The sequence below is a fragment of the Atopobium sp. ICM42b genome, assembly GCA_000564995.1.
GTDB lineage: Bacteria > Actinomycetota > Coriobacteriia > Coriobacteriales > Atopobiaceae > Lancefieldella.
Map to the genome: position 1 here is coordinate 1 of JDFH01000020.1, position 57,671 is coordinate 57,671.

The 57,671-nt window shown below is 46.2% G+C and carries 38 protein-coding genes and 1 pseudogene (1 of these 39 running past the window's edge); 6 read left to right on the forward strand and 33 right to left on the reverse strand.

The window, feature by feature from the left end; translation table 11 throughout:
• Nucleotides 1-248: 248 nt before the first annotated feature.
• The 9 genes from HMPREF1493_RS05305 to guaA form a co-directional block, all read right to left on the reverse strand.
• Nucleotides 249-3,215 (reverse strand): AAA family ATPase, encoded by a 2,967-nt coding sequence (locus tag HMPREF1493_RS05305; protein ID WP_035428416.1) that lies wholly within the window; start codon nt 3,213-3,215, stop codon nt 249-251.
• Nucleotides 3,216-4,283: 1,068 nt separating this feature from the next.
• Nucleotides 4,284-5,468 carry a hypothetical protein gene (locus HMPREF1493_RS05310; RefSeq protein ID WP_035428417.1) on the reverse strand — a complete coding sequence of 395 codons (1,185 nt, stop codon included), beginning with the start codon at nt 5,466-5,468 and terminating at the stop codon, nt 4,284-4,286.
• A 428-nt stretch (nt 5,469-5,896) separates the two neighbouring features.
• Nucleotides 5,897-7,105 (reverse strand): ATP-binding protein, encoded by a 1,209-nt coding sequence (locus HMPREF1493_RS05315; protein ID WP_035428418.1) that lies wholly within the window; start codon nt 7,103-7,105, stop codon nt 5,897-5,899.
• Between the two features lie 79 nt (nt 7,106-7,184).
• The gene (locus HMPREF1493_RS05320) at nt 7,185-7,508 is read right to left on the reverse strand and encodes a TfoX/Sxy family protein (protein WP_035428419.1); all 324 of its coding nucleotides are present in this window, start codon (nt 7,506-7,508) and stop codon (nt 7,185-7,187) included.
• Nucleotides 7,509-7,751: 243 nt separating this feature from the next.
• Entirely contained in the window at nt 7,752-8,882 is a 1,131-nt protein-coding gene (locus HMPREF1493_RS05325) for a toll/interleukin-1 receptor domain-containing protein (RefSeq protein WP_035428420.1), read from the reverse strand.
• Nucleotides 8,883-9,052: 170 nt separating this feature from the next.
• Nucleotides 9,053-9,544 (reverse strand): TIR domain-containing protein, encoded by a 492-nt coding sequence (locus HMPREF1493_RS05330; protein ID WP_035428422.1) that lies wholly within the window; start codon nt 9,542-9,544, stop codon nt 9,053-9,055.
• A gap of 1 nt (nt 9,545) precedes the next feature.
• Nucleotides 9,546-10,196, reverse strand: a complete 651-nt coding sequence (locus HMPREF1493_RS07080; protein ID WP_051485288.1) for a hypothetical protein — start codon at nt 10,194-10,196, stop codon at nt 9,546-9,548.
• A 74-nt stretch (nt 10,197-10,270) separates the two neighbouring features.
• Nucleotides 10,271-11,008, reverse strand: coding sequence for an SIR2 family protein (locus tag HMPREF1493_RS07085; RefSeq protein WP_051485289.1), 738 nt, complete (start codon nt 11,006-11,008; stop codon nt 10,271-10,273).
• A gap of 478 nt (nt 11,009-11,486) precedes the next feature.
• Nucleotides 11,487-13,076 (reverse strand): glutamine-hydrolyzing GMP synthase, encoded by a 1,590-nt coding sequence (guaA, locus tag HMPREF1493_RS05340; RefSeq protein ID WP_035428423.1) that lies wholly within the window; start codon nt 13,074-13,076, stop codon nt 11,487-11,489.
• A 380-nt stretch (nt 13,077-13,456) separates the two neighbouring features.
• On the opposite strand from guaA, the gene HMPREF1493_RS05345 reads away from it, so the two are divergent.
• The 3 genes from HMPREF1493_RS05345 (at nt 13,457) to HMPREF1493_RS05355 (ending at nt 19,345) form a co-directional block, all read left to right on the forward strand.
• Entirely contained in the window at nt 13,457-15,160 is a 1,704-nt protein-coding gene (locus tag HMPREF1493_RS05345) for a Cna B-type domain-containing protein (RefSeq protein WP_035428425.1), read from the forward strand.
• A gap of 462 nt (nt 15,161-15,622) precedes the next feature.
• The gene (locus HMPREF1493_RS05350; protein WP_051485290.1) at nt 15,623-17,437 is read left to right on the forward strand and encodes an Ig-like domain-containing protein; all 1,815 of its coding nucleotides are present in this window, start codon (nt 15,623-15,625) and stop codon (nt 17,435-17,437) included.
• Between the two features lie 219 nt (nt 17,438-17,656).
• Nucleotides 17,657-19,345, forward strand: coding sequence for an LCP family protein (locus HMPREF1493_RS05355; RefSeq protein WP_051485291.1), 1,689 nt, complete (start codon nt 17,657-17,659; stop codon nt 19,343-19,345).
• 164 nt (nt 19,346-19,509) lie between these two features.
• On the opposite strand, the gene ychF is transcribed toward HMPREF1493_RS05355, so the two are convergent.
• The 6 genes from ychF to tsaD form a co-directional block, all read right to left on the reverse strand.
• Nucleotides 19,510-20,574, reverse strand: a complete 1,065-nt coding sequence (gene ychF / locus HMPREF1493_RS05360; protein ID WP_035428427.1) for a redox-regulated ATPase YchF — start codon at nt 20,572-20,574, stop codon at nt 19,510-19,512.
• 98 nt (nt 20,575-20,672) lie between these two features.
• Nucleotides 20,673-22,010, reverse strand: a complete 1,338-nt coding sequence (locus tag HMPREF1493_RS05365) for a 4Fe-4S dicluster domain-containing protein (RefSeq protein WP_051485292.1) — start codon at nt 22,008-22,010, stop codon at nt 20,673-20,675.
• A gap of 316 nt (nt 22,011-22,326) precedes the next feature.
• Nucleotides 22,327-23,964: a chaperonin GroEL gene (groL, locus tag HMPREF1493_RS05370; protein ID WP_035428428.1), complete on the reverse strand. Its 1,638-nt coding sequence runs from the start codon at nt 23,962-23,964 to the stop codon at nt 22,327-22,329.
• 105 nt (nt 23,965-24,069) lie between these two features.
• Nucleotides 24,070-24,360, reverse strand: coding sequence for a co-chaperone GroES (locus HMPREF1493_RS05375; protein ID WP_035428429.1), 291 nt, complete (start codon nt 24,358-24,360; stop codon nt 24,070-24,072).
• Nucleotides 24,361-25,087: 727 nt separating this feature from the next.
• The gene (locus tag HMPREF1493_RS05380) at nt 25,088-27,127 is read right to left on the reverse strand and encodes an NAD(+) synthase (RefSeq protein WP_035428433.1); all 2,040 of its coding nucleotides are present in this window, start codon (nt 27,125-27,127) and stop codon (nt 25,088-25,090) included.
• 10 nt (nt 27,128-27,137) lie between these two features.
• Nucleotides 27,138-29,609, reverse strand: a complete 2,472-nt coding sequence (gene tsaD / locus HMPREF1493_RS05385; protein WP_035428440.1) for a tRNA (adenosine(37)-N6)-threonylcarbamoyltransferase complex transferase subunit TsaD — start codon at nt 29,607-29,609, stop codon at nt 27,138-27,140.
• A 381-nt stretch (nt 29,610-29,990) separates the two neighbouring features.
• Here tsaD and HMPREF1493_RS05390 point away from each other — a divergent pair, with 381 nt between their 5' ends.
• Entirely contained in the window at nt 29,991-30,875 is an 885-nt protein-coding gene (locus HMPREF1493_RS05390) for an Abi family protein (RefSeq protein WP_035428442.1), read from the forward strand.
• Between the two features lie 78 nt (nt 30,876-30,953).
• Here the strand turns inward: HMPREF1493_RS05390 and mcrC are convergent, their stop codons facing one another.
• The 10 genes and pseudogenes from mcrC to HMPREF1493_RS05440 form a co-directional block, all read right to left on the reverse strand.
• Nucleotides 30,954-32,027 (reverse strand): 5-methylcytosine-specific restriction endonuclease system specificity protein McrC, encoded by a 1,074-nt coding sequence (mcrC, locus tag HMPREF1493_RS05395; protein ID WP_035428444.1) that lies wholly within the window; start codon nt 32,025-32,027, stop codon nt 30,954-30,956.
• A complete protein-coding gene (locus HMPREF1493_RS05400) occupies nt 32,024-33,595 on the reverse strand; it encodes an AAA family ATPase (RefSeq protein ID WP_035428447.1) in 1,572 nt (523 codons plus the stop codon). The genes mcrC and HMPREF1493_RS05400 overlap by 4 nt, the downstream gene beginning before the upstream one ends.
• Nucleotides 33,596-33,821: 226 nt before the next feature.
• Nucleotides 33,822-35,147, reverse strand: a complete 1,326-nt coding sequence (locus HMPREF1493_RS05405) for a PTS sugar transporter subunit IIC (protein ID WP_035428451.1) — start codon at nt 35,145-35,147, stop codon at nt 33,822-33,824.
• A gap of 182 nt (nt 35,148-35,329) precedes the next feature.
• Nucleotides 35,330-36,421 carry a DUF871 domain-containing protein gene (locus tag HMPREF1493_RS05410; protein WP_035428453.1) on the reverse strand — a complete coding sequence of 364 codons (1,092 nt, stop codon included), beginning with the start codon at nt 36,419-36,421 and terminating at the stop codon, nt 35,330-35,332.
• An 82-nt stretch (nt 36,422-36,503) separates the two neighbouring features.
• Nucleotides 36,504-37,877: a PTS sugar transporter subunit IIC gene (locus HMPREF1493_RS05415; RefSeq protein WP_156921399.1), complete on the reverse strand. Its 1,374-nt coding sequence runs from the start codon at nt 37,875-37,877 to the stop codon at nt 36,504-36,506.
• Nucleotides 37,878-37,944: 67 nt separating this feature from the next.
• Complete coding sequence (locus tag HMPREF1493_RS05420; protein ID WP_035428454.1) at nt 37,945-38,268, reverse strand: PTS sugar transporter subunit IIB; 324 nt, start codon at nt 38,266-38,268, stop codon at nt 37,945-37,947.
• Nucleotides 38,269-38,280: 12 nt separating this feature from the next.
• Entirely contained in the window at nt 38,281-38,613 is a 333-nt protein-coding gene (locus tag HMPREF1493_RS05425; RefSeq protein WP_035428455.1) for a PTS sugar transporter subunit IIA, read from the reverse strand.
• A gap of 2 nt (nt 38,614-38,615) precedes the next feature.
• Nucleotides 38,616-40,541: a BglG family transcription antiterminator gene (locus HMPREF1493_RS05430; RefSeq protein WP_051485294.1), complete on the reverse strand. Its 1,926-nt coding sequence runs from the start codon at nt 40,539-40,541 to the stop codon at nt 38,616-38,618.
• Nucleotides 40,542-40,792: 251 nt separating this feature from the next.
• A complete protein-coding gene (locus HMPREF1493_RS05435) occupies nt 40,793-41,977 on the reverse strand; it encodes a tyrosine-protein phosphatase (protein WP_084058357.1) in 1,185 nt (394 codons plus the stop codon).
• A 340-nt stretch (nt 41,978-42,317) separates the two neighbouring features.
• Nucleotides 42,318-42,737, reverse strand: a pseudogene (locus HMPREF1493_RS05440) (transposase); the annotation flags it as partial.
• 75 nt (nt 42,738-42,812) lie between these two features.
• On the opposite strand from HMPREF1493_RS05440, the gene HMPREF1493_RS05445 reads away from it, so the two are divergent.
• Complete coding sequence (locus tag HMPREF1493_RS05445; protein ID WP_198013760.1) at nt 42,813-43,142, forward strand: hypothetical protein; 330 nt, start codon at nt 42,813-42,815, stop codon at nt 43,140-43,142.
• A gap of 315 nt (nt 43,143-43,457) precedes the next feature.
• Here the strand turns inward: HMPREF1493_RS05445 and HMPREF1493_RS05450 are convergent, their stop codons facing one another.
• From HMPREF1493_RS05450 to HMPREF1493_RS05465, 4 genes are all read right to left on the reverse strand, one after another.
• A complete protein-coding gene (locus HMPREF1493_RS05450) occupies nt 43,458-46,292 on the reverse strand; it encodes a TrlF family AAA-like ATPase (protein ID WP_035428460.1) in 2,835 nt (944 codons plus the stop codon).
• A gap of 124 nt (nt 46,293-46,416) precedes the next feature.
• Nucleotides 46,417-49,743, reverse strand: a complete 3,327-nt coding sequence (locus HMPREF1493_RS05455) for a DEAD/DEAH box helicase family protein (protein WP_035428463.1) — start codon at nt 49,741-49,743, stop codon at nt 46,417-46,419.
• Between the two features lie 2 nt (nt 49,744-49,745).
• Entirely contained in the window at nt 49,746-51,821 is a 2,076-nt protein-coding gene (locus HMPREF1493_RS05460) for an Eco57I restriction-modification methylase domain-containing protein (RefSeq protein ID WP_051485297.1), read from the reverse strand.
• Nucleotides 51,822-52,510: 689 nt separating this feature from the next.
• Nucleotides 52,511-52,804 carry a hypothetical protein gene (locus tag HMPREF1493_RS05465; RefSeq protein ID WP_035428466.1) on the reverse strand — a complete coding sequence of 98 codons (294 nt, stop codon included), beginning with the start codon at nt 52,802-52,804 and terminating at the stop codon, nt 52,511-52,513.
• A 267-nt stretch (nt 52,805-53,071) separates the two neighbouring features.
• Here HMPREF1493_RS05465 and HMPREF1493_RS05470 point away from each other — a divergent pair, with 267 nt between their 5' ends.
• Entirely contained in the window at nt 53,072-54,019 is a 948-nt protein-coding gene (locus tag HMPREF1493_RS05470; RefSeq protein ID WP_035428467.1) for a 3-hydroxyacyl-CoA dehydrogenase, read from the forward strand.
• A gap of 598 nt (nt 54,020-54,617) precedes the next feature.
• On the opposite strand, the gene HMPREF1493_RS05475 is transcribed toward HMPREF1493_RS05470, so the two are convergent.
• From HMPREF1493_RS05475 to HMPREF1493_RS05490, 4 genes are all read right to left on the reverse strand, one after another.
• Complete coding sequence (locus HMPREF1493_RS05475; protein WP_035428469.1) at nt 54,618-55,340, reverse strand: GntR family transcriptional regulator; 723 nt, start codon at nt 55,338-55,340, stop codon at nt 54,618-54,620.
• A 191-nt stretch (nt 55,341-55,531) separates the two neighbouring features.
• Nucleotides 55,532-56,515, reverse strand: coding sequence for an SIS domain-containing protein (locus HMPREF1493_RS05480; RefSeq protein ID WP_035428470.1), 984 nt, complete (start codon nt 56,513-56,515; stop codon nt 55,532-55,534).
• A gap of 65 nt (nt 56,516-56,580) precedes the next feature.
• A complete protein-coding gene (locus HMPREF1493_RS05485; protein ID WP_035428472.1) occupies nt 56,581-57,408 on the reverse strand; it encodes a PTS system mannose/fructose/sorbose family transporter subunit IID in 828 nt (275 codons plus the stop codon).
• Nucleotides 57,409-57,421: 13 nt separating this feature from the next.
• On the reverse strand, nt 57,422-57,671 hold the 3' end of the coding sequence (locus HMPREF1493_RS05490) for a PTS mannose/fructose/sorbose/N-acetylgalactosamine transporter subunit IIC (protein WP_035428473.1). The gene runs 560 nt beyond the window's last position; only the last 250 of its 810 coding nucleotides appear in the window; the start codon falls outside the window, past its right edge; its stop codon occupies nt 57,422-57,424.

Here is a 57,671-nt window from a genome sequence, read left to right on the forward strand (position 1 = left end):
CCTGCATCTTTCAGTCGTCTACACCACACGCATAAAAAGCCTCCCATTTCTTATGTCCAAGAAATGGGAGGCAGTTCAATAGCGGGTGGTTTTGTGTTTCGCGCGTTACTCGTGCTCAACAGACTAAAGCCTTGAATAAAGCAGGCGCCATTATGACGCCTGCTCAAAAGCACGGGAAATAGATACAAAAATGGCATAGTCAGGACATTCGCGTTGAAACAACTACCAGCTACACAACCTTCTCAACTCTACGCAAAACCCATGAATGGTTTTGATGCTAAGGGAATATCGATTTTAAAGTCGCATCCACGCAGCTCCATAAGCTGCTTATCGTCAATAGGCTTCTTGGTAGAGTTAATTTTCTCTGCTGTCTCAGCAGCTTCTGCAGATCCGACGTCCTGAACGGCAGTCCCAGCTAAGACAGCATTTACACGTACAGCCTGTGCCACCATAGCGTCCTCAAGCATCGTACGAACTACACGAGCATTACCAAAGTTTGGCAACTGCGCCACTGCGGCAATCTGTTTCTCAAAACGGAGCAATACATCATCCGCTAAAGTAAATCCAAGCTCACAAGCCATAAGGTTCAGAATTTGACCCAGCTCATCAATCGAATAGTCAGGAAACCGAATCTGTGTCTTTATTCGAGATGCAAGCCCTGGATTGCAGCTCATGAAATCAAGTATTTCTTGCTCATAACCAGCAAAAATTACCACCACATCATTGCGCATATTCTCCATACATTGAACGATAGTATTGATCGCCTCATCACCAAAACTATGCGACCTATCATCAATAAGCGAATAGGCTTCGTCGATAAAAATTACTGAGCCTCGAGCTTTCTCAAATAACGCCTGCACTTTAGGTGCCGTAGATCCCACAACCGTGCCCACCAAATCGGCACGACCGCACTCGTAGAAATCACCTACCGATAAGATACCCTCATCCTTCAGGATCTTTCCTATCAGACGCGCTACCTCAGTTTTTCCAGTACCAGGATTCCCGAGAAATGCCATGTGTATCGGTAAATAATCAGACTCAAAGCCATTGTCGCGCCTATACTTTTGCACTTTTGCATATGTAAGGCGATCCAATATAATCTTCTTTACTTCATCCAATCCAATTAAATCCGCAAGCTGCTCTCGTGCAGACTGACTACGTGTATCACGCTTTGGTGTCTGTCCTGCAAAAACTTCCCCAAACTGAGCAATGGCATCACTGTCTGCCAAAGACACAATATCGCACCCTTGTAACATTCCAAGCTCATGCTTAAGCTGCAGGGAATCTCTCGCATCTGCATATAAATGAGCCAATCTCAGCTGCTGAGCACCAAGCGAATCTTCAAACAGCTTGCGCACAAATCGTGCATTACCCTGATCTCCTCGGCGACCAGCACCAGAAAGCTTATCTCGTACACAAGTACGCGCCTCATCTGTCAAAGCTACCTGCACATGCTTTGCCATCAACTCAAAGATCTGTTCCAGTTCTTCCGTCGTATAGTCGTCAAACTTCATAGTGAAGCCAATACGCGACCTAAAACCGGGATTTGTATCTAACAGTTGTTCCATATGACGAGAATATCCAGCTAGAATAACTACCGTTTCCTCGCGGTTGTTTTCCATACCAGCTATCAACGCCGCCACTGTCTCAGAATAGCCAATTAGCGTATAAGCTTCATCGACAAACAGCACCGAGCCACGTGCCACCTCAAATATCTTAGGGACATTACCAGGACTCAGCTCTGAACCAGAAATAACAACCAAACGGCCTTCTCGCAAAACACCTTCACGATGCAGGATTTCTCCATACAGTTTTGCTACCTCAGTTTTTCCAGTACCAGGATTGCCGGAAAACACCATATGCATCGAGAAGTTCCTTGTGGGCTGTCCCAGCCTTACAAGCGTGCGATTCATTCTAATACGCAAAACAATATCTTGAATCAGCTGCTTTTGTGCTGATAGGCCAATCAGCTCCTGCAAACGCTGCATAGGATCTGCCTGTTTTATCGGAGACTTCAGGTACGTATGATACGCATCTCGATACAAGGGATAGACTTGTTGTGTCTGCGACAGTGTCTGCCAGTCATCAAATATTTGCGTTACCGTGCGGTCGCTGCGGTTAAACTGATATTTTGCAAGTAATGACTCCATTGATGCAGACGGCTCTACCCCACGACGTTTTGCCACTTGTACAAGCTTGTCATATGCATCCGTCTGATTCCAAACAGCCAAACCTTTCTCATATTCTATAGTCACCACAGGAGCCTGTATCTTATCCGCTAAGCGCCGCATATTCGCCTCATTACCTGCTGCAACCATAAGCACTACTTGCACACGATCGAGATGATTGTTAAGAAGCCCCATAAGCTTTGTAAGTGCTTGATACTTACGGAGGTCAAGGTCCCTATCATTTTGAGACTCGGAATATTGAATAAGTAACAAATTGTCTTCAAAGCAGCTTACGAGGTTATCGTTAAGACACTCTATAACCTCGCTTCTGTATGCGCTGTCCCATTGAGGGCAATCAAAATTAAGCTTGTACACGTGTGTTGAGGGAACACGACCAGCGTCTTGTAACGCACTGGCCAATACGTTAAAACCCTGCATACCAACAGGAGAACCTGCGCCTTCCAAAATATAATGCACGGGGAAATGATTGTACTTTTCACTATCAGCAGCCACTGCATCAGCACTCTCATAAATGCGTTGCACTTCTTTTGCGAGGTTCTTACCAAATTTTGATTGCAAGGCGTCCTTCAATAATGTGTCTTTGCCATGTGCTGTATCAATAAATGATTCCGTAGCAAAATCATTAGACGATTTAAATACGTCATAGAACTCATTTGCACCCACAACGCTCAACATGGAGCGCAGGGAATTCAATCCCTGCGTGGTGGCCTCACCCAAAACTTGCATGGCATTGCTCTCTTTAACCGAAAGGTTTTTTCGCAAATCCTTATCGAAACCTAAATTCCAAATTTCGCATGCTCTTACAACCTGGTCCTTCACGAACTCTGTATTATCAACAAATGGCTTGCTGTATACGATGACGCAAAACGATAGTGGACTTCTAAAGCCAAAGTGTGATTCGTACACAGACACAAAACTTTCTTTATCCAGCTCGCTGTATAAAAATGAGACGCTCTCTGCCGTAGGTCGTTTAAAATCCGAATCCATATAGTACTGGTGCGCTACTTCTGCAATGTACGTTCTCATACTCTCTCCTGCCTGCTCGCTCGCTATTCGCTGATAATTACCGTGCTCCATTCCAATACGCAGAGTTGAACGTCAAATTTTACGTTTTCATATAGCCTCCTAAATTGAGCAGCGGTCAGTGACGTGGCGAGAAACCCGTCCATCAAGATGCGTTAATGTCTCTCATTGCAAGACACAACGCATATATGTAGATATAAGTTGTAGGTATTAGTAATACTGTTAATTAACTACGGTCAGGTTTTCATACATTAACAAGCCAAGCAATCTGTTATTCCAACCTTGTTGTTTGCTTACTTTTACCTCACCGTTTACTGAAATTACTTCTCAATAGGTACGGTAGCGAAAGTTCCTGTTGTATCTCTTTGCTCGAGCATATGCTCATCCAAACTAGAACTGCAAAACTGCACCGGCAGATATAGGTACATCCGCCTCATTTCTGAACATTGAATCCTCTGTATACGTTTGAACCCAGACAACGCCATGCATACCCCTTTTCTCTTTGTATCCTTTGCGCCTTTACGTAAACAAGCGCTCGCGACACCTACTGTTTTGACAACAAATAGACAAAAGGTAACAAATAGTACTTTTAACTAAGGGACAACAACAAAACGAGGCCAATATATACGAACACAAAATCGCTTCCAATAACGGCGAGAGCGGTTATACCCACTGTCTAAAGTATTATTCAGTCCTTTTCAAATATTTTTCTATCGTGGACTTCGTTATGCATTCGGGCATTCGGTCCTTGGCGAGAAAATCTGTCTTACCTTCAATTATATAGGTAGGGTTTTTTATTTATGCAGGTATATAGAGGTGTAAAATCTAATAAAATTAGATTGAGCTTAATGGTCTTTTAGTATTAACCTTAAAACCAACTCCTATGTCTACATAAACAACTTTATTGAAATTGGAATGCTCTGATTCGGCAATGCAGTACCTAAACAAATTGATACACACGCTTTTTAATGCTGTTTATCTACTCATTTATATACTAGAAGCATCCGTAAGTAACATGAAGCACGAGGATACTCAGTCCTTCCTCGTGCTTCAACTAACACACTAGTAGGGCTATTCCTGCGATTTTAATTCTTTGATCATTTCATCTAAAACTTCTCCCAAAAGTCCCTTAGCCTTCTCATTTGTTCCTTCATCTACCTTTTTATTTTGATACATGCGAAGATTTTCCGGTTTAAGAAGAGAACCATTTCTATCACGCCGAACGCTGGTACTGCACGCTAATATTCTTTCATATGTATCCAAACCATCTACAGGAACACAATATCTATTTCCTTTTTCATAGAAAGCCTTCTCCTGTTTAACCCATAATTTTTGACCACTTTCTCTCGGTATAATAATGAGAGGTTCTTGCTTAAACGTAAACGACAGTTCTTCATAAGAATTTTGACAATTCTTTATACGCTTTGAAACCTGATTAATAATCCATTCTGTGCTAGGCATAAGATATTTATCTTCCTCTGAGTCAGCTTTTTTCTCTATAAAAGAAAAGTTATAAGGGGTTTCCGAATGATAGGGATAGTATTCAGCACTAGCAACATACCGATTAATTAGACCAATATGCATTTGCTGAACAAAACCGCGAAGTAGTCCTTTCGTCCCCCACTCTTTCTCCATCATTTCATAGATACTCGATAGTTCATAAGGAGCTTTATCTTTCCCTATCTTTTTTATAAATTTTATAAATTTTTTTGAAGTGTCTTCGTCTAAGGAAAAACAGTCCTTTAATCGTTGACGAAACTCTTCAGAATTCTTGCATAACACGAAAAGCTTATCAAATTCTCCATTTTTTATTCGATCTTTTAGCTCATCATCAGTCCAAAAAGCATTCATGTATGTTCTTCTCGTCCAATACCATCCATGCGTATCCTTTCCCATCTTCTCGCTCAAAATAGGTGATTTCGAATCTATCAATAATTCCTCTCGTTCTTTGAAATGATTTTCGCAGTCTTTAATCTCATCATCTCTGTTTCCGGGATTAGCTATTAAAACGATAATTTTTGCATTCTCTAAATCACCTGAAAAGAGATGGGGGAGCTGGTAAAAATTATGCTTTTCCCATGCTGCTTTAATGCCCCATTTCTTCTTTTTATCTTCATCAACCTTAATTAAATTATCAATGTAATCTTCATCTTTTTCTAAAATATACTCTTCTAATTCAATCTTTTCCCATTTGGCGTTCCTTACTTCCTCGCACCAATCATCAATGCAGTTGTCAGATTTATTTTCTTTACTCATAAAATCCTCCTTCAAAAACTTTTTATACGATAACTAATATCATAAACTAGAGAACTTGAAAAAACATAAAGAAGCTTGCCTGGTTAAATCATAATGATTACTTTTATCTTCAATTATATAGGATAGGTTTTTTATTTATGCCGGTATAGGTGCCTGTTGCTAAACTTAAATCATAGAGCCTTATTGCATTTTTCTATTAGATTCCACCAACTAAACAACGAGTGATACCGTATTAGGTTGTTTCACACTACTCTTCTCTTAAGCAAAGAGTCCAGTATAAGCGGGTATCTAGGATACTGTCCTGACGTAGTCAAATGACCTGTGCTTCTGTTTCCCAACGTTCTTATCGCTTATCGCCATAAAAGACTTGAGCGCAGGTATACACTTCCTGCTTAAAATTACAAAGCAATATTTCACCTTGGCAAAAATCAAATTCCCCAAACGGGAACTGCCTGAACGGTTCGTGTGATGAAGTACGGCTCTGGAGTTTGACAAATAACATGACCAAAACTTACCTCATAACCAGGAAGATTTTCAAGGCAGGCAAAATTCTTCACAGCATCCTTTCTCACCGTCGCTGATACCTTTATCTCAACAGGATGTAGAATATGACCATCTTGAATAACGAGGTCAATTTCTCTTTTCTTGGTATCGCGGTAGAACCAGACATCGTGCAAACTTTTTCCTGAGTTCATAAAACTCTTAAGAATCTCAGAGACTATAAACGTCTCAAAGATGTGCCCCGCTGCTGCGCCATTTCGCAACTGATCAGGTGTCGTCCACCTGGTTAGATGACATACGAGACCGGTATCCATGAAAAAAATCTTCGGGGTCTTCGTCAGACGCTTGTCGATATTTGGCCAAAATGGTTCGATAACACGCACGATATTGGAAGCCTGAAGAACTGAGAGCCAGGCTTTGACCGTCTTATGATCTACGTCAACGGCGTTTGCAATATCAGAAGTATTCAGAAGCTGACCGGTCCTTGCTGCACATGCAACCATAAAGCTGTAAAACTTTGCTTCGTTCTTTACGTTAACAAGTTCACGAACATCTCGCTCAAGATAGGCGGCTACGTAGTCAGTGTAGAAGAGATCCCAATCAATGTTGGGGTCTTGCAGCTCTGGCATCGAACCCCGGTGAATCAAGTCCCAAACGTCCGTCAAGGACGAATTTAAAGAATCGACCATCACTTCTGGAACGTAAGGATGGGGACTGGAAGAATTACCGGAGAGTTCCCTCAGACTCAAACCGGGCATCTCTAAAATCCGTATCCTTCCCGCTAGGGACTCGCTCACACCCTTCATAAGATGATATGTTTGCGAGCCGGTAAGCACAATGCGACCCTTTTCCTCCGATTGATCAACGACCCATTTTATCGGCGAGAAGAGCTCTGGCACACGCTGTACTTCATCAATAATAAGCGGAAGAGTCTTTGATTCGAAAAAGAGAACAGCGTCCTCTTTGGCAAGAAGATAGTCCCTGGGATTTTCCATCGAAACATAGTTAAAGTCATTACCGAGATGCTGTTTGAGTACGGTTGTCTTTCCAACCTGGCGAGCACCGGTCACAAGCACAACTTTCCCCTGCTTTAGCATTGCGTCAATCGTTGGTTCAATTTCACGCTTTATATACATACAAGGACCTCCCAGCAACAGGAGATTATTGTCTCATTGGTATCCAATGTTGTCAAATTTGGGAATTATATTCCCAAATTTATCTTTCTCTTCTGGCTTTCGCGGGTTTCTTTTCCGGAAGCTCAGCATACATACCATCCAGAAGCTCCAAAACAAGCTCCGTATCTTCAAATCTATCAAATACATGCATTAGTGTCTTTGAGCCTTCATACGGATAACGCAATTCTGAATTAGCAAGTAGCTTATCCGATGTAGGAGTTCTCTTCAAAAACAGTTCATTATCGCCAATATCGCCTATCAACTTGCCATTAAGGTACACAAGATATCCACCCATCATGGATCGTATAACGATATCGCCTGCTATAGAAAAGACTTCACGAACATATTCATTGAATTCATTCACTTGATTGCGCTCCCATCAAATTTGAATTTGTACGACCTAGCCAAAACAGTCTTAGCAGGTGCTTCTCCATTTCAAAGCTTAAAAACCTTATTCATAGCTGCCAAAATCAAAGGATATTTTAACTAAACTTGACAACTTATAAAAATGATTTAATACAAAACAAAACCCACCATGGATGGACTTATAAGATACTAATAACTACAGAATCTATGAGATAAAGGATGAAGAAGAAGCTATCTCCTTTCAATTATTTTCTATTATAATTTCATCAACACTTTTTATTTCAGTGTAGCCTCTATAGAAAATAGGAATATCTACACTTTTAAAATTAGGTGAAATATAAACATAAATTTTTTTATTCAAAGCATCTGCATATCCAAGTTCCCATGGACACCACTGTGATTTAAAAGTTGATTCTGTTAAAAAAATTATAAAAATCTTACTTTGATGTATTCTCAGTTTAATAATTTCTGATGTTGAAGCATTACACCATTCTCGTTTCAAATCATATTTATCATTAACCCAATCTATATAAGCCACATATCCTTTTGTATTTAGGTCTTTATATAATTCAACTATTTGATTCATATCACTAGAGTTATGAGATATAAAAACATCAAATCTTTTCACCTTTTCTAAATCATCTACGTACAGTCTCTGTTTTAAAACTTCAGGACCTGAATTGTTTTTTACAATTTCGTTATCAATATAATTTTTCTTACCTTTTTTCTTACGTCTTAACATAAATGGTAATCCAATAGATTGAATATAGTTTTGAGCTTCTATTTTTAAAGAAAAATTTCTCGTACATGAATTAACCTTATAAAAAAACTCCGTAATATTTGATGATTTATATTTTGAAAGCTCTCTCATTATCTCTAATTTTTGATGCAAATCGTAAGTATTAAAATATCTATCAATAAAAAATGATGTATATGATGGTTCTATTTCTTGAATGAATCTCAATGTGTCGTCGATTTTTTGTTTTCTTTTATCAAATTTGGATTTTGATAGCTGCTTTATTTCATTCTTTAAATTTGCCACCTCATCTTTTCCCAAAATAATTCTATTCTTATCTTTTCTAAGTTTATTCACACTAGGAGAAGCACAATCTAAAATAAAATTATATGGTTTTCTAAAATTATATCTGCTCTTTTTCCCATACTTGATCAGAACCATATTTTTGTTATACCAAAAATTATACTTTTTATTCAAATCATCCCACATATGCGGATATAACTCTTTAAATGTATTAACAATATCATTGTCTGAAAAAGTATACGGCATCAACATCAAAACTTGTTGAATTGGCTTTTTAAATTTCTTTTTATAATCAATATAAATTTTATTAAATTGTCTCGCTGTTTTTCCCATAACTATTTACTCTTTTAGCCAACTCGAAAGTGGAATTATAAATTTTTCTCACTACATAAATATCACACATAGATTTTTATAAGCCATCCATTATATATTCACTAAATTCTACTTGCACAAAAATCTTTTTCATAACTCATCACCTCGACATTTTTATCAAACCACTGCAATTATTTTCCCTTTTTTCGTGCTGCTTCTTCAATCCAACTTCCCAAATTATAGTATCCATTATCTTGCGAATAGTCGTACAAATCATCACAAATAGAATCAAAATACGCAGGTGTCCCATCCTTATAGTATCCAATAACAGTATGTGAATTACCCTTCACCGATATCCTTTGAGTTCTCATATCTCTAATGTTATGTATATGAACTCCAATTATTGCATTACCTCTTTCAATGCTTTTCCGTATTTCATATTGGACAAATGGACGTTTTAGTGTTTCTTTGCCAATTAGAACTACAGTAACTGAAGTCCCTTCTAGTTGCTTATCTATCCATTTATAAACAGCATTTTCACCATTCATTTTAACTTTTTCAAATTCCACCTTATCAATAAAACCTGCCGCTTCTTTGCCTTGAGTAACCCAACTATTTCTCACTGTCATTGATCTATTGATATCCTCATCATAATGAAAACTAAAAAATACTCTTCTAGCCATATTAACATTCCTCCTTACTGTTAAGCCTATCTATCATTTTAACTATTTTGTTGACATTAGTATCTATATCATGAAAATTAATGATGCATTCGATTTCATCATTATTTAAAACTTTTTTAATCTTAACATCACTTTCAAAATATAATTCCTGAGCCATAAATCCAGTAAATGCTAATGGTATATTCACTAATTGATGTGATTCAGCAATATTAAATTCTTTTTTTACACCATCAGCCTTAATAATTTCTCCATTCTTTTGTTTATTACCAAACATATAAATTGCTATACCACATTGAGAAATCATTTCTTCTCTATATTTTTCCCATGTTGTCCGAAGTTGATCACTGTTTTGTGCGCCTAATGGAAATGGCATTAGTTTTAAGCTTTCTTCAATTTTAATATTCCTGTGATCATAGCAATATTCAGTAATTCCATCTATTACATAAGTCCCTACACCTAATCCATATCCATTAATAACTTTATATCCGTTCTTAACCAGTTCAAAAGATAGTTTCCTGATAAAATCCTTAGCTATTTGTGTATTTAATGGAGCATAAGTTTCTGCACTTCCTGAAAGAAATACAGTTTTTCTTTTGTACCTATTCAAAATAATTTTTAATATCTCTGTGATTTCTTCATAGCTATCAATCAAGTATACTTTTATTCCATATCTATCTAAATCTGCAATCTGCAGTCTTTGTTTAATCGAATCATATTCATATTCGTCTAGTGCTTTTTTATATTCTTCTTCTTCTTCAAACTTATCCTTATTAGGTTCAACAATTTTTTTAATATATAATAATGTGATCTATTATCATCTCCCAACAAAACTCTCATTTTGCTGAGTACAAAATTAAAATTGGGATCACTAAAACTGAATCCTAAAAATAAAAAAGTCTTTGTCAGCAATGCTCCTTCTAAAACATCTCTAAATAATTTTCTACTATTAATTCCATATTCTTCATAATCGTCTCTAGTTATTACAGCCTCAGATGGACTTTGAATATCTCCATGCATTTTATATACAACTGCATCATAATTTTTATATGAAAGCTGTAAATCCTTATCAGCCTTTCTAACTGAAACATTTTTATTATTTTCTTTCAACGCATCTTCAATTAATGTATCAAAATTTGTTGTCCAATATGTAGAAATTGGAAGCTGTGATAATATTTTGTGGTTCTCCGTTGGTTTTTTATTAGATGGGAATGAATCTAATAAAAGCTCATTAATAGCACTTCTTTTATTTTTATTACAATAAAACTGAGCCAAAGAAATCAAATCATGTTTTTCTTTGGATATATCTAATTCCAACTTTTTTGCAGGTTCTTCTAATAACTTTTCCCAACTATAATATCCAGCATCAATGGAGAGTCCTGCACCAGCAAAAACTGCTAGTTCATTATTATACAATGCCTGTTCAATAATCCCAATCAATTCTTTTTTATTGACAATATTGTTCATTTCGTCTCTCCCACAATCGAAATTATTTCACCAAAATTAATTCCTAAAGAAATCGTAAATTGCAATAAAATCTTCAATCGAAATGTAATCTTTTTTGATATTCTTCTCCATGATTATCAAGTATTGGTAAAATTACATGGCATTTATCGGATAACATTGGAACATGCTGAAGATAAATCCTGGTGGAATTATCTTCAGCATGTTCCAATAAAAAATATAAAAATCTTTTATCGCCAAATTTATGAAATATCATACTTCATCACCTTCACAATTTCTAATTTATCACCCACTATTTCCACAAAAACCTCTCACCAAAATGATGAAAGACTTTTAGACAATTTACCTAAATTCAATAACTCCCTTTCAGACCTGCTTTTTTATTTTAAGTATCGAACAGATTACCAAGGAACTTTTTGCTCCTAAAAACGCTAAAGCGCTGTATTTTCAACGGTTTTTCGGAAGAAACATATTTGTTACTCTATTCCCACTCAATGGTCGCAGGTGGCTTTGGAGTGATGTCATACGCCACGCGGTTAACGCCAGCAACTTCGCTGACAATCCTAGAAGAAATGCGGGTCAGCAGCTCGTAAGGGAGCTTTGCCCAGTCAGCGGTCATAGCGTCGCTCGACTCAACAGCGCGCAGGATAACTGGACGAGCATACGTGCGCTCATCACCCATTACACCAACGGACTTAATGTCGGGTAGAACCGCAAAGTACTGCCAAACGCTGTGCTCGGAGTTACGATCGCCTGTCTCGTCAAAGAGTTGAGCATTGTAGGCATCAATCTCTTCACGGACAATAGCGTCGGCGTTGCGGAGAATCTCCAGCTTTTCTGGGGTAACGTCGCCAATGATGCGGATAGCAAGGCCAGGACCTGGGAATGGTTGCCTGTAGACAAGGTTCTCTGGCAGACCAAGAGAAACGCCCAGCGCACGGACCTCGTCCTTGAAGAAGTGGTCCAGAGGCTCAATCAGGTCAAAGTGAACGCCCTCTGGGAATGGAATCAGATTGTGGTGGCTCTTGATAGTTGCAGCTTTGCCGCCGGTCTTACGAGCGCCCGACTCAATAATGTCAGGGTAGATGGTGCCCTGTGCCAGGAACTGAACGCCGTCCAGCTTCTGAGCCTCGTCAAAGAAGACCTTCCAGAACTCGGTACCAATCAGGCGACGCTTCATCTCTGGCTCGGTAACGCCAGCTAGAAGCTCTGCGTAGCGCTCCTCTGCGTGAACGTGAATCAGAGGCACGTTAAACTGCTTGCGGAAGACCTGCTCAACCATCTCTGGCTCGCCCTTACGGAGCATGCCATGGTTAACAAACACGCAGGTCAGCTGATCGCCGATAGCGCGGTGAACAAGGGCTGCGACAACAGAAGAGTCAACGCCGCCGGAAAGCGCCAAAATAACGCGGCCATCGCCAACCTTCTGACGAATCTCCTCTACCTTCTGCTCAATGATGTTATCCATGGTCCACGTCTTCTCAAAACCACAGATATTGAACAGGAAGTTAGAAAGCATCTGGGAACCGCACTCGGTATGGTTGACCTCTGGATGGAACTGCGTAGAATACAAGTTCTTAGCAGCGTTTTCCATAGCTGCAATAGGACAAACGTCAGTAGAAGCGGTAACGGTAAAGCCCTCTGGAACCTCAGACACAGCGTCACGGTGGCTCATCCAAACGGTCTGCTGCTCAGCGGTGCCGTCAAAGATACGGCTCTCCCCCGCGCGGGTCAGATGAGCTGGGCCATACTCGCCCTTCTCGGTATGTCCAACGGTGCCGCCCAGGGTAACCGCCATGATCTGCTGTCCATAGCAGAAACCAAAGACAGGAAGGCCAAGCTCCAGAATCTCTGGGTCAATCTTTGGCGCGTCCTCGGCGTAGACAGAAGCAGGGCCGCCGGACAAAATAAGCGCAGATGGATTGAGCTCACGAAGCTCATCTGCGGAAATATCACAAGGAACAATCTCGGAGTAGACATTAAGATCGCGCACGCGACGTGCAATTAACTGGCCGTACTGGGCACCAAAGTCTAGAACTGCAACAAACTGCTTGGGCCTGGACTCGCTCATGCATGACTCCGCTTCTCCGGTTTCCCGGTCACTCTTGATTCTGCGCCGACGCACAATACCGCACGTATGGACACATATCTCTACCACGAATTTATTGCTATTAATAATACCTTCAACCAGCCGATAACACCACGAGAGATTGCGCGCGCCAAAAAGTCTTCTTATTCTGCGCAAACAAAAGACGGTAAAGTTCTATAATCTGACAAGAAATGCTACTAATTTCTAACAATTATAAAACACAAAATATGGCGAGAAGAGCAGGTCAAAGACACTATAACTTGAAATGTAATTGTTTTGTGACGACCAAAACTGGTAACAGTTTTTAAGTACCTATCTGCAATAATTTTCTCACGTTTGAAATACGAATTGGAGTTTGGTTTATGAAAAAAGTACTGGTCAGACTAGGTGTATTTCTTGTTCCTTTTATGATTGTTGTTACTTTCGTGGCAACATTCGCTTCAGCTGCAACTGTTTCACCGGTTCAAATTACCAGCATGTCTGTGGCTGATGATACTTATACACCAGTCAATGAGATTACCACTGATAATCTGTACCATATTACAATCAACTGGGAATCTACCGCTTCTACCGTGGCAGAAGGTGACTATTTTGATATTACCCTGCCCGATAAAGTCCAGTTCACAGCCACACAAAACACAACTCCAATTGAAGTTAAAGATCCTAACGGCGCAACCGTAGCTTGGGCTTACCCAACTCCAGCAGCAGGCAGCATTTTTGGCGGCACCCTGCATGTTGTTTATACAGACTATGCAAACACCCACACTCAGATTAAGGGTACTTTCTCGCTCTCTGCACTCTATGACCGCGACGCCATCAACGCAGGTGATAACACCCACATTGACTTTGGCGTTAACGGCACCGCCGTTCCTCTCAACATGATTGTTCGACCAAAGAACACCATTGGCCAGGAGTGGCTCAACAAGTGGGGCGGTCCTGTTACCGGCACTGAGTCCGAGGTTCTTTGGTACGTTCGCCTTAACTACTCCGCAGCTAACATGACCGGCGTTGAGTTCTCTGACTCCCTTTCTGATAGAAACGGCGGAGACCTGCCTGCATCGGTAACCTACATTGCCAACTCTTTCCACCTGTATCGTGCAGACTTTGATGGAACCGGAAACTACAGCAACCTCCAGGAGGTCACCATTCCTAATGGTGCACTTTCTATTGCAGCTGACGGTCACTCCTACCACCTCAACCTGAGCGGCGTTGACTTCTCCCAGGGTCAGCGTTACCTCCTGCAGTATCGCACCACCTTTATCCCAGGTATGGCTCTGCACAACTACGGTGTTCTCACCAACGCTGGCGGTGCTCCAAGAAGCGAGATTGGCTTTACCTACTACTCTCCAAACAACTCCGGCGCCGCAAACGGCAATCTTGTCGGCCGCATCCGCATTATCAAGGTTGATGCTGACAACGCAACTACCCAGCTTCCAGGCGCAACTTTTAAGGTAACAAGCGTTGCTCACCCAGCTGATTCTTGGACTCTTACTACAGGCGCCGATGGAACTGCAACCTCCGAAAGGCTCACTACCGGCTCCTACACCATCGAAGAGCTTACTGCTCCAGATGGCTATGTGCGTGACGCTACTGTCTACACCGTAAACGTTGACAATCAGTCCGGCACTATCAAGATTATTGAGAACAAAAAGAACGCTCATGCAGACATTCCTGTACAGAAAGTCTGGAATGGTGCAGAGGGCGGAGCAGTAACCGTTCACCTGCTTGCAAATGGCGTTGACACTGGCAAGACCCTTACCTTGAGCTCTAACAACAACTGGCAGGATTCCTTCACAGGCCTCGAGGCTTATGCAGCTGACGGCTCTGAGATTACCTACACCATCTCTGAGGACGAGGTAGCTGGCTACACTAGCCAGATCACCGGTGACGCAACTCAGGGCTTTGTAGTCACCAACACCCAGGTTCCTCCAACTCCAGAGAAGCCTACTAAAACTCGCAAGAAGTCCAACCTCCCCTACACCGGAGATGCCTCTTCTGTTGCAGGAGTCCTCTTTGGTTCTTTGGCAGCACTGGGCAGCGCAGTTGCACTTAAGCGTCGCAAGTAAGTCTGGCGCAAAGTCGTAGCTGCACAAACGTGCAGCTACGCGCAACGTTACAAGAACGTCTTGTCCTCGTGGCAAGGCGTTCTTTTTTTGGCGAGAAAACCATCTCTTTTGCAAGGCTCTACGAACTTCTCGCCTCCTTAATTGCATACAGAAAAATGACCTATTCGGAATCACGTATAAAAAGTGACTAATGTCCAGCATTTGAATTTACTAGAGGTAATATTTATCCATTTTTATTACGTTAAGCTGCACATAGTGCGGAATGTTTGTTGTGAACAATTGTGAAGAACCTGTGAATTTACCTGTACTTTATTTAAAAGGTATTGGAAAAAGAATCGATAAATTCCTTGTACCTGCATAAATATTTGAACTTTAAAAAAGCTATATAAATATATACAGAATCTCAAATAAATTCTCTTTGTAATAGGTGAGAATAGACGTATCTATTGCAAAGGAGTCCTGATGAACAAACGACTGTTTAAGCTGTTAAGTTTTGTCTTCATGCTGGTCCTGGCGCTTCCGCTTGCGGCAAAATCAGCTTTTGCTGAGACTGCAAGCACTGAAGCTGCTACAGGCACCCCTAAAGCGGTTGTCGCAACCATTACAGACTTTAGAGTTGAAGATCGTTTTGGCAATCCAACTACCGTTGTTAACAAGGCAAATGTGTATGCCATTGCTATGACGTGGGACGCCTCTGCAAACGCTAACGTAGAGCCGGGCGATTACTTTGACGTCACCCTCCCTAACGAGATGAGGTTTACCGCAGCTCATCCTGCGTCTACCTTTAACATCACCGATGCAGCAACCGGCGAGGTCATGGCAGTAGCTCACGTCACCCCCGGTACCGATGGTTTTGGTGGAAACATGCGTGTTGTCTTTACCGACTACGTTAACAACCACACTGACCTGCGCGGTACCGCTCGCCTTGGCTTTACCATTGATTCACAGCGCGTTCAGACAGGTACCGGTAAATCTTTTATCTTTACTGTCTCTGGCAGCCCTGTTCCTGTAACGTTTGACGTCACCGCTCCTGGCACCATTGGTACTGAGTACCTCTCCAAGTGGGGCAAGATTATCGATGGTAACGCTAACGAAATCCAGTGGACCGGCCGCATCAACTACTCTGGTGGTAACTTCCGCAACGTCCGTCTACACGACCAACTCCTTGACCAGGGCGGCGGAGATCTTCCTGCAGAGATTAGGTATGTTCCAAACACCTTTGAGCTCTGGAGCGCTCGCTTTGACGAGTACGGCTCAACCATCCCAGGAACCGCTACGCGCATCCCTATTACCCCAGGTATGCTCACCATTTCTCCTGATGGACAGTCGTTTGATCTTGACCTTTCTGGCATAGACCTCAGCAACGGTCAGAGCTTTAAGTTCACGTATCGCACCACGTACGTTCCAGGTGTTGCTCTGCGTAACCTCATCAAGATGTACTCCGATAACCCTGAGTACAGCTCCGATTGGGTATATCGCAACGCAACTTCCGGCGGAGAAGGTACTTCTACCCTCATCGCTCGTATCCGCATCGTCAAGGTGGATAAGAACGACCACAACACCAAGCTTGCGGGTGCAGTCTTTAAGGTAACCAGCACCACTGATCCAACCAAGACCTGGACCATTACCACTGGTGCAGATGGTACCGCTACCACCGAGAAGCTCCCTGCTGGCACCTACAACGTTCAGGAGATTACCGCTCCTGCTGGCTACCAGCTCAATACTGATACGTATAACCTCACCGTTTCTGCAACCACCGGCGTTATTAAGACCGTTGAGGACGAGAAGACCCCAACAGTTGATGTACAAGTTAACAAGACATGGGTAGGAACTGTCGGCGGTCCTGTTACCGTCAGGCTCTACAAAGACGGCGTTGCTAGCACCGAGACAGTCACTCTTGACCAGACCAATAACTGGGCTGCAACATTTAGCGGTCTTCTCCGCAACGATGCAACAGACGGTCACGTTATTGCTTACACCGTAGTAGAAGAGAACGTTCCTGCTGGATATACCAGCGCAGTCTCGGGCAACCAGACTGATGGCTTCACGGTTACCAACACCGAGATTCCACCAAACACTCCTCCTACCACGCCTCCAAATACGCCACCAAACACCCCACCAGCAACTCCTCCATCAGAGACTCCAAAGAAGCCAAAGAAGAAGCAGCCTAAGCTTCCTGAGACTGGCGACTTCTCCGAGATTGCTCTTGTTGCAGTAGCTACCGTGGGCAGCGTTATTACAACGCTTGGCTATGCTCTGAAGGATCGTCGTAAGTAAGACAGCGTTGCGCAGTAAGTAACGCCATGAGCAAAAGTTGCTCGTACTTCTCGCGCCAAGCTCTATGAACTTCTCGCACACATCCCCGCTTCACACGTTGAAGCGGGGATTTTTTGTGGCAGGTTTGTTTCTATGCAGCACAAAGACGCAAAATTGCGTATAGTAGATGTTTGACAAAACGCATTGGGCAAAACGCAGATTAAACACAAAGGAGCCCCAATGGCCAGAAGGTCACATTCATCTCAGAATCACGGTCACAACAGCCGTGATAGGTACGAAGATACCCCTGAGTACGATACAGAGGACTTCGCACAGGACGATTATGACGCTTATAATCAGGGCGCATATCAGCCTCGCACGCTGGGCAGTGTTCGAAGCGCAGGTGCAAGTTCTGCACGCAACAATCACGAATCCCACGGCTCCAGGTTTACGCGCGAGCCTTTGATTGGCCAGACCAACGTCGGCGATGAGTGGCCCGAAGAAGCCCCAGCTCAGCAGCAAAAACATACCCACTTTGCTGCGCATCGTGCTGGTGCAGTGAGCCATGCACCTTCTCGCGCCGAAGGCGTCGGTGCATATTCCAAGAAGCGCCAAGGTTCTTCTCGCGGTCGTGGTCTTAAGATCTTTGCCGGCATTCTGGGAACGTTGCTGCTGGTAGCAGGCGTAGCGTTTGCGTGGTGGATGCTGGATACCAACTCAAAACTTCGCCAGGGCTTGGACGCAAACCTGCAGGCCACACTGGTACAGGTTGCTCCGTCTGACCCGTTCTACATGCTGCTTCTTGGTGTCGATAAGGACGAGGGGCGTGCAGAGAACTGGGGTGATTCCGACGCAAACTTCCGCGCCGACACTATCATTCTGGCTCGCGTAGATCCTAAGAACAAGAAGATTACCCTGATTTCCATCCCCCGAGACACTATGGTTGACCTGGGAGAACATGGAAAGCAGAAGATTAACTCCGCATACAGCTATGGCGGCGCATCCGGAATGGTCGAGGCCGTTTCCAAGCTGGCAAATGTCAACATCTCGCACTATGCCGAGGTAGACTTTGAGTCGTTCACCAAGATTGTGGACTCTATTGGCGGCATTACGGTCAACCTGCCTGTTGCCGTTTCTGACATGCAGTACTCAGGCATCGACCTTCCCGCTGGCGAGCAGCAGCTCAATGGCCAGCAAGCACTCGGCCTTTCTCGCAGTCGCCACGCATACGACAACTACGGCGCAGGCGACTTCTACCGCGCGGCTAACCAGCGCATGATTTTGACGGCCATTGCCAAGAAGGTCCTCCAGCTGGACCCCGTTTCTATGTCTGGTGCCGTGTCTACCATGGCCGAAAGCGTAACTACTGACTTCAACGTTACCGATATTGTGGGCCTGGCCATGTCATTCAGGGGCATGGATACCTCCAAGGATATGTATTCCGCGCGTACGCCTACAACGTCCGAGCTCATTGATGACGTGTGGTATGAGATTGTCGATAAGAGCGCCTGGAAGACCATGATGGATCGTGTAAACCAAGCGTTACCTCCTCTGGAGGATACAAGCACCGATGAAACCGCTGGTATCGTAGGTACCGTTGCGGGCGATACTTCTGCGGTCGACAGTATCAAGCCTGACTACACCGGTGAGGTTGCCGTGCTCAATGGCACCGACGTTCAAGGACTTGCAGCTCAAAAGGCTGGCATCCTGAAGACAAAGGGCTACACCGCCTACGCCGACAGCTCTCTGGAGCATCCTACCGACTCGATTATTGTCTACGACGGCACGCGTACCGGTCTAGCAAAGGCCGTTGGTGTTGCAAAAGCGCTGGATATCCCTACCGCTAACATCAAGGCAAACGACGGTTCCTACCCAACTGACGTGGACATCACCGTGGTCCTGGGCACCGATCAGGCCCCAAAGCGCTAGCGGCCCGCAGCGGCTCGCAACCCGCGACGATACGCAGCGACGTGCAACCCACAGCGACGCGCGACCTGCGACCTGCGACGACCCGCGACACCACCCCACACAAAAACGGGCGAGAAGACCGGTCTTCTCGCCCGTTTCATGTTAACTATCAGCGGTTTTGTGGCTTAGACGTTAAAGCGGAAGTGCATGACGTCGCCGTCCTCGACCACGTACTCCTTGCCCTCGATGCGCAGCTTGCCCGCAGTCTTGCAGCCGGCCTCGCCGCCCAGCTCAACGTAGTCGTTGTAGCTGGCAACCTCAGCCTTGATGAAGCCTCGCTCAAAATCGGAGTGGATGACGCCGGCGGCCTCGGGAGCCTTAGCGCCAATGCGGACGGTCCACGCCCTGACCTCCATGGGACCAGCGGTGAAGTAGCTCTGCAGGCCAAGCAGCTTGTATGCTGCCTGAGCAAGCGTCTCCAAGCCGGAGTGCTCAAGTCCCAGGGACTCCAGATACTCTGCAGCCTCCTCTGGATCAAGGTCAGCAAGCTCAGCCTCGACACCTGCGCAAACAGGAATAGACTGAACGCCATTGATGACAGGAGCCGGCTCGGTGAGCATGTCCTCGTCGACGTTTGCGACGTACAGGATTGGCTTCATGGTAAGCAGGAAAAGATCGCGAGCAGCCAGACGCTCCTCGTCGGTCATCTCCATGTCAGCGGCGCGATTGCCCTCATTCAGCCACTCCTGAAGACGCTTTGCCACGTTAAGCTTGGGCTGGAGGTCCTTATCGCGCTTGACCTCTTTCTCCAGCTTAGGCAGGGCGCGCTCAATGGTGCCCAGGTCAGCGAGGATGAGCTCCGTCTGGATGATGTCCACGTCCTCGTCAGGATTGACGCGACCCTCAACGTGGATGACGTCGGGATCTTTGAAGTAACGAACAACCTCGCAGATAGCGTCGGTGTTGCGAATGTTTGCCAGGAACTGGTTGCCCAGGCCCTCACCTTCGTTTGCGCCCTTGACCAGGCCAGCGATGTCCACAAACTCAACGGTTGCAGGCATGATACGGCCAGGATTGACAATCTCGGCCAGCTTCTGGAGCCTTGCGTCAGGCACATCAACGATGCCCACGTTAGGGTCGATGGTAGCAAACGGATAGTTTGCGGCCAGGCCACCCTTGCGGGTCAGCGCGGTGAACAGCGTGGATTTGCCGACGTTTGGCAGGCCAACGATACCAATTGAAAGCGACATGTGAGTCCTCTTGTTTTCGGTGGACGGTTACGGTTACTTGTATTTCTCGCGAGAAGAACGAGCAGCTAGAAGCGTTGTGATGTGTACGCAGCTACTTGCTACTCCCCATTATCCTCTTTTGGAGGTTGTTGTGCGGCGGCTTCCTCATTCGAGTCCTCGGTAATCGAGTCTGCCAAGTGTTTGAGTTGCTCCTTACCAGTGTCAAAAATGAAGCGAGCCTTGCGACGAGCCAAAGCCTCAAGACGCTCGGTCTCCTCGGCCTTGCGATCACGAACAACTAGCTCAGAAGTGTTCATCGGCACCATCGTAAGCGCGCCTGGTTCTGGGCAGACAATTTCGCAGGCACCGCAGTTGACACAGAACGGCATCTTAATGGTCAGCTTGCCGCGCTCATCGATGTCGATTGCATGCGTTGTGCAGGTATTTTTGCAGTCGCCACAAACGGTGCATTTGCTGGAATCCCAGATAGGAGCCTCGAGCTTCACGTAAGGAGCCAGGTCTGGATCGTGCTGGAGGGCGCCCATGACCAGACGGCGATCCTGTGTGAGCATGGACTGCCTCATATCGGTGGTGCGCAGACCCATCACGTCATCAAGCTGCGTCTGAAGCTTATCCAGAGAGCGAGCGTGCGAGTTGATGCGGTCAGCGATTGCTTTGGCGCCCGCAAGAACAGGCGTCGAAGCAGATACCAGGCGTTCTGCACCGTTCATCGCGTTGGAGATGAACTGCGAGCGGATGTAAGCACGCGTGAAGTTGTGGTTGAGGTTATTGCCGTCGACCTCAAGACCAACCGTAGCACCCGTCCACTCCTCAGCGGTAGCGATTGCCTGGGTATATGCCTCCTCGCCAGTGGTGGTGCGACAACGGTCGCAAACGCCCAACGGCAGGTAAACGTTTACGTTATCAAAGTCCGTAAGGATCGAGAACCAAATGTCGGCTGAGAGCATACCCACGCAGGGCAGGCAAATCTCGTTGCCCTCAGGTTTTCTCGCCAGAGCGCGCGTGCAGGTAATGTAGCACTGCTCGTACGCGGAAGCCGCGCGAGCTACCTGGTCATACAGCATGCGGGACGTATGGCGGCGCGTGTTAAACGTCTCGGTTGGACACGCGGCAACACAGAGTCCACACTGCAGGCAAGCCTCGTCGTCGATGCGCACGGACTGGTTGTGGATATCAATGCAATTAGCTGGGCAAACGTCAAGACAGCGAGAACATGCCTCGGCTTTTCCCGAGGCGCACCTCAGGCAGCGATTAGCGTTTGACCAGGGGATTTCCTTGTAGTCCATTGGCTCAAACGGCTTGTCCGAATTTGGGTCAATAGACAGGCTTCCCATCAGCGCGTCGAGCGGGTTAGAGAGCACCTGGAGGGAGTCCTGGATATCAATGAGGTCGTCGAGAAAATCTCGCTCCTCGTTACGATTCTGGTTCTGAGCCATGGTGCCTCCTCTCCTTTGGCGCGTGGCGGATGGTTCAAGTATGCGAACCGGTCGCATGGACCGAGCGTAGTCGCAAATAAATATTCTAACCTGTAGCGACCAATAATTCCGCTCAAATGACGCCACATTCATACGATTTCGATTAATGGACGCTGAGCGGGAAAACGTTGCAGTTACGACAAGACGGGTTTCTCGCCTGCGACTAGACGGGATTCTCGCCCACAACAAGACGGGATTCTCGCCAAGTGGGCGCAGCGGCAAAAAAATCGGGCCCAGCGAGAGGCTGGACCCGATTGAAGTGACGCGAAGGCGCGAATTAGTACATGCCGCCCTGGCCGCCCTGAGCAGCTGCGCGAGTGATGGACTCCTCGATGGTGGTGTCCTTTGGCATCTCGGAAACAGTTGCCTCGGTGATGAGGATGAGGGATGCAACGGAAGCTGCATTCTGGAGTGTGGTACGGGTGACCTTGACTGGGTCAAGAACACCCATCTCAATCATATCGCCATACTGGCCGGAAGCGGAGTCAAGACCCTGGCCGGTTGGGAGTGCCTTGATCTTCTCGACAACTACGCTGCCCTCGAAGCCAGCGTTGTTAGCGATGGTGCGGACTGGAGCCTCAAGTGCCTTGCGGATGATCTCAACGCCGATCTTCTCGTCTGCGTCAGAGGTCTGAACGCTGTCGAGGACAGAGGAAGCAGCCAGGAAGGAGACGCCGCCACCTGCGACGATGCCCTCCTCGACAGCTGCGCGAGTTGCCTGAAGTGCGTCCTCGATGCGGTGCTTGATCTCCTTGAGCTCAACCTCGGTAGCTGCGCCAACCTTGATGACTGCAACGCCGCCGGCGAGCTTAGCAAGACGCTCCTGGAGCTTCTCGCGGTCAAAGTCAGAGGTGGTGTTCTCAATCTCAGCCTTGATCTGGGTGATACGGTCATCGATTGCGTCCTTGGAACCAGCGCCACCAACGATGGTTGTGGTCTCCTTGGTAACCTTGACGGACTTAGCGCGGCCGAGCATCTCTGCGCTGATCTCGTTGAGGTTGACGCCGAGCTCCTTGATGACTGCCTGGCCGCCGGTGAGAACAGCGATGTCCTCGAGCATGCGCTTACGACGATCGCCGTATGCAGGAGCCTTGATTGCGCAGACGTTCAGAACGCCGCGGAGCTTGTTGAGAATGAGGGTGGTCAGAGCCTCGCCGTCGACGTCCTCAGCCATGATGAGCAGAGGTGCGCCCTGCTTCTGGACAGCCTCAAGGATAGGCAGGATGTCCTGAATGGAGGAAATCTTGTTATCGGTCATGAGGATGTAAGGATTGTCCAGCTCAGCGGTGAGAGTCTCGTTGTTGGTTGCGAAGTAAGGGGAAACGTAGCCCTTGTCAAACTGCATGCCCTCAACAGTATCGATGTCAATGCCGAAGGTCTGGGACTCCTCAACGGTAATGACGCCATCTTTGCCGACAACATCCATAGCGTCGGAAATCTTGCCACCGATGACTGGATCACCTGCGGAAATGGTACCGACAGAAGCAATCTGCTGCTTGGTAGAGACGTCCTTTGCGATGCCCTTCATCTGAGCGACAACAGCCTCAACAGCCTTGTCGATACCGCGACGAATTGCGATTGGGTTTGCACCAGCTGCAACGTTGCGGAGGCCCTCGTTAACGATGACCTGTGCAAGCAGGGTTGCGGTGGTGGTACCGTCGCCGACGGTGTCGTTAGTCTTGGTTGCTACCTCTTTGACCAGCTGAGCACCCATGTTCTCTACTGGGTCCTTGAGCTCAATCTCGCGAGCAACGGAAACACCATCGTTGGTGATGGTTGGTGCACCGTAAGAACGCTGCAGAGCAACGTAGCGACCCTTAGGTCCAAGAGTGGTGGTTACGGCATCTGCCAGGGTGTTTACACCCTTAGCAAGCTTGGCACGAGCGTCGGTGCCAAAATCGATATCTTTAGCCATGGTATTCCTCCAAAATAGCTGAACTTACACGTTAATGAACAAGCTGCGAACGGGCCGCGAGCGGATAAGCTACGAGCGGGCTGCGAGCGGACGAGCTGCGAGCGATTAGTCCTCGAGGACTGCAAGGATGTCATCAGCACGAAGAAGCAAGAGCTCCTCGCCGTCTACCTTGACCTCGGTGCCGCCGAACTTGCCGTAAAATACCTGGTCGCCGACTTTGACATCAAGAGCGATGCGATTGCCATTCTGATCAAGCTTGCCAGTTCCAACTGCGAGGACCTCGCCACGCTGTGGAAGCTCCTGTGCTGCGGATGCAATGTAGAGACCAGAGGATGTCTTCTCCTCTTTTGGAGCAGGCTTTACCAGAACACGATCTCCAAGTGGCTTCAAATTCATAATGAAAACCTCCCTTTCGGGCCAAGCCCGATATTGGCGCCAAGCGCCCTTTTCCAACGCTATTAGTTATTCCACACGGGAAAACAATTTATACGAAATATTGTGAAAATCTTACAAAACCGACTTAGATTTTCTGTAGGCGTGCAGTATAAGCCGTCAACGGTTATGCGCGCGCAATTGGCGTGCGTGGTACGGGCGGGTGACATGCGACTAACCGCAGCTAACGCAAGCTCCAGGCTGTGTCCACCTGCAATTTCTTGCCATTAGCATAAATTTTGGTGCAAATATTCGCTGCATGCATATTCTGGTAGTGATATTCGTGATTTTGCATAAGAAAAATGAACACCTCTTTGGCGGGGTCCAATTTGGGTAAAAAATGCGTTTAGTTGGGGATGAAATGGAGTATTCAGAAAAATTGCACCTACGTTTTACCAGGTAGCGAATTCTATCCAGATTTCTGATTATTTGTCCAAAGCAAAACACCAGGTAGATTTGATGCATAGAATCCCGCATTTTCTGTAAACCCCAACTAAACGCATTTTTTACCACTTGGGAGTCATTTTTGGGCCAAAACCGCCTCTTCCTTACTCGTAGTAAAAATCCACCTACATAAAAGTACCCGGCTATTCATATACATGAATAGCCGGGTACTGAACGTCATCATTTGCTGCACGGCAGAATTTGCGTCAACGTCATCACGGTACCTCGCACCATCGAGCAACGCCAGCTAGGCCTCCAAGCTCTCCAGTTCAGAGAGCCAGAGCGAGCTAGAAGCGTCGGATGGCATGCGCAGGTCGCCGCGCGGAGACAGCGAAACCGAACCAACCTTTGGTCCGTCAGGCATCGCCGAGCGCTTAAACTGCTGCGAGAAGAAGCGGCGATAGAATACCTTCAGCCAACGCACGATAGTCTCGTGGTCGTAAATCTCCTGGTCAGTGCCTGTGCCAAACGCACACTCGGCAAGACGTAGAACCTTGAGTGGGCCACTTCCGTGACGAAGCACGTGGAATAAGAAGAAATCGTGCAACTCGTATGGGCCAACCAGGTCCTCCGTCTTCTGCTCAATGGAACCGTCTGCCGCGGATGGCAGCAGCTCAGGAGAAACCGGCGTGTCCAGAACGTCGCGCAAAACGTGAGCAATTTCGTCCTCGCCCTGCTCCTCATAAGCGTCTGCGCAGTAATCGACAAGGTACCTGACCAGCGTCTTTGGCACCGATGCATTTACGCCGTACATGGACATCTGGTCACCGTTGTACGTTGCCCAACCAAGCGCCAGCTCGGAAAGATCGCCCGTGCCAATGACCATGCCGCTCACCTGGTTGGCAACGTCCATCAGAATCTGCGTACGTTCGCGAGCCTGGGCGTTTTCGTACACAACGTCGTGAACGTCCTGGTTGTGGCCAATGTCGGCAAAGTGCTGCAGAACGGAATCCACAATGGAAATCTCGCGCAGGTCGGCGCCAAGCGACTGCACCAGCTCAATCGCGTTAGTGTACGTGCGGTCCGTGGTGCCAAATCCCGGCATCGTCACAGCTACAATGCCCGAGCGGTCGTATCCCAGCTGGTCAAACGCTCGCACTGTGACGAGAAGGGCCAGCGTAGAGTCAAGTCCTCCCGAAATGCCAATAACCGCATGGTCAGAGCCGGTGTGTGCCAGCCTTGAAGCCAAACCGTGGGCCTGAATCGACAGAATCTCCTCGCAGCGCGCCGCGCGAGCGTCGTCCATCGCGGGCACAAACGGATGCGGGTCAACGTACCTGGTCAGCGGCGTGCGGATTGCAAGCTCGACGCCCTCGTCCTCGCTGTCGTGGCCGTGACCTGCGGCAACGTGCTCGTCGTCGTCCTCACCTTCACCATCAAACTCCAGCGAGAAATACGTGGTCAGGTGCTTATAATCCTCCGGAGTCGGCGCAACCTCAAACGTCGACGTGCGCCTGCGGTCAGCCGCTAGTGACAGCACGTCAATCTCGGACACCGCAATACCCTCGCCAAACACGCCAGAGTCGGCAAGCACACGGCCATTCTCGACAACAAGATCATGGCCCGAGAAAACCAAATCGGTCGTAGACTCGCCTTCACCAGCGCTCGCATAAACGTAGCCGCAGATCAGACGCGCACTCTGCTGTGCAACCAGCTGACGACGATACGCGGACTTGCCGGCCAGCGCGGGCGACGCGGACAAGTTGCAGATCAGCGTAGCGCCGGCAACGGCGTGCGCATTTGATGGCGGCATAGGCACCCAGAGGTCCTCGCAGATCTCTGCGCCCACGACCAGCTCAGGGATGGTGTCGCACGCAAACAGTTGGTTGGTACCAAACGGCACCTCACCAAGCAGGCCAAAGTCCACACTAGTGACCGTCTTAGGGCCAGAAACAAAGTGGCGACCCTCGTAAAACTCGTTGTACATGGGCACGTAGCGCTTGGGCACCAGGCCCAAAAGCTCTCCCCCAAAGAGAACGGCGGCGCAGTTGTAGAGCTTGCCAGCTACCCGAACAGGCAGTCCTAGCAGCAGCAACGCGTCGACGTCAGCCGTGCGAGCAGCAATGGAAACCAAGCCGCGCTCGGCAGCGTCCAGGAGCGCATCCTGCCAGAACAGGTCCTCGCAGGTGTAGCCCGTGATGCAAAGCTCGGGCAGTACGACCACCTTGGCACCGCAATTACCTGCGGCTTCTTCGATGGCCGCCAGGCAGCTCTCCACGTTAAACGCCACGTCGGCCACGCGAACGCGCGGCGTGATACTTGCAACTTTGATGAATCCGTCTTGCACAATGGCCTCCTTACATGCCGCTTGGGACAACGGGCGCCGCATCCGACGACCACGATCCCAGCTGCGCGTTGGGGTTTGCGTCCAAGGTCAATGGCGAGAAACCCTGCGTACGGTAGCTACGAAGTGCGCCGACGGCAATCATTGCGGCGTTGTCGCCACAAACCGACATCGGGGGCACCGTCACTCGAACGCCCATACGACCAAAGGTTTCCTTATATGCAGCTCTGAGCGCGGGGTTGGCAGCAACGCCGCCACCCACGCAGAAATCGGAGACGCCCGTCTCCTCAACAGCGGTTTTAGCCTTTGCAACCTGCACGTCAATAACCGCCTGTTCAAACGAAGCAGCCAAGTCTGGCAGATTGATTGCTCTACCTGCGCGATTCTCGCCCTCAATGTAGGTAATAACGGCTGTCTTCAGGCCAGAAAGGCTGAAGGAATAGTCACCGCTGTGCATCATCGCGCGCGGGAAGTGGATAGCCTTAGGATTGCCCTGAGCTGCAAGTTTGCTGATTACGGGACCACCTGGATAGCCGAGGCCAAGCGCCTTGGCAACCTTGTCAAAAGCCTCACCCACGGCGTCGTCGATGGTGGAGCCCAAAACCACGTAATCTCCCCAGGCACGCACGTGTACCAGCATAGTATTGCCGCCCGAGACCAGACTGGCCACAAACGGCGGCTCCAAGTCGGGCGTCTCAAACAGGTTGGCCAGCAGATGGCCTTCCAGGTGATGCACGGGAATAAGCGGCAGGTCAGTGGCCACGCAGAAGCCCTTGGCAAACGCCACGCCCACCACAAGTGCGCCAACAAGGCCAGGACCTGCGGTAACACCAACGGCGGCCAGGTCAGACGGCACCAGCGTGTCGCAACCAAAGTGCGCGCCCGCACGAGCCATGGTCTCCTCGAAGAGACCAACGATAGCCTCGGTATGCTTGCGAGAAGCAATCTCGGGCACGACGCCGCCAAAGCGAGCGTGGAAGTCAATTTGAGTTGCAACGACGTTTGCACAGACCACACCGTGTGAATCCATAATGCACATGGCAGTCTCGTCGCACGAGGACTCCAGGCTGAGAATCAAATCCCCCGCCTCGCGCAGTGCCGCAAGCGTCTCTTCAGAGCGCTCACCTGCAACAATAGGCCACGGACGCACTGATGCGTGAGGTTCAGGGTTCCTGGCCTCAAAGCCAGCGCCAACCGCCAAAGGCAGCTGCGCCGTCATCAAAAGCGCCGCGCAATCTGGACCGTAATATCCCGGACGACGACCAACCTCAACAAATCCCAGCTTGCTATAGGCACCCTGAGCTGGAGCGTTATCCTCCTCCACCTCAAGAGTAATCGCAGATGCACCCAGCATCTGAGCATCGTATGCCACGCGTTCTACCAGCTTGGATGCAATTCCCTGGCGGCGACGCTCAGGCGTGACCACCACTTCTTCCACCTCAAACTGAGCTCCTGCCAGACGACCGCCCGCAAAGCCAATAACCGTTCCGCGATCGTGAGCCAGCCACCAGCTACGCCCAACGCCCGAGAGCTCGTCATAGAACGTCTGCTTTGACCAGGCCGAATGCGCAGCGTCAGCATATGTTGCTGCCTCCATCTCCGCCACCTGATCCAGATCGTTCACCGTCATCGGACGAAGCTGCAGGTGAATATCAGCCAGCGCATCATCCACGCCGGTCAGGGCCACCGTTGCCGGCTCTTTGAGGCCCAAACGCTTGCGCTCCGACTCCTCCGCATCCGAAAGACGCGTGTAAATGGGCAGTACTAGCGCCGGATCGCCCGCACCCGCCTGCTGATACTCGGGCATGCACACCGCACGTACCAGGCCTTCTCCTGTTGGGAACCACGTTGCTTCATCGGTGTATGTCGAGAAACCCGAGCACTCAAAACGCTCACGGTACTTCACTAAGCCATTGCCTGTAAGCGTGAGCTGGTCCTTATCAGTCCTGCTCGACCACTCCTCTACACAGGCATCTGCCTTGAGGACGGTCTCCACCGGGAACGTTCTATGTGCTCCAGCGTCATCCAGCAGGTAGATGCCCGGATAGACCTCGCCGCGCATGGCGTCTGCAACAACGCCAACGGTGCCGCGAACGCCCGCCTTCCACGCGCTGAACGCCATGGCATCAAGCGCGCTTGCGCCATAAAGCGGCAGGCCAGAGCCGCACGCAATGCCCTTTGCGGTGGCCACGCCAATGCGGACACCCGTGAACGAGCCAGGTCCTCTACCTGCGATAACAGCGTCGACGTCAGCCATGGTCAGTCCAGCAGCTTTGAGCGCTTCCTGAACTGAGCCCACAAGCTCCACGTTTGCCTGGCGACGACACAGGTGATCCGTCGACGCCAGCACCTCGACGTCGAACCCGCCGTCTGCGGCTGCCGCAGCGGCATCGCACCTGGTCAGACGCGCGACCGTACACGCCAGCATGTCCGTCGACGTATCAACCGCAAGCACCACGTTTGTTTCATTTTTTATAGCAAGCATAAACACTCTTCTCGGCGTAAAAACGCCTTGTATCACGCCAATATTTCTTCTTGTAACTCTATAACTATACGCCAAGCCACGCCCGCAAACAGCGCGAGTCCCAACCCCGCAAAACTTTTACGCAACAGCTGTTCTACCGGCGCGTTTATACGTCGTAACTTAATCAAACCTTGGCTAGCGAGAAACGCTCTGATGCCTACACCATATACACAAACCTGCAGAAATAGCTTGAATAGATTAGGCGATGAAGAATTTACAGTTTCCGCCCTATTACTCTAGACAATCTTGCTATTTAGTTTATAGTTAATTCATCAGCGCCCACCCAAGGCTACGCAATGCGTCCTGAAATGCGGTGGGCCTTTTCATAGCATTGGGATTCACATGGAAAATAAACCTTTTAAAAGCATCGATGAGATGTGTTGTTTATTAATTCAAGACCGTGGACTTATCTGCCCAGATGATAATGAACTGAGGAAATTTTTAAGTAGGACAAATTACTATCGTTTCTCTGGATATGCTCGTGATTTTCAAGAAGATCCGGAGAAAGGCAAGAACTCGTTTGTCGGCAATACTTCTTTTCAAGATATTAATAAGCTTATTAACCTTGATGCTAAATTACGAATTCTGCTGACAGAGCAATTAAGTGTTATCGAAATCGCAATTAGAGCAAAGCTTGCCCACGAATTTGGTAATGAGTATGGTTCAAATGCTTACTATCTTGATTGCAATACCTATGCTAAGCGTAATTTTGCAAAAAACTTTATAATTCCGGGAATTCTTTCAGATCTTGATCATGACAAAAGCCGAATCATTCAGCATTATTCAAAAAAGAACTTCAACACACCTTATGAAAAATATCATGATGTACCAATCTGGGTTGCTGTAGAGGTCCTCTCCTTTGGAAGAATTTCTAATATGATTAGCTATTCAGATAATATTGAAGTAACCAAAAGAGTAGCTAAATCTCTCGGTGTCCAATGGAAACCTTTTTCAAGTGTTGTTCATTCTTTACATGTACTAAGAAATTTGTGTGCACATCATCGTCAACTATGGAATAGACCCATGCGCATCCAATGTCCAGTTCAGAAAAAACTTCGCCCAAAAGACATTAGCTTTGACCCCAAGAGCGTTTACGCTCACATACTAATGGCCAACTACTACAGAAAAGCCATCGATGGGGATACTTCGGTTGCCAGAAGAATACAAGAACTTCTCGATAAGAACGTTGTTTTTGCAGAAGGTATTTATTTACCTCATCCAAAATAGCCACATCTAAAAAAGCCTGTATACTTACATCAACATGACCGGTTCCGCTAGAGCTTTTTGCCTAGTCCAGGGCCGGTCCTATTTTTCTATCCCAAACTGGTCTTCCACAATCTGGTCAAGCTGCGCAGAAATACACGAGAACTCTTTGTTCAAATCGAGCGTCTGCACAGAAATCTTATTACCGCTTATGTGATACACGTCGTTAGGAGCCAGCAGCTCATTTGTTCGCGCATACAAAAGCATGCCTGAGACCTTCCGGTCGGCGCCTTTCACCTGGGCTTCTTTATTCTTCACATACGTATAAATCTGATACAAATTACCCGAATGCACCTTATGCACACCAAAATTTTCTTGAAGCGAATGCTGGTAATACTTCGCGTCAATAATCAAAATCTGATTGCCATACGAGAGCGTAATATCCGTCTGCATATCCGGCAAAAGCCCAACGTATCCATCGTCCAAATCCCAAGGAATTTGCGACGCTCTGGCAGAAAAACCCTTCACATGCTGGGCAAACTCCTGCTCGTAATACTCAAGAATGAACTTCTCGTACAACCTATGCATTTTTTGCTCGTCAATAAAACTTGCCAGGTGGTACTCGCCGTCTTCAGTGGTCATGAGCATGCCTTCAACGATCAACTGGCAAATTGAGAGCAGCAGCTGATACGTGCGGTTATTGCGCTGAAAACGAATATCCGCCCAGCGAACCTGTTTCAAATCAACCTCGTCAATGTCCGCAAAGAAAAGCATTTCTCGCTTAAGCGCAACCTTGTACTGCGGCGATATATCCTTCTGTTTGAGCAGCAACAGAGCCACGGACTTTAAGATCTGATTGAATAGATTGTTTTGCGAAAGCTCATCAAAATCACAGGTAACTTGCGCGCGCTGAGCAAGACGATTCCTAATGGTTCCCGACATTTCAATCTTGCCTCGAACAACCGCCAGATCCTCCACACAATTTATGTACTCGCGATATAAGCCCTGCTTGAGCTGCAAACCAATTCCCTTGGACAAGATGGCCGCAAACAGGTTATAAATCGAGTCAAACGTCTCCTTCTGCACGTCCTCATACACGGATTCCCGCAGCGTAGTGAAGGCGTACGACAGCATATAGTAAATATTTTTTATGAAGATATGCCTATCTTCGGTCATTGAAACACTCCATGAAGGATGTTCCCCCAGCGCTGGTATTTCTCCTGGTCGTCAAACCAATACTCGCCCAGCATTGGCAAGATGTCGTAATCCACAACCTCCTGCATCCATTTATCGGTGCAGTTCAGCTCATCGCGACCACAGAAATAGCTGTGTCCAATGCAGAATCCCCTGCCCAGCGACCTGTCCAACGCAATCTCCGTATTCAACTCAATTACCTTGACGAGAAGATCGTTGAAGGTTTCATTTTTAAGTGACTGCTGGTACTGAATAAAGCCCTCAGTCTCAAAACCAGGTTCCATCTCAAAGAAGCTAAAACGACGACGCAAAGCGTAGTCAATCATTGCCAGGCTTCTGTCTGCCGTATTCATCATTCCGATAATGTAAAGGTTCTTTGGGACCGAGAATTTCTCGTCATTGTACGCAAGTGTAGCCGGTGTACCTCGATAATCGTTTTCAATGAGCATCAAAAGTTCACCAAAAATCTTGCTCAGATTGCCACGGTTAATCTCGTCGATAATAAAGAAATATTTTGCGTCAGGATCAGCCTCTGCCTTCTTGCAGAAACGATAAAACACGCCTTTCTTGAGCTCAAAGCTTGCCCCACTAGGCTTGTAGCCCATCATAAAGTCTTCGTACGAATAATTCTGGTGGAATTGTACGAACTCAATAGCGTCCTCGTTCACGGCACCTATCAGCGAATATGCAAGTCTTTTTGCCGAGAAGGTCTTTCCAACTCCTGGTGCTCCCTGCAAAATAATGTTCTTTTTATTCAACAGGACAGCTGCCAGCTTGTCGTACTTCTCCTCCGGCATAAATACTTCCTCCAAAAATTTTCCCTTGTTATATGGAGGAATACAAAACAACTTATCACCAGGTTGAGTTGGAGGAATCTCTTTATAATCCTTTGAGAAATACGCAATATCAGCCGTTAGAGTCACAAAATAAGGATCTGGATAGCAATCTTCTGTTAAAGCAGAGGTAAACATCTTAATGAGTTCGGAATCTTCAGAAATTACATCTCTAACTTCATTATAAAATTTCGTATACGTCCTTATATTAGTTGTAGATGCCCCCTGCTTAAACTCGTAATTGCTCTCTAACCTATCCGATAAAGCTTTTACTTGTCTAAACTTATATATGTAATATATGTCTGGATATCTAAGCCAAAGATAAGTTGTGATGGTTCCCTCTTTTTGATAATGCTGCTTTCCTTCAGGACCATATACATCCAGTAACTTATCCGACTTTGCCATAAATCCGTTAATACGCTCAACTATATCGATGTTCTCGTCATAAAGTTGCATAAACATACTACGAACTTCTTCTGCATCCTGTTCAGCATAAAACTCAATCATCTTACGAGAAAAATCATAAGAAGTAGTTAAAAGATTATCTGTCTTTGACAGCGACTTTCTCAGCATCGCAGGAAAATCCTGGGCGTTTATATCCCAGTTATCCTGGAAGCACTTAATTGCTTCCCACTTATATTTTTCTTCCTCCCAGTGAGAAGGAAAATTCTCTTTGTACTGAGTGAGGACCTCATCAAGAGATTGTCTATCTATCATTGCTGCTCCCTTTAAGCAAAAGCCAGTAAATCTTTCTGGTTGCTCGCATACACTGCCAGGTCAACCTATGTCATCGCCTAGCATGTACCACCAGTTAAATTGCGCTTTATACTGATAGTATCCTCCTAATTGGGACTCATATTTTTAACTTCTTACACATTTCGGCGAACAGAAAAAAGGCAGCTCACCCAGAGCTGCCTTCAACGCACACTATGTCTCCACGGCACTAGACTACATGCTCTGTCTCAGCTCCCTTTTCCTCCTTGAGAAACTGCATATCCAGAGCCTTAATAAACGGCAGGTAGATTGCCATATCAATCAAAATCAATACGAGCTGAAGTAAAGCGCCCTGCCATCCGCACAGAAGAAATCCCGAGATCAAAGGAGGGGTACTTCCAGGCAGCATAATACCGTTGCACAGAGGCACCAAGCCGGTGCTCATTGCGGACCACGCAATTAAAACGTTAACAACCGGCGTAAAAATCAGAGGAATTGCCATGATGGGATTCAAAACTATCGGCAGTCCGTACATGACGGGCTCGTTAATACCAAAAATACCAGGCACAATGGAGATCTTTGCAATGTCTTTTGCACGGCGAGAATTGCAGAACAAAAATATCACAATCAACAGCGAAAGCGTTGATCCTCCGCCGCCAAACAGCGCAAAGAACGCATCAAACTCTCGATTGATAATGTTGGGCAGTGCGGTTCCAGCTGCAAAAGCAGCCTGGTTTTCCAGCGTAAGCGCAGTCAAAATCGGCGTAAAAATAGGGCTAGTAATGTTTGACCCGTTAATGCCAAAGAACCAGAAAATACCCTGGATGACGTAAGCAATCGCCAGAGCCCACACGGTTCCGCCAAGCATGGTCAGTGGAATCTGCAACATCGAATAAATGCAGGTAAACGCATCTCCCCAAGGGGTAAGTGCAAACAAAACGCTAATCGCCCACACTGCGGCAAACGTGAGCGCCATCGGAACCAGAGCACTAAACGCAAGCGAAACAGACGTAGGAACGCCCTCCGGCATCCTAATAACCCAGTTCTTCTTGATAGCAAATCCAAAAATGGACACCGACAAAAAGCCTACGATAATCGCTACAAACACACCCCTCGCGCCGGTCCACGCAAGAGGAATGCTCTCCACCAAAAATGGCTGAGAAGCTCCCTGGGGCAAAAACTCAGTCACCTGAGGCATCAAAATAAACCAGCTGACGAGCGAAACCATACCAGCAGAAACTCGATCTTCTAAACCAAGTTGATCAGCAAAGTTGTAGCCAATCTCGAACGACAAAAATATTGCCATAAGAGAAACGGTGCAGGCAGAAGGAATGGCCAACAGCGAGAAAAGCGACTTGCCCTGAATCGTAGTGGACTTCAAGAAATCAACCCACGCTGGGATTGGCAGATTACCTACCAGCGTAAACATTGATCCGATAATAAGGATTGGCATGAGCATGGCAAAAGAGTCGCGCATAGTAAGAAGATATTTATTTTTACTCACCAACTCTGCCATTGGCATAAGCTTCTTCTCAAGACCTTGCGCTACATTCATATAGTCCCCGGCGTATCTCCTAAAATAACGATGTGAATCACAGGGTAGAATCATATATCAAAGACAATTGTTACTTCCAAAAACAAGACTATTCTTTACAAAAAACCTGGCGAGAAGATCACTCCTCTCGCCAGGCGACTAATTTTCCATTTCAGCATTGATGCTACAACCAAACAACCCCGCTAGTCTCTAACAAATCCAAACGGGAATTCAGGTTTCACATAATCCAACAAGAAAAGTTCGTCTTCTGGGATACGTCCTACAACATTGCGGGTTCCGTCGTCCTCAAAATCTCTTAGAGCAACTTCGACTTCTCCCAGGTAATGAGACAGATTGTCATTCACTACTAATACGTCTCCGCATTTAATATGACAATCCGTGCGCTCGCGAGCAGGAATTGAAGTGGAGTACTCAAACATCCTAGGTACTGAAGAACGCAGATAATACTCAGATGCATCGCCACGTGTTACGTGGTTGAACTGATACAAAACGTTCTTCTCGACCTCAGTTACACCAGAATCAAATTCAACCTTGAACGTTACCTTAGTAGTATCAACAGCGGCTAATGTGGCAAGCTCCTCTTCAGAAGCAAAGCAATTGCCAATCATAATGTCGTCAATAAGGCCAGTTGCCAACAGGTGTCTTGCCTGCAAATCAATTGAACGAGTACGATCATCTTCGCAGGTAGGAAGACCGTCATAAACCGACCATGGACCAAACGTGTTATTCTGCTGACTCGTCACAAATGCTGCCTGAGTTAGACCCATACCAAAATAATGCTCGGAGAATTCAATAAAGCGTTTCTCGCTCAAGCCAGAAAATCTCTGTGGATAAAAATTGTGACAAACGCACATATTGCGACGATATGCGCCACGCTCAATAAGTAGATCAAGCGACAGCATCTGGCTGGCGTTGAACTCGACTGCAATGCCATAAGGATTTCTTGTCAGAGCAATGTCCTGACGGTCTCCCAAATGCCCATCAAGGCGAATAATATCTACGCCCATCTTGGCAAAAACAGAAATATCAGTTGCCGTTGCCCCTAAGTGCTGGAATACGCGCGGGTTGGTATCCACTGCAACAGTAAACCCATACCCATGAGCGCGGTCCATAAACTGTGAAAACTCAGCTACTGTCTCTTCTGGTGACTTATCCACAGAAAGTAAGCATGTGAAAATGCGCGAGAAACCATAGTTACTTGCTAATGCCATGTAGGCATCATCGGCTTCAGGTGTTGAGTGCTCTGGATAAAGAGAAATTCCAAGCCTATGCATCACTTCCTCCAATCAAGCGTACAGGTTGGTACCTGGCACAGCGTCTCAGCGTTGCACCAGGTACAGCTCAAATACAAAAGTTTTACAGCACTACAGAATCAAGGTCGATTGAGTCAAAGTCTTCCAGCTCAGTAGAAGGTTCCTCAGAAGCTGCGGCTTCTTCCTTCAGGTATTCCTTATCCAACGTCTTGATGAAAGGCAGATAAATAAAGATTCCCAGAATAATCAAGAAGAACTGCAGGACAGCGCCTTGCCAACCACTCAGCAGGAATCCAGAAACCAGAGGAGGAGTAGTCCAAGGAAGCATAACGCCGTTGCACAGAGGTACTAAACCAAGATCCATGATGAAGTACGCAATGATGATGTTGACCACTGGAGTGAGGATAAAGGGGATCAACATAACAGGGTTAAGAACAATAGGAAGACCAAAGATAATTGGCTCATTGATACCAAAGATACCAGGAGCAACAGAAATCTTTGCCAGATCTTTAATACGCTTGGAATTGCAGAACAGAAGCATTGCGATTAGTAGAGAGAGCGTCGAGCCGCCGCCACCAAAGGTTGCAAAGAAGGTCTCGAATTCACGGTTAACAATGTTAGGAAGTGCTGCGCCGGCAGCAAATGCAGCCTGATTTTCCAGCGAAAGTGCAGTAAGAATTGGTGTGTAAATTGAACCAGTAACGCTGGAACCATGGATACCAATAAACCAAAATCCACTTGCCAAAACATAACTAAATGCCAATGCCCAAACAGTTCCACCAAGTGAAGTCAAAGGAGCCTGAAGGATTGCATAAATGAAGTTAAAGGCATTGCCCCATGGGGAAATGATAAAGACAATACCAACCAGCCATACGGCGGTAAATGCAACGGTCATAGGGATAAGAGCACTAAATGCACGGGCAACAGTAGGAGGAACGCCCTCTGGCATCTTAATGGTCCAGTCTTTTTTAATGATGTAGCCAAACACGCCTACTGCAAAAAATCCTACAATCATGGCAATAAAGACACCTTTTGCGCCCGTCCATGCAAGAGGAATACTGTCTACCAGGAATGGCTCTACGCCCTCTTCAGGTGAAAACTCAGTTACCTGAGGCATAAGGATGAACCAACTTACCAGAGAAACAATGCCCGCTGACGCACGGTCTTTAATGCCAATGTGCTCGGCAAAGTTATAGCCAATGTTAAAAGCAAGGAAGATTGCCATGAGCGAAACAGTACATGCAGAAGGAATAGCCAGCAGAGCAAATAGCGATTTATCTGGCTGAACCATCGTAGTCTTCAAAAAATCAATCCACGCAGGAATTGGGAAGTTGCGAAGCAAAGTAAACATAGAGCCAATAATCAGGATTGGCATGACCATTGCAAACGAATCTCGCATGGTCAAAAGGTATTTATTTTTACCAATCATTTCGGCCAGCGGCATAAGTCGCTTTTCAAATACATCCATCGTTTTCATAGAACCCTCCAAACTAACAACTCTCCATTTTTTATAAAATCACAGATAAAACGTATAGCGAGAAACCCTATGCAGTAGAACCACGCTTAATCAAAGAAATGGCCATCTTAAGCACACGCTCGCCGTTCAAGTTGCCATAATCCGCTGACTCAATAACGCCAACAGGAATTTTTGCTCCGTATTTTGCGTTAACATCGTCAAAGCTAAAACGAACCTGAGGTCCCAGTAAAATGCAGTCAGGAGTGTCGTGCTCTACCTGGAAATCAATTGCGGTAGAAGAAAATGCTTCAACCTTTACTTGAATGCCATGGGCATCAGCGACCTCTTGCATCTTGTTTGCAAGCATACTTGTGGACATACCTGCACTACAAAACAAATCAATCTTTTTCATACCTACTTCCTTTCACTCACCACTGCTCGTAGTTACTTGCTTACAAAGCTCAACAATTTGCACTGCCAAATCGTGTGTGGTAAGAGCACACATCAAATGATCTTGTCCGTGGACCATCAGCAAAGACAGTGGTTTGTTATCCTGTCCAATAATTTCCTGCTGAATCCGTTCCATCTGAAACTCATGTGCTTGATTTAACGATTCTGAACTCTGTTTCAACAACTCATCTGCCTGGTCGAACTTTCCTAAACGAGCGCACTTGATTGCTTGTATTGCATAGCTTTTTGCATCCCCACCATGCACAACCAAGTTGGTGACAATAGCCTCTACCTCTCTTTCATCCATTCCTATCCCCTCTTTCTCAAACCATCACCTGACGATGTAATCTGACCAACAAAAGTTGAAAAACTTTGATGCTTTACCAGTGAACAAATTGCCTCTTTATCCATAAGAAGGGACGCCATGTTCTTGTTAAATAAACGGGTCTTCTCGTCTTCTGAACAAGAAACTGAAATCAAAAACACAGCAGCTACGTCATGACCGTCCCAATCAATTGGGTTGTCTAATAAACCAACTGCTACACAAGTACGTTCAGATACTGGGCGCGAAGGATGAGGAAGTGCAACCAAGTTTCCAAAGGCAGTCATTGCTAAAGTTTCGCGGTCAAAAACCAGAGCTCTGAACTCATCTTCAGAAACAGAGATGTTTGATTTCTCACTGTTGCATAATTGACTGACCAAAAAGTTAAGTACTTCTTCCTTACTTCTGTACGCAAGATGTGAGAAGAAAAGATGCTCGCTAAAATGTTTAGCAAACTCCTCTTGTTCATCTCGACGAAGCAAGTCTTTAACTAACAAGTCTTTATTAATGTCATCGAGCAAGAACCCCGAATAACACACAGGAACTGGCAAAGGAAATTCAATCTCAACGGTAGAGAACACGTAATCAATATGTGAAAAATCAATCTGAGAAATCTGACTTAAATTACACGCAGTAATTGACCCGATATAAGGTCCAAATTCCTCTTTGATACGAATTCCCAAAATCTTTGAAGTACCTAGACCTGTTGCGCATACACAAAGTACATTCTTTTTTGGCAGTTCAGTGCGTTTACGCTCCAAAGCCAAAGCAAATGCCAGGGCCAGATAAGCTACTTCATGCTCACTGAGAGTTGCTTCGTACTCTTTGGCCAAGATTGTTGACGACTCCATGGCCATCAAGTATGCCAAAGGCATTCGATACTGGATGTCAGTAAGCAGTGGATTTTCTATCTGCAGGTTATAGTGCAATCGAACGGAAAGTGGCACAATGTGTCTAGCTAAACTCATATGTAGTTCAAGATCATTCCTAAAATCAAATCTGAAACTACTCCATACCAAATCAATCATCTGACGCGTAACTGCAAATACGTCATCGGTAATTACTAGATTTGGAGACTCAGAGATATCTTTAAACATCTTTTTAGATGCCAAATGAATTGCAATATAGGCAACTTCTGTCTGAGGAAACTCAACATCAAACTCAGACGACAGACAATTTACCAGCTTTTGTGCCACGCTATATTCATACGAGCACTGAATTCTCTTAAGCGAGTCTTCCTGTCCTACAACATAGCGCTGTTGCTTAATGCGATTAATTGCAACCACAATATGAATAACAAGATTTCTAATTGCAAAATCATTCAAGCTGACATCATGATGTTCAACACACTCAACTACCAGCTTTGTTACATCAGCAATAAGTTCATTATTTTCTACCGTGGCGTGACAACTACCCGAATATGCTTCGTTTGTTACCAGACTTGCCAGGCAGAGCCGCTTATTAAATTCAGTACCTTCAATCTGAATTCCATAATGCGATTTACGCATTATGCGCAGGTCAAATCTGGCGAGAAACTCTTCAGCTTGTTTTAAATCAGCCGAGATAGTCTTACGAGAGACATAAAGAATCTCTGATAACTCGTCTACCGTAACCCAATCGCTTCGATTAAGCAGATCGTCCAATATATATGCCACACGCTCATTAGAAGTCTGAGGTAGCTGATCTTCCTTATTAAGCCAACAATCCAAGAGCTCGGGATTAAGAACCTCGAGATGATAACCCTGACCTTTTATTGTTGTAATTTCAGCAATGCCTGAGAGTAATTCTTTTGCTCGCTTAATATATGCGCGCACCGTGCGCTCGGAGACGCATAAGGACTCAGACAGCGTTGATGTAGAAACATCTTCCTGTTTTGCCAAGCACGTTATGAGACGAACAAGTTTGTCATCCATGACGCACCCTCCTTATAGAAAATTATAAAAAGGGGCCCTGACGTTTCCATTTCCAATTCCGCCAACGGTAAAAGGAAATCAACTTCACATAACATTATTTAAATTTGTTATTAAAAACCTGGCGAGAAGATTGCTCCTCTCGCCAGGCAACTAACCTGTCAGTTCTTGCCACAGGCCGGACCGTCGCCGGTGCGCGGCGTGGCAGCCCACGAACGCCGCAGACGTCACCGCCTCCCGCGGCCCGCAATTCGCTACTTGCTCGTCAGACGTTCGACAAGCTTGTTGATTTCCCACTCGGTCATGCCTACTTCAGTCAGATACTTGCGAGCTCCGGCTGCGTAATCCGCGCCGTCGAGCGAACCGTACGTAGGCACCCCAGCAATGCAGCGAGCGATGTCGTCGAACTTCACGTCAACAACGGCGTCGTAACGAGCCCTATCGTCCTTCTCGTTAATGCCGTAATAGTTGTCGTAGGTAATCATGTAGTCGTCGCGCATCTCGTCGTAGGATGCGCCACAAAGTGCCTCGAGAAGAGCGCAGACAAAGCCCGTGCGATCCTTACCCTCGGTGCAGTGAATAAGGTAGGGCCCCTTATGCAGAATTATCTCGCGTAGACCCGCTACCAGGCGATAAGCGTATTGGCCGCCCCGATAATTGGCGTTGAGGTTAAGAGCCGCAACATTCCCTGCGTCATACAGGCTTTTGTGCCACGTAATGTCGTAGTCCGCATTCTGGTAATAGCCCTGGATCTCTTCATTGGTGTCCGCGAGGTCCAAGATAAACTGCACGCCACACTTCTGAGCAAGATCCGCTGCGTAGGGCGCACGATTGTTCTGGTTATCAATAGGAGACGCCGAGCGATACACCACGCCCTCGGCAAGATTTCCGCCCTTCATAGGACGGAAGTTAGCAAAGACCTCGTCACTTGTGTAATCGGAGCGATTGTTAGTGTACGTTGCATCCAAGGCCTTCTGAACTGTTGCGTACTTCTGCTTCTCGTGGAGCGTCACCGTGGCCGTATCTCCAGCCTTCAGACCAGCGGTTTCCCACAGAGGCTCGCCATTATTTATGCACACGTCGATGTAAGGATAGCCCGGATATGCGACAACCAGGGGCTCGTAGGTTTTGGTGTAATAGCCGTTGTAGTACGGAATATCGGTGAGCTTGTATCCGTTGCTGAACGTAACGTCCACGCTGTCGCCATACTCAAACCCCAGGTTATTGAACTCGTCGATAGTAATATCCAGGTAGCTGCCGCCAAACTTGGGCTCGTGCATTGCCTCGATTTCCCCCGTTGTGATTGACGACTGCGTTGCTTGCTGGGCAGGGTTGTTCTGCAGGAACGGGAATACGTTGCATCCAACCAGCGCAAACGAGAGCACTAACGTCATAAACATGCTCAAAGCCGTCGTAAAACGTTTCTGTAACTTTTGCATTTCTCGCCCCGATTCTGCCGATCCTGCGTGTCCAAGGAAGCTGCGATCGAAAGACCATACGCGTCCGTTAATGCCGCATGCTCAATGACTCCGCACGTACAAACCACACCACTTTGACTATACGACTGACGAGAAACCCCACCTGTCCAAACAGATGGGGTTCACATGAACGGTGTCGTTTTATCGGTGGGTGGAGAAAGACAAGGTGGTATAAATCAGCCATATTATCCTCAATTCAAAGAGAGTCTTTATATCTTGTCTATTCTTACCGCCTGTAGCGATGAAACAAAGTACTCCCGAAGCTCACCAAAGAAGATGCAAGTCTGATTTAGTCCCGAAAGGCGTGTCTTAAGTCATCTACCTCTTCATCTAAAGACTTAACCAGTCTCGAGACTCTACTTCTGCTGATTTTTTCAACACCAAGCTCACTCAGTGCTTTTTCTACCTTTCTATTTGAGATACCTAGAGTCCACATATCACAGATACAGCTTGCAAGAGCTGTATCACATCTGCTCCACTTGCTTACGATATCGTCAGGAAAATAGGTTCCTTCACGGAGTTTAGGAATTTTTAAGGTAAGAGTTCCAACTGAAGTTACCAGCTTTCGCTCACGGTATCCATTGCGAACACAACCAAGCTCTTCTACTTGCTCAACCATTACGGTATTTACTAAGTCTTCAAGTAGTGTTCGTGCCATACCATTAAGATCTAATTTGTGATCTTGGGTGTAGGAGAGCTCAGTTTCGTGTAGAGTTTGCATTGCGGTTATTTCCTTTCTGAATTGGTTTGGTGACTATATTTTAGGAAATAACCGCACTTCTTTTAAATGACTGAAATGCTTGCTTACACCACTTTTCGGGACACGACCTTAGTATTAGGTCGCACTTCTCAAGAAACAGATAAAAACCAAAATTGGATTGAAATCAATGATCTAGGTTTTGGATTTTACAAAAACGGTCAATTGCTTCCTTTTACACCTGGACACGACTACGAATTAATTATGTTCGAAGACATCATTAAAACATTACAACCAGGTAAGTGGATTGAATGTCTTGTCCGTAAGTCATCTTGTTATGGAGGTGACGCTGGAGATGTACCTGTAGATCCAGATTTTTGTTGGCGAATTTACGTTTGTGAGGTAACTATCTATAAGGTACAAGAGTAAACTGACCCGAGTCTTCGGGCTCGTGGTACAACGGATGTATCGGCTAACTCTAAGTCTTTAGAGTTAGCGTCGTAAAATTCTATGGCATGCTTATTTGCAGAGTTATTCTAATTAAATTCGGTGCCATAAGAATTCCCAGCGTCGACGAGAGTCGGGTATTCTCCCTCACCATAACGGCTCGGCACACTCTAGGCATACCGTCCCCCAAGACTTCGACTCCTAGGGGACGGTGCGTTAAATCATGCAGCGATTCAAACTTTGCTTCTGAAAACTGGCGAGATTTTTTAGACGTATGTCTAGTTACAATATACGCATCTAGCTGAGCTGATATTTTTTACGTCTTCGTTCCAGAGCCTCGCGACCACCCTCAAGAATTCGACAGGCATGCTCCTGGATGCTGCACTGATCTAGGTAATACTCACTCTGTTTTTTATCCTGTATATTGTTTTCAATTGAACCACTTCTATACTCAAATTTTGCCAACCTGTTTTTATTGCCGGCGCCGTGTTGATTGGCGATAATTAACTCTTCCGCATCTGCTCCTAAGGCAATATTTGCATTGTGCGTCACGATGATAATCTGGCGCCTACACTTTGCTTCTTTAATAAAGCTACGTAGGTTCGTATAGATAGACTGGTTGTCAAGATCATCTTCCGGCTGGTCTATCAAGATGGGACAGGTCCCCTTTTCTAGTTCAACAATCAACTCTAATAAAACAAGCCCCTTCTTACCTGGTGACATTTGTTTCAAATCGTCACCCTCATTTTTTACTACATAATGGATGTTATACCAATCATCAGATAGGACATTGACTAAGTCACGACTATTAATACCTTGACGCAGTTTAATCTCCTTGGAGGAGACGGGATTTACTACTGCATCCCAAATCTGCATCAACAACTCTTTTCTAACATTATTAAATTCATCTTCATCTAGATTTTGAAGATCAAATTTAGTTTCTTTCCTAAATCCAGCCAGACTTCTAAAATTAATAAGAGCACGAAGTCTCTCGATGAAATCGTTGAACTTCCAGATCGGTTCAGCGGAAAACTCCAACTCTTCAGATAGACCGCTTGTGTCGCCTTTGACCACATCGCAATAACTTATATATGCCTGTCCTCTTAAATCGTGAGCAGACAAAATAGCCTTGCAACTCTCCTCTTGTTCTTTTTGGAGTTCTTCAATGCGCTTTTCCCTTTCCTGCGCAGCTTTTAAACATTCCCTTTCCTTTGCAAGCCTATCTGCCGTCTTCTTTAGTAATTCATTCTGCTCTACTTTAGGCCGGAGAGTTTCAATTCTTACTTTTAACGCTATACCTTCTTTAATAGTCTCCTGCAGTTTGACATTAATGTCAGTGTTAATTTGCGCAAGCTCTTGCTTCCACATAGGCTGAACAGCCGAATTAATTTTATCGACTACCTGTTGAATTTGGTCTGCAACGCTAGGTGTAAGTTGAGTTAAGTTAGAATCGTCAATAAGGGACTCGCCGATTGAGAGCGTTGGTGTGGGCAATGCATTTAGACCGTTAATATCATTACTAAGCCGCTTTACTTCGCCACGTTTCTTTTCAATTTCGGTTAATAATCCGGCATATTCCTCTAATTCTTCTGGCGTAACAGACGAGGTGTCCATTAGCTGTTTTACTTGCTCTTCGAGGTCGTGTACCGTCTTTTTGAATTGAGCTGAAGTACCCTCTTTTAGGCGCTCTTGTACAAGACATCCAATTTTTTCTTTTGTATCGAAATATTTATTTATTTCTACATTAACAGTATTGTTGATAGCTGCCAGTTTCGAATTTAGCGTTTTGTAACTAGCTTCAACTTTCTCGTTTTGAAGAAGTACGTCACCAATGAGTTTACTTGCACCCTCATTTAATTCTGGGTTATCTACAGTACGGTTGAGATATGTTTGAGGCAAATAAATTATCTGTCGTGCTTCGCCACTCAGGCCATCTTTCCAAGTAACTGTAGAATCCGCTAGCATCCGTAGCGGCTCTAGAGATGAGTGTTTTTCCTGCTCTGCTGCATAGGTCGGATTAATTGCATGAGCAAGCTGACGTATAAGAAGTGATTTACCTGTAGATCTACCGCCAATTATGCAGGTCAGTCCCTCATTGAATACAACTTTCCTGCCTTTATAGTCTTCGCCATTAAGCGTTATTGACTCAATTATTCGATGCGGGTCAGGAGCTGATGGGATGTATTTACCGATGTGCACCCTATCCTTAGGCTCGCACAGCACCTGTAATAAGCCCTCAAACGAAGTGTCGGCCTTTATCCAGCAATAGCGACGTTCAGAAGGCTCAAACATGCGATCAAAACTATGAGCATCCGATCCCCAAATACAAGGCTTAATGGAGCCAAACTCTTTAATTCGATCTTCTTCTTCGCCTTCTGCAAGTGCCCACTTGCGGGTTGCCTCATTCGATGTGAGATAGAAGTTGGACTGGTAATAGATACTCTTTCTTCTAAGGTAATCTCTTCCATTCCATGGCACTTCTGCGAGATTCTCATCTACCGCAGTGGCAACTGCATACGAATCTTTAAAGTCATCACATGACTCCAGTAATTTGTGGACTTCCTCATAGCTGATAGAAACATGCTTTAGACCAAGAGAATAGTCGTCTCCCTTTCCACCATTATTCTCTCTGACAGTCTTTCCTATTTTTTCGATTCCCTCATGAGTGAGTGGTTGCACACCTGGACTCACCTTAACCGTTAACTGATGCAAAAAGCTTTGTTCTATTGTTGTTGGATCAATTTCGTTGGAAAACAAGACATGGATATCAATATTCTTTCTCCCTGAGTTCGTGCCTTCAATAAACGTATCGTGGCGTAACTCGATATTGGGAAACACAAAAATCTCTTTAATTCGATGTCGTATGTCCTCATCGGGAAAGAGCTCAGCAAGCTTTTCGTCATTATCGAGATAGTTATTTTTTAAGCACTTGTAACCGTCAATGGAAAAGTAATCCGTTATACCGATTGCATAAACATCTTTTTCCAGAGCCTTTGAGAATAAAACTTGAACGTATTTATCAAAATCTTTAGGTTCCTCAGCGTTGCATCCAAATTTATTGTTAAGAATCGAGTACGGAGTATGTACATGAAAATCCCACTTGCGCCAAATTGATCCATACGGACTGTTCATATTCCTCGCCCCTGTTCCATGAGATTATCTTTCTTACTTCTTCATATTTTCAGCCTGCTCAAATACTTTCTAAAGCAAGCACATAAGCCCTCTAACGACTAAAAGTTCCATAGAACGGTTGCGTTCACAGCTTCCCTCCAAACGCTTGTTCAACGAACTCAGCAAGCTTTCCTTCCTTAGCCAGCTCGGCAGAGTCTGCCTTCACGAAGTTCGTGTCACAGCCGCCTCCTACCTCACCGTTCGCACCCAGAATGTAGTTCGTTGCTATCTTGTAGATGATCTCGGTCGGCGCAATACCAAAGACCTGCTCTTCCAGGATGTGATTAAGTCTAGTTCGGTCATTCGGGAAAAGGTCACACATCTTTTCACTGTTAAACAAACGCTTTATAACCTCGGTAATGTAGAGACCACTCTTCATGTAGAGGTCAGCGAAGGTGTGATCAGGGTCGTCAAAGCAGCCTGGGTTTTCTTGCTCGAACAAGTCAACCATCTTCACAACCACTGCTCGAGGCGTGAAAATCTGGTTAGTCTTCTGCGGTGGCACGTAGTCGAAGATATCCTCGTCCTGACTGTCATCAAAGTAGTTGGCAAGCTTTCCGCGCAGGCTGATGAACTCGTGCACCGAGTCATCAAAAACAACGGGATCAAAAAGTTGTCCCTCAAAGTGAACTGTTTCTCCACTCTCGGGGTCGGTAACATCTCCTCCGTCGCGCAGCAAGCAGAACTGCTCCACAGTCACGCTTGTTACCTCGAAGAATACATCCTCTGGAATTATCTGATCAAAGTGGGCAAGCGTCGTATCTTCGTCACCGTAAGCCATCAGGAACGACGGGATTGTGCGAGAGAATCCACGCAGGTGGTCGCGAATACTACCTTCAATGGTTTGCTTCTTGTTCTCCCTCTTGGCAGTTTCCACTTCGCGAACTACAGTCTCGCCAGCACTCTTTACCAGTTCATCGCAAGAATCCTTAAGGTTCTCAACGAGGCTCTGTCGCGCGTTCTCAATCCTTTTATCGTGGGCTCGGTTAATCTCATCAGCTTCTTCCTGCGTCTGAGCAAGGTCAAGCTGACTTGCTCGTTCCTTCTCGATGCGATTCCTCTCGATGGTAAAATTACCCACCTCTCGGTGAAGTCTGATGTCTACATCCGCCTTGATGCGACGCTCTACCTTTTTCTGCTGGGAGGAGCGGAATTCATCGCCATATTTCTCATTCGCTGCCTCCACAAGAGGTTTGGCAATACTGTCCGAGAAGATCGACTGCAAATTATCAAGGAACACGTCATCAGAGTCACCGTCCTCATCAACAATAATGGTGTCGATAACATCATCGAGCTCATCTGCAATGGAGCTGTAGACTTTTTCTCCAAATATGCCATTGGCGAGACCTATCACCTGTTCCTGTGGAATCTCCACCTCGCCGTTTTCATTAAGATTAAGCTCGTCTGCCGTGTCCTCACGGACACCAAGTTCCTTGTTGGGAGCCTTATAGGGCTCAAGTTTTTGCAGCACATTGAGTACCTCGGCGGGTGCACGGAAGATGTTCGAGATGTTCTGGAAGAGGAAGTCACTCATGAAGCCGCGACGCACCACCTCACGCGAACGGATCTTGCGTGGAATAGAGAGTACGCGCTCAGCATCGAGCTCAACCATCTCGCCGTTCTCGTCCTCGCCGATAACCGGGAAGAAATTGAGCAGCGTCCTCACGCGCTGCTTGCGGTCATCTGCGGTGCCACCACCTGAAGCAGTATCAGTGTAGAGGTCGTTCGCAAACTCCTCGAAGATGGTAAGCGTGCGAGCGGGGTCAAAGTCGAAAACATATGCGTTCTCTTTACGTAGGAACTTCCCGTTCCTGTTGAACAGACATGGATTCTGCGCACGAAAAGCCGCTTGCATGTAAAGTGCAGGACTCTTCATATTGGAAAGCATGAGTACTGCTGTCCATTCAGGAATAGTAACGCCGGTAGTAAGTTGTCCCACCGAGAGTGTGATGGTGTAATCGTGTTCGGCTATGGCTTTGCAGACCTTGTCAAAGGCTTGAGCACTCACCTCATCGTCGTCCAGTTTACCGTCGCCTGCCGCAAGTACGATTTCGTAGTCTCTGAAGACAGGATGTTGTTTCAGTTTCTTCGCAAGCGCTTTAGCCGAATCCACTCGGTTGAGCATCCAGAGCGTGTGGCGCAGCTCGTCTCTAAGCTCGGATGTGGAAAACGGAAACTTCTTCTGTGTGGTAAGTGCGTCCAAAAAGCGGTTAACGTCATCGTTGTGCAGAAAATAGCCATTTTCGTTGGTAGCAAAGAACTCGTTTAGATCGAAGGTATACTCAACGTTCTCTCCGTCGATGTCTATGCCACGTTTAATTTCCCCTGCCACAATGTCGGACATCTGGTAAGTGAACATGTTAAGACGCGGAAGCTCTGCGTAGGGGTTTGGAAGTTCAGGGTTATCCCAATCTTTCTTGGCCTTCTGTTCGTCGGCGTAAGTCCAGTTGAAAATTGCATCCTCAGGGAACTTCTCATTAGCAATCGCTTTAAAGGGTGTACCTGAGAGATGCAAGGTGAACTTACGCTTAATGTGATCAAATGCCACATCAGTCTTGAAAGTATCTACACCCTCATGAGCCTCATCAATAATAAGAACATCCCACTCAAGTTCTGCTACATGGGCAAGCTTGTCATACTTTCCACCAAAATCAATAGCACCTTTAAGATCTTGCAGGCTCACGAATTCAATAAAGCCCTTAGGAACACCGTTATTGAACCCTTTTCGATACTGCTCACGAGAAAGACAATATGGCTTTCCTTGAAGTGTGCTTATAGAACTGATAAATGCTAACCCGGACTCAAACCCGACAAACTTTACATAGTCGTCGTACCAGGAATTTGCAATAGCAGGACGATTAGTAACAATAAGGATCTTTTGTGCACCGATACGCTTACAAAAGTCGTACGAAGTAAGGGTCTTTCCGAAGCGAGGTTTAGCGTTCCATAGAAACTCACCACGCTCGTGAAGGTGTGCGTAATCGACCGTTTTTTCCGAAGCCCTCTCCTGCTCATCGCGCAGTCGATATTCAACGGGTGCAAGCGCATCGCCAACAATTCCATGATTTTCACGAAACTCATAAAAGCGCTGATGAGCAGGAGAGGGCTCTATTTCAAACCACTCAGTTCCTGGTTTGCTAACAATATCAAGCCTGCGAAGATAACCGTGAAAGTCAGTATCGTGAAAAGTCTCCCCTGTATCCTCATAAGTAGCATTTCCATGCCATTCAAGCTTGTATTCCACGTCTGCAGTGTGCATCTGCTGCTTAAGGCGTGTATCAACATTCTGCTCTGTATAGCCGATTTTGGTCCAACCATTATGGCGAGCAATCTCGGGCGTCGTATAAGCATAAATCTGTGGTAGTGCTGGATGTGATGTATTTACAAGCTTACTGATATCGGTGACGGACATGACTAATTCATCTCCTTCACGTGGGATTCAATGAAGTCGATTTCTTCTTTACTTAGTCCGTACTTCGCGTAAAGTTGCTTGTCAATCTCGGAGATAGACTTTGACCAGTCGATATCAGAGCCTTCAGTAAAATCCTGAAGAGGGATAAGGCGCCATACTGGTCGAGTATTATGTTGAGTAACTTTAAGGATTCCCAACATAGCGCGAGCAAATTTTGTTTTTATGTATTTAAGAATCGCCTCTGCTTCTTGCTTTGTATCAACTGCACCCACAGCAAGAAAAGTTTCAGTGAAGCCAATTGAAGGCATGCCGATTAGCGGTGTAGAAAGTGTTTCTCCTAAAGCACCACTTCCATTTGCTTCAGGAACCATTACTTTCCACTTGTTCAAATTATGATTCTTAGCGAGATAGTCTTTTCGCATCCAGCGATACTGTCTCTTTCCATGCGAGATGCCAAATATTTGAACATATTCACGTTGTTCATCGGGCTTTTCACAGGTAAAGAGCTTGGGAAATCTATCAAAAGAGCTTGAGAGAATACGACTATCAGTAATCTTTTTCATCTCTTCGGGCTCTTCGTCATATACCCGCTGTGAGAACCTATAAAGTCCACGGTTAGACACAATTGAATCTAATCCTACAAAATTTTTAGCGTTTACCTTCTGATAAATATTCGAAAGTTCAACAAACGGAATAAAGGTTTCTATTGGTCCTAAATTGCGTGTTGCATCACGCAAAGAGACTACGACTCCACCTTTAATGTCGGTATTGATAAATACTTTAGAAGAATCCGCTTCGTAATATAGCACCTTAAAATGTGGGTCATTAAGTTTCTTTTCATTCCATTGCTTCGGGGTTCCACCTGCATTAACCAAAAAGCGTGCAGGAGTTATTAACTCAACTCGTTCAGAAACTTCTTCGGCGGCATCCATAAAAATGTTATATACAGGTTTTGCATATGATTTATTTCCATCATCAGTAAATTCCTCCTGATATGGAGGATTACCGATTACCGCATAAAACTTCCTGTCCATAGAACATGCCTTGCCTTTCATAACTTGGAATTCGAAAGGTTCATTTTCTTGCCAGTCATATATGATGCAGAAGGGTATCGTTTTGCCAAATTCCTCTTCTTTTTCTTCTTGAGTTGATTTGTCAAAGGATGCTTCATCTAAAAGGTCAAATAATGAGGGTTGCAGTGGTTCTGGCGCAGGCTCCTCATATCCGAAGAGAGTCGACTGCGCGACAGCATCCATCTTGTTGGTAGGTACTGCACACGTAAAACCATTCATCTGCCAGAAATTCCACGACACAATCCATGCCGCCTGATCCAATTCATCGTCTGTTATACCCATGCCCCAGCGCTCACGCAGATGCTCGCAAAACGTCTCGAACACGTTAATACGCGCAAGGAGCAAGTTATCACCCTGGTATTCGAAACCATAGGAGGCTTTGAGGGCACAGATTGCCCATTTCACCCACTCGCGACGGGACTTGGTTTTTTTACTCACTACGAGGAGCTTGCGATCGAGAAACCCAATGCGCTTATCTACAGGTAACACATCACCAGTAACAGAATCGTAGCGGGAGCACACAAAAGGAGCTTCGCCACAGGTAATCTCTAGACGTGGGCTCTCAACATAAGCACGCCAACCGTATCCTCTTTTTTTGGGAAAGACAATTGGCTCCTGAGTGATGTGCCATGCTTGATTATCTTCTCTATTGAAAACATTTCGTCTACTGAACCAGACAGCGTCGATATCGTTATTCATCTGATTACAAAGCCAGGAAGGTGTAAATACCTCGGCACGAGACTTTGTTCGCTTGGATTGATGTTCTTGTTCCTTGGCAATACGAGGCTTGATAACACCTGAGGAGAGACCGGTGATTTTCTCGACAGTAATCTCGTCGTCACCCATATATCCCTCGCCGAGCGCTTCATATTCATTATCTGCCCAGATAATATTACGACCGGTGGTGCGATCTTGAAGAAGTGTCTCTAGAATCCGTGTTGGATATCGAGAGTCAAAGCTCTCGATGAAGCCAGAACCTATAGTATGTTGTCCATTGGATTCCACTGTTTACTGCTCTTTCTTCATGAGAACTTTGATAATGCACATATTTATAAAAATACCGAACAAATGTCACGCAAATTTGAGGTCTTTTATCGCGCTCCCTTGAGGCTTCTTGGTGTGCATGTGCGAATGGTGATCATGTCACCGACAACAAGCTATTCCAGCAACACAGCCTTGACATCATCACTACTTACAAGCTCCGAATACTTAAACTCATGTATCTGTCTTTAATGAAATTCAAATGTGATTACATTTTACAGCAACACATTTACACATGAGCTAATTTCTGTCATATGCAGTAGAAATCAAGCTTTAGGCGATCTGCTCTTCTCATACACACAACTCACGAAATAGTGTTTAACAACTTCGGAGGAGATCAATTGCATCATACTTTCGCTTTGATGGCATATCTTTTCATCCGAATCTCACAACTAATGAACTTATAGAGTAAATCCAGGTGCAGACGGTTGAAGAAAAGAGGCCGCAGATCAGATTTCTAGACTTTTTGATTGGTTATTATTAGTAATATTAACGCTCAAATCAAAATCTTAATCCAATAATTGAATTTCCAAGTCCAAATGTAGCTGTGGCATTCACACTCAAAGACAGCCAAAACAGTTAAACAAAGTGGATTGATGGTAACAGCAATCCTCTACACTTGTTATATATAAAAAATTTTAACTAAGTTTCTACTACTCCCTTGTACCCGTAAACACAAAGTCTCGGTTAGCAATGTGGGCGATGCCTTGGATGGTGTCGCCCTCAACGGAGCCGCCGACGGCAAAGATAACGGGACCCACAAAAGACTCAAGCTTGCCACCAAAGGTAAACGAGTTGTCGGTAACCTTGCCGTTCTCAATATCAATCTGGACACCCATAGCAGTCAGAGAGCCAGTGAGTTTCTCGCCAGAGGTGATGAGGACAGCGGTACCCTCTTTGGCTCCAACGGGAGAATCCATTTGAATCTTGTATGTTCCGTCAATCATGATGCCTCTATTCTGTCCAGGCGTCATACCTGGTGTTTTATTGGGTTGTAGCCAATGGACTGCGCTAAAACCAACTGCTTGGTACGTCTCTATTCTACCCAAGAACGATGAGGGATAGATGTGGTTTCTCGCCAGGGGATAATTCGTAGGAATTGAATGAAAGTTGGAAATTTTCCGAACGAATGTTTGACGGAGAGTTTCTGGGGTATAGGGACGGTAGATAAATCGCGCGGCACTTCTCGCCACGCTTGTAGAAAGGAACGTCCTATGGACATTTCACAGGTTAAGAAAGTTGTAGTTGCTGGCGGCGGCGTTTTGGGCAGCCAGATTGCATTTCAGACCGCTTATCGCGGCTACGAGACCACCATTTGGCTGAGGTCCGAGGCTTCAATTGAGCGTGCTCGTCCAAAGATTGAGCACCTCAGAGAGGTGTATTTGAACACCCTCGAGGCAATGAAGACCGATCCTAAGGCTTACGCTTATGGCCTTATTGCCCAGGATGAGATTACTCCAGAGAAGCTCGACCAGCTGAAAGAGCAGGTAGAGCGCGCATATAGCAACCTCAAGCTCACTTCCGATTGGGATGAGGCTTTTGGTGACGCCGATTTTGTCATCGAGTCCGTTGCAGAGAATCCAGAGCAGAAGATTGAGTTCTATACCGAGCTGGCCAAGCACCTGCCCGAGAAGACTATTGTGGCAACTAACAGCTCAACCATGATTCCAAGCATGTTCGCTGTAGCTACTGGTCGTCCCGAGAAGTACCTAGCACTCCACTTTGCTAACGAGATTTGGCGCAACCCAATCGGCGAGGTTATGGGTCACGCAGGTACCGCTCAGGAGAACTTTGACATGGTCGTCGCTTTTGCAGCAAGCATCCGTATGATTCCGGTCAAGGTCCTGAAGGAGCAGCCTGGTTACCTGTTGAACTCCATGCTGGTACCTCTTCTGGTCTCCGCTGAGCAGCTCTGGGCAAACGGCGTTGGCAACGTCGAGGACATCGATAGGGCTTGGCGCATTGGCACCGGCTCGCCAAAGGGTCCGTTCCAGATTCTGGACATCATTGGCCTGGTCACCGCATACAATGTCGCTCTGATGAACCCTGCAGCTAAGGATCCCGAGTCTGTACAGGGTCGCATTGTTGCCCAGCTCAAAGAGAAGATTGACAAGGGCGAGACCGGCGTTGCCGCTGGTAAGGGCTTCTACGAGTACAAGTAAGGCGCGTACAGGTTGCAAGTGATTTCTACCCGGCATCCATTTCGTGTGGATGCCGGGTTTCTTGTGCGAAAGCGCCGCTGGTGGACGGGGTTTCTCGCCAGGCTGCGGGAGGGCGGCGCGGGCACGGCGTGCATCTGGCGGACGCCTAGCAGGGCGCCTTGAGGGCGCCTAGCGGGCGCCTAGGGGACGCCTTGAGGGCGCCTAGGGGCGCCTGATTTCTGCAAAGAATCTGTAAATTTTGCCTAAAAGCATCAAAGAATCTGTGGATTTGCCTGATTTTACAAAAGAATCGGTAGCTCAAATACAGATTCTTTGCACATTTCAGGCGGACTTTTTGAACTCAAAGTTGCTTTTCATGAGCGCTCTTCGTGGAGCCTGATTTTCTCGCCATGTCTGAACGTTTTGCCGGAAAAGTGCACCAAGTCTGAGCTATTTGCCGGTTTTTCTCGCTATGTCTGAGTAAATTTACTCAGACATGATGTACTTTTCAGGCGGGACGTGGCGGAACACGGCGGGACGCGGGATGACGCGAGACGCGGCGGGACGCGGCAGCATTGACGCACGCGAATGCCGTATCGGAACTTGCAGAGCTTACTTCTTACAAACTCAGCTCGTAACGGCCTCCAACAAAGAAGTCTTTGCCAATGTAAACAGGCTTCTTTTCCTTATCCACAAAATAGGACTCGCTAACAATAAGCGGAGCTCCAACGGAGATATCAAGACGGCTTGACTGCTCTGTTGTTGCTCTTGCTGCATTAATTGTCCAGGAAGAGCTCTTAACTGGCTTTCTTCCAAGGATTTCAGCAACAGCCTTAAACATTGAGACGTTTTCAAGAGGATGCGTATAAAGATTTGAAGCCCACTCGTAGGGCAAAATAACACGCTCATCAACAATAGGAAGATCATCTGCATAGCGAATCCTGCGAATATAAAGAATTAAAGCACCTTCAGAAAGACCGAAGAACTTTATCTCATTTGGACGTGCGGGAATTATTTGCCTGTCTACTACCTCGGCTCTTGGAACAGCTCCGCAAGCGGCACACATCTCGGTAAAACTACGAGACTCTAAAGATTGTTCAAGTCTACGCTTGAGCTGCTTTGAACCTACAAACGTGCCCCTTCCCTGCTTTTTTGTAAGCAAGCTGTCAGCACAAAGATCTTCAATAGCACGACGGACCGTAATGCGACTTACGTTGTATTTCTCGCTTAATTCAGTTTCAGAAGGAATTTTATCGTCAACCTGATATACACCAGACTCAATATCACTCTTAATGTCATCATATATCTGTTGATATAAAGGTTGCACGTTTGATGTACTCAAAACTACTCCTAAGACATTATAGACATCTCAATAATTTAAAACCTTTATAACAATAATACATCTTGTGGCGAAACTCTTGCACATATATATCTTGTCGAAGGTTTACTTCACAGCAAGAGGACAACTTTCCCGAATATGAAGAAAGGACAGGCAGAACCTGTCCTTTCCTTAGCGTGATTTACATAATCAGCTTAGTACTCAATCTTCCACATATAGCGACGCATGGTCAGAGGATGCTTACGAGCCTCAGCGATCTTCTCGGCGTAAACACGCATGACTGCGGTATGAATGAACGGGTTGAAATAGCCGAGTACCTTGGAGGAAACAGCTCCTGCAAGACCGTAATCCTTTGAATCAATGACGGTTACCTTGGAGTTGAAGCGCTGCATAAAGGTAAGCGCACGTGCGTCCATTGGCCTTGTTGCACCCTCAGACATAAAGAGAAGATAAGGCTTTCCATCCTCAGTAAGCTCAAATGGTCCATGGAAATACTCACCTGTGTTGTAAGCTGCGGAGTCAATCCACTGCATCTCAGAGAACAGGAACATAGAGGTTGAGTAAGCAACCTTTGCAGATGCACCAGAGCCCATCAGATAGATAAGCTGATCATCCTTGTAAGCATCTGCGAACTTCTGAGCCTCTGCTCCAGCACTCTGAGCAGACTTCTCTGCTAGCTCATAAATGGCGTTGAGACCATCAATGACATCCTGGTAAAGTTCAGTGCCCTCTGTCTGCTGAAGAATCTCTGCTGCAAGTGCCAGGACATAGCCCATCTTCTCGATCTTTGCTGCATAGTTCTTCTCAAAACCGTGAACAATTACGTAGTCAGCTTCCTTTGTGAGCGCAGAATCTGCAACGTGTGTAACAGCAACTACAGGAGCACCGGCCTTCTTAGCAGTAGTATTGGCTGCAATAGTCTCTGGAGTACCTCCACCAAGAGAGCAAGTAATAACTAGAGTGTGCTCGCCAAGCCATGCAGGAGTATCGTAGTTGAACTCGTTAGCGGTAAAGAGCTGAACGTTAAGCTTGTTGGTGTTGTTTGCCAGGAAATACTTAGCTGGATACAGCTCAGACATGGATGCGCCACAGCCGACAAAAGCAACATGAGTAATAGTGTGGTTCTCGACAATCTTAGAGATAATACTCTTAGGTTGATTCAGATCGATCTCGTACATTTTTTCTCCTCTTCAAATGGTTTACGCCGTTTATTAATGCCGTTTATCAATGCCGTTTTGATTTATTAAGCGAGAATACCCAGTGCGGAAAGTGCAATTCCACCAAAGATTGCAATAGCAAGCAACCAACCTGTGTTGACGCCCTTCTTAACCATGTAGAACATTCCTGCAGTTAGAAGCAGTGGAATTGTCTGTGGAAGAATGCTATCCAAAACGTTCTGAAGGACAAGAGTTCCATCCGCAAAGACCAGAGGTGTTGTCAGTCCAATAAGAGATGCAACCATACTGCCAACAGCCATAAGACCAACAATTCCGCAAACGTACATCAGTCGCTCCATGGTGACGCCATCCTGCAGCTTATGCAGGAACTGCTGGCCGCCCTGATAGCCAAGCTTTGCAGCAAACCAGGTAACCAGAACAGAAGGAACAATGGAGATAAGCATTGCCAGAATTGGTCCCATGATTGAGCCTTGCTGAGCAAGAGCAACACCAAGTCCAAAGGCAATAACACGAATGGTTCCCTGGAAGAACGAGTCACCAATACCAGAAAGAGGACCCATAAGGGAAGTCTTCATTGCATTAATGGAGTCTGGATTAACGCTATCAGGATCTTCTGCGTATGCCTCTTCCATTGATGCAGCAAGTCCCAAGACAAAAGCACTTGTCTGAGGTGTGCAGTTGTAGAATGCCATGTGACGCTTATAAGCCTCTTTTTTGCGCTCTACCTGCTTTGGATCATTTGGATCTGGATAGCATCGATCAATAGTTGGAGCAATGCCATACATAAATCCCATGTTCATTTGACGTTCGTAATTCCAAGAATCCTGAATTGCCCAAGAACGCCAGAAGAACTGTGAAAGCTTTTTATTTAAAGAAACCTTATTTTCAGCCATGATAACTTCCTTCCTACTCGTCATCCTCGAGCGGATCATGCGTGGCACTTACATGAGCTGACTGCAAAGTTCCAGCTCCTGCTCCACCACGACCAAATTTAATGCCGGAAAGAATAACTGCGAGCACCACTGCAAAGAGCGAAACTGCTGTTACAGAGAGGTGCAAATATGCAGAAAGCAAGAAACCAAGGAACAAGAAGCCCTCCATGCCCTTAGAGAGCATCATTGAAATCAGCAGTGCCAAACCAAATGCAGTCAAAATC

Coding starts and splice junctions, on each gene's coding strand:
- HMPREF1493_RS05365 (WP_051485292.1), bottom strand. CDS start 22,010: ATGGCTCAGAACCAGAATCGTAACGAGGAGCGAGATTTTCTCGACGAC.
- HMPREF1493_RS05350 (WP_051485290.1), top strand. CDS start 15,623: ATGAACAAACGACTGTTTAAGCTGTTAAGTTTTGTCTTCATGCTGGTC.
- HMPREF1493_RS05345 (WP_035428425.1), top strand. CDS start 13,457: ATGAAAAAAGTACTGGTCAGACTAGGTGTATTTCTTGTTCCTTTTATG.
- HMPREF1493_RS05330 (WP_035428422.1), bottom strand. CDS start 9,544: ATGGCTAGAAGAGTATTTTTTAGTTTTCATTATGATGAGGATATCAAT.
- HMPREF1493_RS05415 (WP_156921399.1), bottom strand. CDS start 37,877: ATGAAAACGATGGATGTATTTGAAAAGCGACTTATGCCGCTGGCCGAA.
- HMPREF1493_RS05305 (WP_035428416.1), bottom strand. CDS start 3,215: ATGAGAACGTACATTGCAGAAGTAGCGCACCAGTACTATATGGATTCG.
- mcrC (WP_035428444.1), bottom strand. CDS start 32,027: ATGACCGAAGATAGGCATATCTTCATAAAAAATATTTACTATATGCTG.
- ychF (WP_035428427.1), bottom strand. CDS start 20,574: ATGTCGCTTTCAATTGGTATCGTTGGCCTGCCAAACGTCGGCAAATCC.
- tsaD (WP_035428440.1), bottom strand. CDS start 29,609: ATGCTTGCTATAAAAAATGAAACAAACGTGGTGCTTGCGGTTGATACG.
- HMPREF1493_RS05410 (WP_035428453.1), bottom strand. CDS start 36,421: ATGCATAGGCTTGGAATTTCTCTTTATCCAGAGCACTCAACACCTGAA.
- HMPREF1493_RS05315 (WP_035428418.1), bottom strand. CDS start 7,105: ATGTATATAAAGCGTGAAATTGAACCAACGATTGACGCAATGCTAAAG.
- HMPREF1493_RS05400 (WP_035428447.1), bottom strand. CDS start 33,595: ATGATAGATAGACAATCTCTTGATGAGGTCCTCACTCAGTACAAAGAG.
- HMPREF1493_RS05450 (WP_035428460.1), bottom strand. CDS start 46,292: ATGAACAGTCCGTATGGATCAATTTGGCGCAAGTGGGATTTTCATGTA.
- HMPREF1493_RS05355 (WP_051485291.1), top strand. CDS start 17,657: ATGGCCAGAAGGTCACATTCATCTCAGAATCACGGTCACAACAGCCGT.
- HMPREF1493_RS05375 (WP_035428429.1), bottom strand. CDS start 24,360: ATGAATTTGAAGCCACTTGGAGATCGTGTTCTGGTAAAGCCTGCTCCA.
- HMPREF1493_RS05310 (WP_035428417.1), bottom strand. CDS start 5,468: ATGAGTAAAGAAAATAAATCTGACAACTGCATTGATGATTGGTGCGAG.
- HMPREF1493_RS05470 (WP_035428467.1), top strand. CDS start 53,072: ATGGACATTTCACAGGTTAAGAAAGTTGTAGTTGCTGGCGGCGGCGTT.
- HMPREF1493_RS05445 (WP_198013760.1), top strand. CDS start 42,813: ATGCTTGCTTACACCACTTTTCGGGACACGACCTTAGTATTAGGTCGC.
- HMPREF1493_RS05455 (WP_035428463.1), bottom strand. CDS start 49,743: ATGTCCGTCACCGATATCAGTAAGCTTGTAAATACATCACATCCAGCA.
- HMPREF1493_RS05485 (WP_035428472.1), bottom strand. CDS start 57,408: ATGGCTGAAAATAAGGTTTCTTTAAATAAAAAGCTTTCACAGTTCTTC.
- HMPREF1493_RS05480 (WP_035428470.1), bottom strand. CDS start 56,515: ATGTACGAGATCGATCTGAATCAACCTAAGAGTATTATCTCTAAGATT.
- HMPREF1493_RS05425 (WP_035428455.1), bottom strand. CDS start 38,613: ATGGATGAAAGAGAGGTAGAGGCTATTGTCACCAACTTGGTTGTGCAT.
- HMPREF1493_RS05465 (WP_035428466.1), bottom strand. CDS start 52,804: ATGATTGACGGAACATACAAGATTCAAATGGATTCTCCCGTTGGAGCC.
- HMPREF1493_RS05405 (WP_035428451.1), bottom strand. CDS start 35,147: ATGAATGTAGCGCAAGGTCTTGAGAAGAAGCTTATGCCAATGGCAGAG.
- guaA (WP_035428423.1), bottom strand. CDS start 13,076: ATGAGCGAGTCCAGGCCCAAGCAGTTTGTTGCAGTTCTAGACTTTGGT.
- HMPREF1493_RS05435 (WP_084058357.1), bottom strand. CDS start 41,977: ATGCAAAAGTTACAGAAACGTTTTACGACGGCTTTGAGCATGTTTATG.
- HMPREF1493_RS05325 (WP_035428420.1), bottom strand. CDS start 8,882: ATGGGAAAAACAGCGAGACAATTTAATAAAATTTATATTGATTATAAA.
- HMPREF1493_RS05420 (WP_035428454.1), bottom strand. CDS start 38,268: ATGAAAAAGATTGATTTGTTTTGTAGTGCAGGTATGTCCACAAGTATG.
- groL (WP_035428428.1), bottom strand. CDS start 23,964: ATGGCTAAAGATATCGATTTTGGCACCGACGCTCGTGCCAAGCTTGCT.
- HMPREF1493_RS07085 (WP_051485289.1), bottom strand. CDS start 11,008: ATGAACAATATTGTCAATAAAAAAGAATTGATTGGGATTATTGAACAG.
- HMPREF1493_RS05390 (WP_035428442.1), top strand. CDS start 29,991: ATGGAAAATAAACCTTTTAAAAGCATCGATGAGATGTGTTGTTTATTA.
- HMPREF1493_RS05430 (WP_051485294.1), bottom strand. CDS start 40,541: ATGGATGACAAACTTGTTCGTCTCATAACGTGCTTGGCAAAACAGGAA.